General features: G+C 56.8%; 56 protein-coding genes (1 of these 56 running past the window's edge). 33 read left to right on the top strand and 23 right to left on the bottom strand.

Annotation, left to right across the window (positions count from 1 at the left end; translation table 11 throughout):
• Nucleotides 1-434: 434 nt before the first annotated feature.
• A complete protein-coding gene (locus tag IEI95_RS21465; RefSeq protein WP_194416980.1) occupies nucleotides 435-1535 on the top strand; it encodes an AI-2E family transporter in 1101 nt (366 codons plus the stop codon).
• Between the two features lie 45 nt (nucleotides 1536-1580).
• On the opposite strand, the gene IEI95_RS21470 is transcribed toward IEI95_RS21465, so the two are convergent.
• Nucleotides 1581-1970 carry a DUF930 domain-containing protein gene (locus tag IEI95_RS21470; protein WP_015915321.1) on the bottom strand — a complete coding sequence of 130 codons (390 nt, stop codon included), beginning with the start codon at nucleotides 1968-1970 and terminating at the stop codon, nucleotides 1581-1583.
• A 220-nt stretch (nucleotides 1971-2190) separates the two neighbouring features.
• Between IEI95_RS21470 and IEI95_RS21475 the strand changes: the two genes are divergently transcribed.
• Nucleotides 2191-4338, top strand: coding sequence for a S9 family peptidase (locus tag IEI95_RS21475; protein ID WP_194416981.1), 2148 nt, complete (start codon nucleotides 2191-2193; stop codon nucleotides 4336-4338).
• 77 nt (nucleotides 4339-4415) lie between these two features.
• Here the strand turns inward: IEI95_RS21475 and IEI95_RS21480 are convergent, their stop codons facing one another.
• Together IEI95_RS21480 and IEI95_RS21485 are read right to left on the bottom strand one after the other, a co-directional pair.
• Nucleotides 4416-4988 carry a suppressor of fused domain protein gene (locus IEI95_RS21480; RefSeq protein ID WP_194416982.1) on the bottom strand — a complete coding sequence of 191 codons (573 nt, stop codon included), beginning with the start codon at nucleotides 4986-4988 and terminating at the stop codon, nucleotides 4416-4418.
• Nucleotides 4989-5298: 310 nt separating this feature from the next.
• A complete protein-coding gene (locus tag IEI95_RS21485) occupies nucleotides 5299-7524 on the bottom strand; it encodes a multicopper oxidase family protein (RefSeq protein WP_194416983.1) in 2226 nt (741 codons plus the stop codon).
• Between the two features lie 298 nt (nucleotides 7525-7822).
• Here IEI95_RS21485 and IEI95_RS21490 point away from each other — a divergent pair, with 298 nt between their 5' ends.
• Nucleotides 7823-8704 carry a branched-chain amino acid aminotransferase gene (locus IEI95_RS21490; protein WP_194416984.1) on the top strand — a complete coding sequence of 294 codons (882 nt, stop codon included), beginning with the start codon at nucleotides 7823-7825 and terminating at the stop codon, nucleotides 8702-8704.
• An 18-nt stretch (nucleotides 8705-8722) separates the two neighbouring features.
• Here the strand turns inward: IEI95_RS21490 and IEI95_RS21495 are convergent, their stop codons facing one another.
• Nucleotides 8723-9646, bottom strand: a complete 924-nt coding sequence (locus IEI95_RS21495) for a GGDEF domain-containing protein (RefSeq protein ID WP_194416985.1) — start codon at nucleotides 9644-9646, stop codon at nucleotides 8723-8725.
• A gap of 256 nt (nucleotides 9647-9902) precedes the next feature.
• Between IEI95_RS21495 and IEI95_RS21500 the strand changes: the two genes are divergently transcribed.
• The 3 genes from IEI95_RS21500 to IEI95_RS21510 all read left to right on the top strand — a co-directional run bounded on the left by IEI95_RS21500 (nucleotide 9903) and on the right by IEI95_RS21510 (nucleotide 11686).
• Entirely contained in the window at nucleotides 9903-10256 is a 354-nt protein-coding gene (locus IEI95_RS21500) for a YkgJ family cysteine cluster protein (protein ID WP_194416986.1), read from the top strand.
• A 262-nt stretch (nucleotides 10257-10518) separates the two neighbouring features.
• Nucleotides 10519-11121: a superoxide dismutase gene (locus tag IEI95_RS21505; RefSeq protein WP_015915312.1), complete on the top strand. Its 603-nt coding sequence runs from the start codon at nucleotides 10519-10521 to the stop codon at nucleotides 11119-11121.
• A 94-nt stretch (nucleotides 11122-11215) separates the two neighbouring features.
• Nucleotides 11216-11686, top strand: coding sequence for a GNAT family N-acetyltransferase (locus IEI95_RS21510; RefSeq protein WP_194416987.1), 471 nt, complete (start codon nucleotides 11216-11218; stop codon nucleotides 11684-11686).
• Here IEI95_RS21510 and IEI95_RS21515 read toward each other — a convergent pair.
• Nucleotides 11673-12116, bottom strand: coding sequence for a winged helix-turn-helix transcriptional regulator (locus IEI95_RS21515; protein ID WP_420359898.1), 444 nt, complete (start codon nucleotides 12114-12116; stop codon nucleotides 11673-11675). The genes IEI95_RS21510 and IEI95_RS21515 overlap by 14 nt on opposite strands.
• A gap of 82 nt (nucleotides 12117-12198) precedes the next feature.
• Between IEI95_RS21515 and IEI95_RS21520 the strand changes: the two genes are divergently transcribed.
• On the top strand, nucleotides 12199-12813 hold the full coding sequence (locus tag IEI95_RS21520; RefSeq protein WP_194417338.1) for an FMN-dependent NADH-azoreductase: 615 nt from the start codon (nucleotides 12199-12201) through the stop codon (nucleotides 12811-12813).
• A 72-nt stretch (nucleotides 12814-12885) separates the two neighbouring features.
• On the opposite strand, the gene IEI95_RS21525 is transcribed toward IEI95_RS21520, so the two are convergent.
• Nucleotides 12886-13386 (bottom strand): GNAT family N-acetyltransferase, encoded by a 501-nt coding sequence (locus tag IEI95_RS21525; protein ID WP_194416988.1) that lies wholly within the window; start codon nucleotides 13384-13386, stop codon nucleotides 12886-12888.
• Between the two features lie 130 nt (nucleotides 13387-13516).
• Between IEI95_RS21525 and IEI95_RS21530 the strand changes: the two genes are divergently transcribed.
• Nucleotides 13517-14362, top strand: a complete 846-nt coding sequence (locus IEI95_RS21530; RefSeq protein WP_194416989.1) for a metallophosphoesterase — start codon at nucleotides 13517-13519, stop codon at nucleotides 14360-14362.
• Nucleotides 14363-14411: 49 nt separating this feature from the next.
• On the opposite strand, the gene IEI95_RS21535 is transcribed toward IEI95_RS21530, so the two are convergent.
• The gene (locus IEI95_RS21535) at nucleotides 14412-14576 is read right to left on the bottom strand and encodes a hypothetical protein (protein ID WP_194417393.1); all 165 of its coding nucleotides are present in this window, start codon (nucleotides 14574-14576) and stop codon (nucleotides 14412-14414) included.
• Here IEI95_RS21535 and IEI95_RS21540 point away from each other — a divergent pair.
• Nucleotides 14566-14997, top strand: a complete 432-nt coding sequence (locus tag IEI95_RS21540) for a c-type cytochrome (protein WP_234934248.1) — start codon at nucleotides 14566-14568, stop codon at nucleotides 14995-14997. The genes IEI95_RS21535 and IEI95_RS21540 overlap by 11 nt on opposite strands.
• A gap of 70 nt (nucleotides 14998-15067) precedes the next feature.
• A complete protein-coding gene (locus IEI95_RS21545) occupies nucleotides 15068-15982 on the top strand; it encodes a cytochrome c (RefSeq protein WP_156537727.1) in 915 nt (304 codons plus the stop codon).
• 39 nt (nucleotides 15983-16021) lie between these two features.
• Here IEI95_RS21545 and IEI95_RS21550 read toward each other — a convergent pair whose 3' ends face one another.
• The 4 genes from IEI95_RS21550 to IEI95_RS21565 all read right to left on the bottom strand — a co-directional run bounded on the left by IEI95_RS21550 (nucleotide 16022) and on the right by IEI95_RS21565 (nucleotide 18215).
• Nucleotides 16022-16459, bottom strand: coding sequence for an NUDIX domain-containing protein (locus tag IEI95_RS21550; protein WP_070150296.1), 438 nt, complete (start codon nucleotides 16457-16459; stop codon nucleotides 16022-16024).
• A gap of 233 nt (nucleotides 16460-16692) precedes the next feature.
• A complete protein-coding gene (locus tag IEI95_RS21555; RefSeq protein WP_234889242.1) occupies nucleotides 16693-16965 on the bottom strand; it encodes a hypothetical protein in 273 nt (90 codons plus the stop codon).
• Between the two features lie 163 nt (nucleotides 16966-17128).
• A complete protein-coding gene (locus IEI95_RS21560; RefSeq protein WP_156537726.1) occupies nucleotides 17129-17695 on the bottom strand; it encodes a type 1 glutamine amidotransferase family protein in 567 nt (188 codons plus the stop codon).
• Between the two features lie 31 nt (nucleotides 17696-17726).
• The gene (locus IEI95_RS21565) at nucleotides 17727-18215 is read right to left on the bottom strand and encodes a GNAT family N-acetyltransferase (RefSeq protein WP_156537725.1); all 489 of its coding nucleotides are present in this window, start codon (nucleotides 18213-18215) and stop codon (nucleotides 17727-17729) included.
• A gap of 442 nt (nucleotides 18216-18657) precedes the next feature.
• Between IEI95_RS21565 and IEI95_RS29650 the strand changes: the two genes are divergently transcribed.
• Genes IEI95_RS29650 through IEI95_RS21575 form a run of 3 tightly spaced genes read left to right on the top strand, consistent with a single transcriptional unit; the run spans nucleotide 18658 to nucleotide 21044 of the window.
• On the top strand, nucleotides 18658-19023 hold the full coding sequence (locus IEI95_RS29650; protein WP_273545180.1) for an SDR family oxidoreductase: 366 nt from the start codon (nucleotides 18658-18660) through the stop codon (nucleotides 19021-19023).
• Entirely contained in the window at nucleotides 18929-19807 is an 879-nt protein-coding gene (locus tag IEI95_RS21570; RefSeq protein WP_273545181.1) for an SDR family oxidoreductase, read from the top strand. The genes IEI95_RS29650 and IEI95_RS21570 overlap by 95 nt, the downstream gene beginning before the upstream one ends.
• 49 nt (nucleotides 19808-19856) lie before the next feature.
• Nucleotides 19857-21044, top strand: a complete 1188-nt coding sequence (locus IEI95_RS21575; RefSeq protein ID WP_156533920.1) for an MFS transporter — start codon at nucleotides 19857-19859, stop codon at nucleotides 21042-21044.
• A gap of 20 nt (nucleotides 21045-21064) precedes the next feature.
• Here the strand turns inward: IEI95_RS21575 and IEI95_RS21580 are convergent, their stop codons facing one another.
• Entirely contained in the window at nucleotides 21065-21979 is a 915-nt protein-coding gene (locus IEI95_RS21580; protein WP_156533922.1) for a LysR family transcriptional regulator, read from the bottom strand.
• Between the two features lie 153 nt (nucleotides 21980-22132).
• Nucleotides 22133-22936, bottom strand: a complete 804-nt coding sequence (locus IEI95_RS21585) for a class I SAM-dependent methyltransferase (RefSeq protein WP_194416992.1) — start codon at nucleotides 22934-22936, stop codon at nucleotides 22133-22135.
• Nucleotides 22937-23125: 189 nt separating this feature from the next.
• On the opposite strand from IEI95_RS21585, the gene IEI95_RS21590 reads away from it, so the two are divergent.
• The 7 genes from IEI95_RS21590 (at nucleotide 23126) to IEI95_RS21620 (ending at nucleotide 29237) form a co-directional block, all read left to right on the top strand.
• Nucleotides 23126-24265, top strand: a complete 1140-nt coding sequence (locus IEI95_RS21590; protein ID WP_194416993.1) for an ABC transporter substrate-binding protein — start codon at nucleotides 23126-23128, stop codon at nucleotides 24263-24265.
• A gap of 62 nt (nucleotides 24266-24327) precedes the next feature.
• Nucleotides 24328-25479 (top strand): ABC transporter substrate-binding protein, encoded by a 1152-nt coding sequence (locus IEI95_RS21595; protein WP_194416994.1) that lies wholly within the window; start codon nucleotides 24328-24330, stop codon nucleotides 25477-25479.
• Nucleotides 25479-26558 (top strand): FecCD family ABC transporter permease, encoded by a 1080-nt coding sequence (locus IEI95_RS21600; RefSeq protein WP_194416995.1) that lies wholly within the window; start codon nucleotides 25479-25481, stop codon nucleotides 26556-26558. The genes IEI95_RS21595 and IEI95_RS21600 overlap by 1 nt, the downstream gene beginning before the upstream one ends.
• Complete coding sequence (locus tag IEI95_RS21605; RefSeq protein ID WP_071202797.1) at nucleotides 26552-27307, top strand: ABC transporter ATP-binding protein; 756 nt, start codon at nucleotides 26552-26554, stop codon at nucleotides 27305-27307. The genes IEI95_RS21600 and IEI95_RS21605 overlap by 7 nt, the downstream gene beginning before the upstream one ends.
• Before the next feature lie 88 nt (nucleotides 27308-27395).
• The gene (locus tag IEI95_RS21610) at nucleotides 27396-28451 is read left to right on the top strand and encodes a type I restriction endonuclease (RefSeq protein WP_194417340.1); all 1056 of its coding nucleotides are present in this window, start codon (nucleotides 27396-27398) and stop codon (nucleotides 28449-28451) included.
• Between the two features lie 130 nt (nucleotides 28452-28581).
• On the top strand, nucleotides 28582-28830 hold the full coding sequence (locus IEI95_RS21615; RefSeq protein WP_156537720.1) for a hypothetical protein: 249 nt from the start codon (nucleotides 28582-28584) through the stop codon (nucleotides 28828-28830).
• Between the two features lie 113 nt (nucleotides 28831-28943).
• Nucleotides 28944-29237, top strand: a complete 294-nt coding sequence (locus IEI95_RS21620) for a hypothetical protein (RefSeq protein WP_234891928.1) — start codon at nucleotides 28944-28946, stop codon at nucleotides 29235-29237.
• A 40-nt stretch (nucleotides 29238-29277) separates the two neighbouring features.
• On the opposite strand, the gene IEI95_RS21625 is transcribed toward IEI95_RS21620, so the two are convergent.
• Nucleotides 29278-30483, bottom strand: coding sequence for an ROK family transcriptional regulator (locus tag IEI95_RS21625; protein WP_194416996.1), 1206 nt, complete (start codon nucleotides 30481-30483; stop codon nucleotides 29278-29280).
• Between the two features lie 398 nt (nucleotides 30484-30881).
• Here IEI95_RS21625 and xylF point away from each other — a divergent pair, with 398 nt between their 5' ends.
• From xylF to IEI95_RS21640, 3 genes are all read left to right on the top strand, one after another.
• On the top strand, nucleotides 30882-31922 hold the full coding sequence (gene xylF, locus IEI95_RS21630) for a D-xylose ABC transporter substrate-binding protein (protein WP_156533941.1): 1041 nt from the start codon (nucleotides 30882-30884) through the stop codon (nucleotides 31920-31922).
• A gap of 336 nt (nucleotides 31923-32258) precedes the next feature.
• Nucleotides 32259-33572: a sugar ABC transporter permease gene (locus IEI95_RS21635; protein ID WP_194416997.1), complete on the top strand. Its 1314-nt coding sequence runs from the start codon at nucleotides 32259-32261 to the stop codon at nucleotides 33570-33572.
• 17 nt (nucleotides 33573-33589) lie between these two features.
• Entirely contained in the window at nucleotides 33590-34375 is a 786-nt protein-coding gene (locus tag IEI95_RS21640; protein WP_071202787.1) for an ATP-binding cassette domain-containing protein, read from the top strand.
• A gap of 9 nt (nucleotides 34376-34384) precedes the next feature.
• Here IEI95_RS21640 and IEI95_RS21645 read toward each other — a convergent pair whose 3' ends face one another.
• Nucleotides 34385-35257: an undecaprenyl-diphosphate phosphatase gene (locus tag IEI95_RS21645; protein WP_194416998.1), complete on the bottom strand. Its 873-nt coding sequence runs from the start codon at nucleotides 35255-35257 to the stop codon at nucleotides 34385-34387.
• A gap of 342 nt (nucleotides 35258-35599) precedes the next feature.
• Between IEI95_RS21645 and IEI95_RS21650 the strand changes: the two genes are divergently transcribed.
• Nucleotides 35600-37414, top strand: a complete 1815-nt coding sequence (locus tag IEI95_RS21650; protein WP_194416999.1) for a HAMP domain-containing methyl-accepting chemotaxis protein — start codon at nucleotides 35600-35602, stop codon at nucleotides 37412-37414.
• Between the two features lie 24 nt (nucleotides 37415-37438).
• On the opposite strand, the gene IEI95_RS21655 is transcribed toward IEI95_RS21650, so the two are convergent.
• From IEI95_RS21655 to IEI95_RS21670, 5 genes are all read right to left on the bottom strand, one after another.
• Nucleotides 37439-38353: an AEC family transporter gene (locus IEI95_RS21655; protein WP_234934249.1), complete on the bottom strand. Its 915-nt coding sequence runs from the start codon at nucleotides 38351-38353 to the stop codon at nucleotides 37439-37441.
• A 17-nt stretch (nucleotides 38354-38370) separates the two neighbouring features.
• Nucleotides 38371-38712 carry a pyruvate kinase alpha/beta domain-containing protein gene (locus tag IEI95_RS29175; RefSeq protein WP_337926570.1) on the bottom strand — a complete coding sequence of 114 codons (342 nt, stop codon included), beginning with the start codon at nucleotides 38710-38712 and terminating at the stop codon, nucleotides 38371-38373.
• Nucleotides 38595-39773: a pyruvate kinase gene (gene pyk / locus IEI95_RS21660; protein WP_204166270.1), complete on the bottom strand. Its 1179-nt coding sequence runs from the start codon at nucleotides 39771-39773 to the stop codon at nucleotides 38595-38597. The genes IEI95_RS29175 and pyk overlap by 118 nt, the downstream gene beginning before the upstream one ends.
• A 33-nt stretch (nucleotides 39774-39806) precedes the next feature.
• Nucleotides 39807-41084, bottom strand: coding sequence for a cation:proton antiporter (locus tag IEI95_RS21665; RefSeq protein ID WP_194417001.1), 1278 nt, complete (start codon nucleotides 41082-41084; stop codon nucleotides 39807-39809).
• A 537-nt stretch (nucleotides 41085-41621) separates the two neighbouring features.
• Entirely contained in the window at nucleotides 41622-43193 is a 1572-nt protein-coding gene (locus IEI95_RS21670; protein WP_194417002.1) for a helicase HerA-like C-terminal domain-containing protein, read from the bottom strand.
• Between the two features lie 289 nt (nucleotides 43194-43482).
• On the opposite strand from IEI95_RS21670, the gene IEI95_RS21675 reads away from it, so the two are divergent.
• From IEI95_RS21675 to pyrE, 4 genes are all read left to right on the top strand, one after another.
• A complete protein-coding gene (locus IEI95_RS21675; RefSeq protein ID WP_156533957.1) occupies nucleotides 43483-43872 on the top strand; it encodes a hypothetical protein in 390 nt (129 codons plus the stop codon).
• 226 nt (nucleotides 43873-44098) lie between these two features.
• Nucleotides 44099-46285 carry a methyl-accepting chemotaxis protein gene (locus tag IEI95_RS21680; protein WP_194417003.1) on the top strand — a complete coding sequence of 729 codons (2187 nt, stop codon included), beginning with the start codon at nucleotides 44099-44101 and terminating at the stop codon, nucleotides 46283-46285.
• A gap of 244 nt (nucleotides 46286-46529) precedes the next feature.
• A complete protein-coding gene (locus IEI95_RS21685) occupies nucleotides 46530-48680 on the top strand; it encodes a methyl-accepting chemotaxis protein (protein WP_234891050.1) in 2151 nt (716 codons plus the stop codon).
• 165 nt (nucleotides 48681-48845) lie between these two features.
• Entirely contained in the window at nucleotides 48846-49382 is a 537-nt protein-coding gene (pyrE, locus tag IEI95_RS21690) for an orotate phosphoribosyltransferase (protein WP_156533963.1), read from the top strand.
• A gap of 30 nt (nucleotides 49383-49412) precedes the next feature.
• Here pyrE and IEI95_RS21695 read toward each other — a convergent pair whose 3' ends face one another.
• Nucleotides 49413-50141 carry a class I SAM-dependent methyltransferase gene (locus IEI95_RS21695; RefSeq protein WP_156533965.1) on the bottom strand — a complete coding sequence of 243 codons (729 nt, stop codon included), beginning with the start codon at nucleotides 50139-50141 and terminating at the stop codon, nucleotides 49413-49415.
• 194 nt (nucleotides 50142-50335) lie between these two features.
• Here IEI95_RS21695 and IEI95_RS21700 point away from each other — a divergent pair, with 194 nt between their 5' ends.
• The 4 genes from IEI95_RS21700 to IEI95_RS21715 all read left to right on the top strand — a co-directional run bounded on the left by IEI95_RS21700 (nucleotide 50336) and on the right by IEI95_RS21715 (nucleotide 52950).
• Nucleotides 50336-50923: an ATP-binding protein gene (locus IEI95_RS21700; protein WP_156533966.1), complete on the top strand. Its 588-nt coding sequence runs from the start codon at nucleotides 50336-50338 to the stop codon at nucleotides 50921-50923.
• 282 nt (nucleotides 50924-51205) lie between these two features.
• A complete protein-coding gene (locus tag IEI95_RS21705; protein ID WP_156533969.1) occupies nucleotides 51206-51940 on the top strand; it encodes a helix-turn-helix transcriptional regulator in 735 nt (244 codons plus the stop codon).
• A 105-nt stretch (nucleotides 51941-52045) separates the two neighbouring features.
• The gene (locus IEI95_RS21710; RefSeq protein WP_156533971.1) at nucleotides 52046-52708 is read left to right on the top strand and encodes an acyl-homoserine-lactone synthase; all 663 of its coding nucleotides are present in this window, start codon (nucleotides 52046-52048) and stop codon (nucleotides 52706-52708) included.
• A 32-nt stretch (nucleotides 52709-52740) separates the two neighbouring features.
• A complete protein-coding gene (locus tag IEI95_RS21715; protein WP_156533973.1) occupies nucleotides 52741-52950 on the top strand; it encodes a hypothetical protein in 210 nt (69 codons plus the stop codon).
• A gap of 258 nt (nucleotides 52951-53208) precedes the next feature.
• Here IEI95_RS21715 and IEI95_RS21720 read toward each other — a convergent pair whose 3' ends face one another.
• The gene (locus IEI95_RS21720) at nucleotides 53209-53601 is read right to left on the bottom strand and encodes a response regulator (protein ID WP_156533974.1); all 393 of its coding nucleotides are present in this window, start codon (nucleotides 53599-53601) and stop codon (nucleotides 53209-53211) included.
• Between the two features lie 169 nt (nucleotides 53602-53770).
• On the bottom strand, nucleotides 53771-54823 hold the full coding sequence (locus tag IEI95_RS21725) for a PAS domain-containing HWE histidine kinase family protein (RefSeq protein WP_156533976.1): 1053 nt from the start codon (nucleotides 54821-54823) through the stop codon (nucleotides 53771-53773).
• A gap of 350 nt (nucleotides 54824-55173) precedes the next feature.
• Here IEI95_RS21725 and IEI95_RS21730 point away from each other — a divergent pair, with 350 nt between their 5' ends.
• Nucleotides 55174-55507, top strand: partial view of a hypothetical protein gene (locus IEI95_RS21730; protein WP_156533978.1) — the 5' portion only. Its footprint extends 65 nt past the window's final position; 334 of the gene's 399 nt are visible here — the first part of the coding sequence; its start codon is at nucleotides 55174-55176; its stop codon lies beyond the right edge, outside the window.

The following is a 55507-nucleotide window of genomic DNA, read 5'->3' on the forward strand; positions in this document are numbered from 1 at the left end:
ATGCAGACTCAAAATGCCGATTTTTCGTAGACCCCTGTAATAATAGTGGATTTTACGAAAGGAGGCTGACGCTCACGGCTGCAACCCGTGATTTAGCGCGTATATCGTGCAGAGACCCGACCCGTTCCGATCATCTGCCCCAAATTGATACAACCCTTGAATCCCGCAATTCGCACCAAAGTGGCGCAAGCAAGGCAAAATCTGGGCGGAACCACTGCCCGTTCTGCGCGTTAATTCGGGATTGCTTGTCAAAATGAGTTTTGACAGCGCTCTCGGATAGAGCATCCGACAGCTGCGCCAAATGACGACATGGCCCTCATCCTGATGGCAATCCGAAGAGATTATGTAGTAAATATAACGTGTTGCAGCTTTACACCCTCCTGGTGCCGATATGGCTGCACACAACACTGGTACCGACAGGGGCGTTAGCGGACATGATGGATGACACGGTGAAGCGGCGAATTTTACAGCCGGCAGAAACCCGGCTGGGCCGGCACCGCAAGACGGCGCTGGAACTGGCGCAGGCCTGGGCGGTGATTGGGCTCTTCATGATTGTGGCAATTGCCGCGCTGCACTACGCAGGCACCATCCTGATGCCCCTGACGCTTGCGGTTGTGGTCGGCCTTATCCTGGGCTTGGCCGCAGACCGGCTGGAGGCACTGGGTGTGCCGCCGATGATGAGTGCCGTACTGCTCACCACGGCGCTTTTCACGCTGGTGACGATCATTGCCAACACACTGGCAGGACCGCTGATGGAACTGGCGCAGGACATCCCCAGCATTGGCCAGACCATGATGGATCGGTTTACACCCTATTTTCAACGCTTTCACTGGCTGCATCTGGACAGGCTTGCCAGCGGCAACGGCCCTATCAACCTCGACAAGATGCTGGAAAATGGCGGTGGCATTCTCTCGACAGTGGCAAGCCAGGTGACGCCCGCCATCGTCCAGACATTGATTTTCTTTGCCGCATTGGTGCTATTTCTGGCCGGGAGGGTGTCGATCCGCAAAACTCTGATCGTCTCTTTCCGCGACCGCGCTCGCCGGCTCTCGGCCATCCGCAGCATCAATGCGATTGAAACGGCGCTGGGCTTCTACTTTGCCACCGCTTCGGTAATCTACGCGGGTGTCGGCTGCTGCGCGCTGCTGATTGCCTGGGTTGGCGGGCTGACGCTGCCGGTACTCTGGGGCTTTTTCGCCTTTCTCTCCAGCTTCGTGCCTTTTCTCGGCGTAACCGCCATGACCTTTGCGCTGGCCGTGGCCGGAATGCTGACCCATAGCAGCCTTCTGTTTGGCCTGCTTCCCGCCATTGCTTTCTTCACTGTCCATGCGCTGGTCGAAAATCTGGTGACGCCAGCCGTGATGGGGCGACGCATGGAGATCAACGCCTTTGGCGTGTTCGTCGCCATTATCTTCTGGACCTGGGTCTGGGGGGCAGCGGGCGCCATGCTGGCCGTGCCTCTGGCGCTGATCGGCAAGGCGATCTTCACCGAACTGGCGCCCCATGCGGCACCGAAGCCAAAACTGCCAGGGTGACAGGGCAAAAAGGGTGACAGGCGTCACCCCACGGCTTGTTGCTCGTCAATTATACAAGTAATATTTGCTCCAGCTTTCCTTGGGCACCTCGGCGCCGACCTGATAGCTGAAATTCTTCACGTCCAGGCGCTGGTTGCCGGTCTCGCACTGGTATTTCAGCCGATACCAGTGGCCCTTGCTGCGAAACACCGCGCCCGGCGCCTTCAGCCGGTTGCCATCGGCCTTGGTCTGGGCGAACGTATAGGCGATCACCTTGTCGGGCGAATAAGTTTTGCTATCCTTGCCAATCCGGCTCATCGCCTCCATGTCGCAGCGCTGTTCCAGCCGCTCGGCCGGCGACAGCGACTTGAGCTGGCGGGTGGCTGCGGCGTCAAGCGCAAAGGCCGATTGCGCAAAAACCATCGCCAAACCACCCCCTAAAATCATCAATCGCATATAGAATTTCCTAACAGATACCGATTCGGCGGAATGTATTGCCTGACTTCTGGCGAAGCCAGCACTCAAAACGTGCATCCCGCATTTGTGATCGGCTTCCTCTGTCGCTGGCACCGGCCATGGCCGGGACCACCGATTTCTGCTTGATCGGTGGTGGGCGGACGCCTATCTCTCATGCAACACATCCTACGTAACACAGGCCTTATACCAAACCCCGCCTATGCCAAAAAAAGCGAGATTGCTCTTGTCTTCATCCTCAAAGCCCCTGTTTGCCAACCTGCCCGCCGCCCCCACGGTCCAGAAGAAACCGCTGAGCGACACCCGCCACGGCATCACCCGCATTGACGACTACGCGTGGCTGCGGGCCGATAACTGGCAGCAGATGTTCAAGGATACCTCGATCCTTGATCTGGAGATCCGCGCAGTTCTGGAGGCCGAAAACATCTATATGGACGCGGCCATGGCCGATACCAAGCCACTGCAACAGCAGCTGTTTGCCGAGATGAAAGGCCGGATCAAGGAGGATGACAGCTCCATCCCGATGAAGGATGGCCCTTATGCTTACGGTTCGGCTTTCGTGACCGGTGGCGAGCAGCCGCGCTATTTCCGCATTCCACGCGACGGCGACCCGAAGGACGAGAGCCTGCGCGAATTGCTGCTGGATGGCGACAAGGAAGCGGCGGGCAAGGATTATTTCCGCCTGTCCGGCATCGACCATAGCAATGATCACACCCGTGGCATCTGGGGCTATGACGACAAGGGGTCGGAATATTACACGCTGCGCATCCGCGATCTCAAAACCGGCGAAGACCTCGCCGACGTGCTGGACAATACCGCAGGCGGCGGCGTCTGGGCACCCGATGGCAAGAGCTTTTTCTATACGCTTCAGGATGAAAACCACCGTCCGTCCAAAGTCTTCCACCATATTATCGGCGAGCCGCAATCCTCCGACCGGCTGGTCTATGAGGAAAAGGACCCCGGCTTCTTCATGGGGGTCGGCGGGTCGCTGCTCGACGACTTTATCTATATCGACATCCACGATCACGAGACCTCCGAATACCGGCTGCTCTCCACCAAAGATCTGACGGCAGAACCTAAGCTGGTGGCTGAGCGCGAGGAAGGCGTCGAATATTCGATGACCGAGGGCGGCGATGTGTTCTACATCCTGACCAATGCCGACGGTGCCAAGGATTTCAAGATCATGGAAGCGCCGGTTGGTGCGCCGGGCAAGGACAACTGGAAAGACCTCGTTCCTCATGTGCCGGGCCGTCTTATCCTGTCGCATATGGCCTTTGCCGGACATCTGCTGTGGCTGGAACGCCGCGATGGCCTGCCGCGCATCATGATTCGCGACCGCAAGACCGGTGAAGAACATGCTATCGACTTTGCCGAGGAAGCCTATTCGCTTGGCCTGTCAGGCGCTGCCGAATATGATGCCACGGTCATCCGTTTCTCCTATTCGTCGATGACGACGCCCAGCCAGCTCTACGATTACGATATGGTGAGCCGTGAGCGGGTACTGCTGAAAACCCAGGAAGTCCCCTCGGGCCATAAGGCCGAGGATTATGTGACCCGCCGGGTGTTCGCCAAGGGCCATGATGGCGTCGATGTGCCGGTTACGCTGCTCTATCGCAAGGACACGGCGCTGGATGGTTCCGCCCCCTGCCTGCTTTACGGCTACGGCGCTTACGGCGTGACCATTCCGGCTGGTTTCAACACCAATTGCCTGTCACTGGCCGACCGAGGCTTCGTCTATGCCATCGCCCATATTCGCGGCGGCAAGGATAAGGGCTTCCAATGGTATGAAGACGGCAAAATGGAGAATAAGGTCAATACCTTCAAGGACTTCATTTCCGCCGCCGATCATCTGGTAAAAGAGGGCTTCACCGCCTATGACAAGATCATCGCCGAAGGCGGCTCGGCGGGCGGCATGCTGATGGGCGCCGTCGCCAATATGGCACCGGAAAAATTCGCCGGCATCATCGCCGCCGTGCCCTTTGTCGACGTGCTCAACACCATGCTGGATGACACCCTGCCGCTGACCCCGCCGGAATGGCCGGAATGGGGCAACCCGATCGAGTCAGAAGAAGAATACCGCTGGATCGCCGCCTATAGCCCCTATGACAACGTAGGTAAAAAATCCTATCCACCCATTCTGGCTCTCTCCGGCCTGACCGACCCCCGCGTCACCTATTGGGAACCGACCAAATGGGTGGCCAAGCTGCGCGAAAACGCACCCGAGGCCGGGCCGTTCCTGCTGAAGACCAACATGTCAGCAGGCCATGGCGGCAAATCCGGGCGTTTCCAGCGGCTGGAAGAGGTAGCGTTTGAATATGCCTTCGCGGTGAAGGTGGCGGGGAAAATGTGAGGACAGCTTCCCGGCTGTTATTTCAAGTATGGATTATCTCGACCATGTCCGCTTTGGCTTTCAAGGCGGACATGGTTCTACGCGATGAAAACTTCTTCTGAGCGTTTCAGGTCCCAAATATCGGGATCTTGTTTTTCCAGCAGGTCCTCGTAACAGCTCCACCCTTGCTGTCTAATCAGGTCACTTTCCCGCTCGGTGATAGGGATCAAAAGTACAAATAGAACCGGTGGCGCAAAACAGGAAAGCTCAGAAAAACCCGTCTCGAACGACGTGGGATTTGTGGCATAGACCGCTGTTACTGTCCCCCCTTGAACGAGAGGACGGCGAAAATTGATGACCTCACCTCGGAGAACGGCTCTCTTTCTCTCCAGGATATAATCAGTGCAATTCAGCAAAATATTTGCGATGTCTCCCGCAGAACTGTTCTCATGGACGGACATTACCAGTTCCTGCCGTATGCTTCGATCCTTGGGCAGGGCCAAAGCAAATTCGCTCATGCCGAGCGTCGAATACGTCGTGATCTGATCTATTGGCTGATTTTTGAAACTGACGACTTTGAGTCCATGAGGTGTAGTCTCGTCGGACCAACCAGCATCAATTGCGCCGAGATAGCGTTCGAGATGATCCGGAACCGATCTGCTTTCGACCAATCATTGCTCCTATGACATAACTGAACATGCACGATACTACTAGGTTAGTGAAGAGTGGACCGAAATTCCATCTCCTCTTTCTGTTTTCCTTCTGGCGCTCCATGCTGGAAAATCTCATGGCTATGCCCAGCTTTCACCACGACCACCATCAATTCCCTGAGGTCGGGATAGTCACCCGGCTGATGATGACTCGGCTGAAGACGAAGGAGCGATTTACGGCTCGTACCCTCTACTGAAATGAAACAATTCCGCCATCCCGAAGGACGGCGGAAACAGTTTGTCGCATCAATTCCGGTTACCAAGCGGAGGTCTACTTACTCTCTGGTGAACTTCCGTGATGATGGGCGTTTGCCAATCCGCCCGCACCATCCGGCAAGCCGATGGAGACATTTTGCATCATGCCCTGGTCCTCATGGTCGAGGATGTGGCAATGCAGGACGAATTCGCCGATATAGCGTTCATAGCGGGTGCGGATGAAGATGCGGTAGACGCCTTGCGGCTTGGCTGCATCGGGGGTATCGGGGGCATCGGGAATCGACTTGCGGCTGAGATCGCCGTTCAGCCAGGCGGCATCGACTGCTGTCAGCGGATTGTTGACATTGCTTTTGATCCAGAGCGTATCCTTCCACACACCTTTCAGGCCAGCATATTGGGAATCCAATCCGTCCAGTTCCTTGGCGTCCAGCCCGCTGACATCCTTGCCGTCGGGGCGAAGAATGCGGACGATCTGGAAGGGATTGACGTGGATATGAAAGGGATGACTGACTAAATAGGAGCGTAACTCCCATTCCTGCGCTGTCCCCAACACCAGTTTGCGATCAACCACATTAGGATCGTAAGCCTTGGCGCCGTCTGGCACATAGACGCCGACATCGTTTTGCACGACATTGAAATTCCTACCGACCTGGAAGCCATTTGGCCCATTACCGCCCGGACCGAGATTGATGAAGAACACCAGATCCTGCTTTGGCTGGCCGGCAACTTCTTCGTCGGTAACTGTCGGATGGGGAATGAATTTCGTCAGCTTCAGCCCATCGTTCAGATCAGCGACCACCGTATTGGCGACGTCAGGTGTGTAGAAGGCATTGGCGTTGGCGATCAGCTGGCGTTTAATGTCAGCAATCGGATCACCCGCTGCGGGCGCGCCCTTGCCCCCTTTGACCCGGACGAAGCCGAGAACTGAGCGGGCCTGCTGCGTGCGCGTGACGGAATTGGCAGCGTCGGTTGGCGGGTTGACGATGCAGTAAAGACCGTCTTCCGGGAAATTCACCAGCAGGTCGTTGCGATAGCCGGGTTGCAGGGTAATATCATTGCGCACCTGGCCCTGCTCCATGGTCAGCCCGTCGGAAGCCGCCACGACGTAAGGCACCGGCTGGCCAGTGCACAGGTCAGTGGCGAACCGGTCTTCCCCATCCGCATCGGTGCTGCGTTCGCGCTTGAAGAAATCCGTGGCGTTCATTTTGCGGAACTGGACCTGGATGGTGTTGCGCACGCCCGCATGCACCAGACGCCAGCGCTCGGTCTTGCCCGTTTCAGCATTGGCAAACACCGGCCGCACCCGGCCATTGACCGTCGTGAACCGGCCGGAATCATCCCAGCTTGAGGGCGTGAACTGTTCGTAGGAAATCACCTCGCCCACTTCGCCCTTCTCGCAGGTCCAGTCGATGACATAGCTTCCCTTCGTCGGGTCGTTGGGATCGGGGACAAATGTCTGCTTCAGCTTGCCATCCTTTGTCAGGCAGGCATAGGGGATCTGCTCGAACACCAGCAGCCGTTCCGGAAATGGTTTGACCAAGGTGTCGAGGTCGCCATTGGTCTTGTCTGTTGGTGGGCGGTCGCCGCGAATGATCAGTGCGCCCGCCATGCCGCTGCCGACCTGCAAGGCGGTGGAGCCATGGCGATGCGGGTGATACCAGAACGTGCCCGCCGGATGATCGGCTGGAATATTGTATTCATATTCAAACTTCATGCCCGGATTGATCGACAGCAGCACATTGTCGCTATTGCCGGTCGGGCTGACCCACAGGCCGTGGCTGTGAAGATTGGTGCCGTTGAAGCAATGGGGCACATCCACCGATGTATCGCTGGATGTGCAGGACGGGTCGGCCGGCAGCTGGTTGTCCAGCCTTACCCGAATGGTGTCGCCCGGCATCGCCTCGATGGTTGGAGCGACAAAGGGATGGTCGGGATCGACATTGGTGCCTTGGTAACTGCGCAAGCGCACGCGATCGAAAGGGTTATCCGGCGGCCCACCCGGCTTGCGGATCCTGCCTTCCGTATAGACGACCTTGAGGTCGAGCACCTGTTCGCGCCCGGCATGGGGCAGCGGCACCGTGGATGGTGGCACCCGGTAAAGCGTACCCTTCGGCGCAACAGGCGATTGCCCCAGCACCGGCGGATTGCCGAATGTCTCCTCGCCTGCGGCAGGGCTTGTAATGGGGCTGGCAACCGGAGCGGCTTCCTGCGCCTGGGCTGGGCCTATCGGGCTAATGAAGGCAGCGGCGACGAATAGGGAACGCCATCGAGCGCTTTGCATGAAATCTCCATAAGAAAAATTGAGGGAATCGGCTAAAAGGCCAGACTTTCCTTAAGTAGCAAAAAAATCAATTGCAACTTTTCAAACGAAACCCTGAAGCCGCCGCTAAAATCTGCTGCCGCCCATCGTCATCCCATTGAATTCATAGTGAAATTTATAGAATAACTCAGCCTGAACGAGACCCGGTTGACCGACCGGCCATTTTTGGGGGCAAGTGCTGCATGCCCTTTGCATTTTCTCCTTGACGTTGCGCAGTGCAGCGGTTCTTTTGCCGCAACACCCGATCTGGAGACTGAGAATGACCGTCGATACCACCCCGCGTACCCCCACCTGGACCTATGTCGATGGCGAATGGCTGTCGGGCAACCCGCCACTGATCGGGCCGACATCGCATGCCATGTGGCTGGGCTCGACGGTGTTTGACGGAGCGCGCTGGTTCGAGGGGCTTTCGCCTGACCTCGACCTGCATTGCCAGCGAATCAACCGTTCGGCTTTGGCCATGCATATGCAGCCGACCATGAGTGCCGAGGAAATCGAGCGGCTGGCGCGCGAAGGGGTTGCCAAGTTTGACGGCAAGACGGCGATCTATATCAAGCCGATGTATTGGGCTGAACATGGCGCGCCGGGCTCGGTCGTGGCACCCGATGCTGCCTCCACCCGCTTTGCGCTCTGCCTGTTCGAGGCGCCGATGCACACAGCCACGCCGCACACGCTGACCGTGTCTCCCTTCCGTCGCCCCTCGCCGGAATGCGCGATGACCGATGCCAAGGCCGGTAGCCTCTATCCCAATTCCGGCCGGATGATCCTGGAGGCCCGCGCCCGTGGTTTTGACAATGCGCTGGCGCTGGACATGAATGGCAATGTGGCGGAAACCGCCTCCTCCAATATCTTCATGGTCAAGGACGGCGTGGTGCTGACTCCGATCCCCAACCGCACCTTCCTGGCGGGTATCACCCGGTCGCGCGTCATCACCCTGCTGCGTCAGGCGGGCTTCGACGTGCAGGAAGTCACGCTCAGCGTCGCCGATTTCCTCGGTGCCGACGAAGTATTCACCAGCGGCAATTATTCAAAGATCGCCCCGGTCTCCAGGCTTGACGGCCGCGATTATCAGGAAGGCCCCGTGACCCGCAAGGCACTGGATCTCTATATGGATTGGGCGCGATCCGGCAGCGATATGTGAGCCACGGATAGAATTGCTTCAGCCGTTCTCCCCCTGGTCGAAGCGAACCAGACGGCCACGGCCCTGGCTCTTGGCTCGGTAAAGGGCAATATCGGCGGCGCGCGTCAATTGCGCCGTCTGTGTTCCATGGTCTGGAAACAGGCTATAACCAAGGCTGATGCCCAGGGATAAGGACTTGCCCTCGAAGACCACTGGCTGGTCGGCGCAGGCGATCAGCTGCTGCGCAAGCCTTTCGGCGTTGGCGTCCGGCGCATCGTCATCATTGCAAAGAAACAGAAATTCGTCGCCGCCGAGCCGGGCGGCGAAATCGTTGCGGCCGAGGACAGCTCGGAAGCGGCAGGCCATTTCCTGCAACACCGCATCGCCAGCCGCGTGGCCATGGGTATCGTTAATGACCTTGAACAGATCGAGATCGCCAATCAGCACCGCAAACCGACCTCTGCCCTCGCTCTTGATGGCCGTCAACCGATCAAGCTGAGCCTCGACGCTGGCGCGGTTGGCAAGGCCGGTGAGAATGTCGTGGCTGGCAAGATAGGCCAGCCGACGTGCCGCGACGATCTGCTCGGTAATATCCTGCTGCACCGAAAGGATCATCCGGTCTTCGATCATCCGGTCTTCCACCGCAATGATCCGGTCGCCGATTTCGAGCTGATCCCGGCATAGACCGCCATTATCGACAAGACGCGCAACCAGGGTTTGAAAATACCGGGCCGGATCGGTATTCCAATGGGCGAGCGCCCCGGACTGGACAAGATCGCTGAAGCCACCCGCCGGGGCCAGATGCGCGGCATAATCGTGCAATGTCCGAAACGGCTTGTTGGCAAACAACAGGCTCCCGTCCAAACGCATCAGGGCGACGGCCACCCCCATATTCTCCGTGGCAAGCGTCATCGCCTCATAGTCTCCGATGTCGACCCACGGCGTGATGGCATTTTCTTCCATTGATAACCCTCAAGAGCAGGCGCGCATGGTAACCTCCATTCCCTAACCTTTGGTTGTTTTAGCGTGTATGAATTCCAACAAACTCCCTCATGGCTTCCTTCTGCTTTTTTGGCCAGAAACAATTCCGCTCCTCATGCTTTTGCGCTAGAGTTTGCTGGGAAAAGTGGCAACCGGTTTTCCCGAAAAGACAAACGAAAACAAGAAAAGCGTGAGCCTGTCTGGTTCAATATGAACCTGACAGGCTCTAAGACAAATCATGCTGGAAACCTCACCGCCCGAAATTTTCGATTGCCAGACCTGCGGCGCCTGTTGCGCCTATCAGGCGGATTGGCCGCGCTTTTCATTGGAAAGCGACGAGCAACTGGCGAAAATCCCTGAGACATTCGTGGCCGCAGATCTGAGCGGCATGAAATTCGAGGTCGATGCGGCTGGCAAAGGCCGCTGCGCGGCGCTGACCGGCGACCTTGGCAAGCATGTCGGCTGCGGGGTTTACGAGGTCCGACCCCAGGTCTGTCGTGATTGCATGCCCGGCGATCCCGAATGCAAGATTGCCCGTAAAGCGCTCGGCTTCCCCGTCGACGACCTGCCCGACCCGGACGTCTATGACTGATAACAGGCTTCGCCTGTTTGCTTTATTGTGTTGCGATAGGGTTTGAAGCTGGTGCCGTTCAGTCGATAAAGGGCAAGAATCGAGGCTCTCGGGGAAGCTCCGGACAACACTGGAACATTATACCATCCAAGGGATTAACCGAGGAAGGAAACTTCCCTAGGGGGAGCGAATTTACCATTTCGCAGGTTGCCTCTTGTGTCCCGCAATCCTATGGTCCGCTCGCTCACGATTTCCATACTCGATGCCAAGAGGAGATTTTATCATGGCTTTCGAACTTCCCGCACTTCCCTACGCTTACGATGCACTCGGCCCATTCATGTCGGCCGAAACGCTGGAATTCCACCACGACAAGCATCATCAGGCCTATGTCACCAACGGCAATAATCTGCTGAAGGATTCGGGTCTTGAAGGGCTTTCGCTGGAGGAAGTCGTCAAGCAGTCCTATGGCAAGAATGCCGGCCTGTTCAACAATGCCGGCCAGCACTACAACCACGTGCATTTCTGGAACTGGTTGAAGAAAGACGGCGGCGGCACCAAGCTGCCTGGCAAGCTGGAAGCAGCGATTGCCTCCGATCTCGGTGGCTATGACAAGTTCAAGGCCGATTTCATTGCCGCTGGCACCACCCAGTTCGGCTCCGGCTGGGCCTGGCTCTCCGTCAAGGACGGCAAGCTGGAAATTTCCAAGACCCCGAATGGCGAAAACCCGCTGATCCATGGCGCATCGCCCATCCTCGGCGTCGATGTCTGGGAACATTCCTACTATATCGACTACCGCAACGCCCGCCCGAAATATCTGGAAGCCTTCGTGGATAGCCTGATCAACTGGGATTACGTGGCCGAGCTTTACGAAGCCGCTACCAAGTAATCGGTAATAACAGACTACAGACGACAATAAGGCCCGGCGGCTTGATGCGCCGGGCCTTTTTCATTGAGCAGCCCCTCAAGCCGTGCAGGAAAAAATGATTGAATTCACAGGGATGTCCGAGGAGGACTACAGTCACTACCTCAATTATTTCATTGCGGATTACGCTGCCGAAATCGCTCTCAATTATAACGTCGCCGAGGGCGAAGCCTTAAAACGGGCAGAACACGAGATCGCTAAAAGCCTGCCGCACGGCCCGAAAACTTCGGGTCATGCATTGCTTAACATTGTTGACAAACAGCAGCAGGCGATCGGCTATCTCTGGTATCGCTTCGACGAGACGGCGAAATCCGTATTCATCCTCGATTTCTATCTTTTCCCGACCCATCGCGGCAAAGGCCAGGGCAAACAAGCCCTTGCTGCCCTGGAAACCCTGTTGGCGGAGGAAGGATACCTCGAAATCAAGCTGCGGGTCGCTGCCGACAACGACCGCGCCCGGCATATCTATGAATATGGTGGCTTTCGTGTCACCGGCGTCAACATGGCAAAGCAGATCAGGGCTTCCTGATGCCTTGCTTCTTCGCCGCCTTGTCGAAACTGTCGCGGGCCTTGGCAATACAAGCATAATTGTCGAAGGCCCAGTGGCCAAGCGCCTCGATCGGCTGGCGCAGCGACTGGCCGAGATCGGTCAATTCGTAATCCACCCGGGGCGGAATGGTGGGAAACACGGTGCGCTTCACCAGCCCATCGCGCTCCAGTCCGCGCAGGGTCAATGTCAGCATGCGCTGGGAAATGCTGCCGATCCGCCGCTTCAACTCGTTAAAGCGTTGCGGGCCGCCAGCCAGCATCATGACGATCAGCACGCTCCATTTGTCGCCGATGCGGGTCAGGACGCTGTTGACCGCCTCGCAGCTGCTGCGCTGGTTGACGGCCGCCATGGAAACCTCCGGCGCGGCTGTCGGTTCGGATGTGGTTACATTGATGTGCCCGAGTTCCAAGTCTGTGCCTCCTTGCGCCCGATTGGCAGTTACCATAAGTGTGTCGGTATTGATTTTATACCACAAGGAAAGGTCGATGACCATGAAACTTCTGCATCTCGATTCCAGCGTGCTTGGCCCCTATTCTGTCAGCCGCGACCTGTCGGCGTCGATTGTGAAGACCCTCAGCGAAAAGACCCCAGGCCTGGACGTGACCTACCGCGATCTGGCCGCCAATCCGCTTCCGCATCTGTCCGGCCTGACGCTGGCGGCTGCCATGGGCAATTACGATGCAAGCAATGACGAAGCCACCAAGGCCGATCTGGCGCTGGGCGGCGAGGTGCTGGAACAGTTCCTCACCTCCGACGTCGTCGTCATTGGCGTTGGCTTCTACAATTTCGGCATTCCGAGCCAGCTCAAGGCCTGGATCGACCGTATCAGCGTTGCCGGCAAGACCTTCAAATACGGCGCTGCCGGTCCTGAAGGTCTGTGCGGCGGCAAGCGGGTGATCGTTGCCATCTCGCGCGGCGGCATCTACAGCCAGGGCCCTGCGGCTCCGCTTGAACATGCCGAAACCTACCTGAAGGGCGTCTTCAGCTTCCTCGGCATCACCGATCTGGACTTCGTGATCGCCGAAGGCGTCAACATGGGCGAAGAAGCCAAGGCCGCTGCCGTCAAGGGCGCCAAGGATTCGATCGCGACCCTGAAGGCCGCTTGATCCGCTTGACATAAAGTCAAATGAAAGGCGCAGCGGCATCCCCGCTGCGCCTTTGTTTTATGGTGCCACGCTTTATCCTGACACCTTGGCCCAGCGCTCATGATCGCGCCATTCTCCACCGATTTTCAGATAGCGCCTGGAAAAACCTTCCTTCTCAAAGCCGCACCGCGCGACAAGCGCAATCGAGCGCAGGTTTTCCGGCTGGATATTGGCCTCGATCCGATTCAGGCCCACCTCCGTGAAGGCATGGGCAATAACCGCGTTCAGCGCGTCCGTCATCAATCCGCGCCCGCCAAAGGCAGCCATGCCGTAATAACCGAGATAGCAGCTTCTGAAATTGCCCAGCACGATCTGACTCAGGGTAAAGACCCCGACCACACCGTGACTGTCTGACTCTCGGGCAATCAGGCCGATCATCGCGCTGCTGATCGTCTGGCTGAGATAGGCTTCGAAACCATCGAGATCGGTGAAGGGCGCCGCCCAGGGCGCATGGTAATCGCGGCTGGCCAGATTGGCCGCCACCAGATCCGGGCCGTCGGCACGGCAGATGCGGGAGACTATGATCGATGACATAAGAGCACTCCAATGAAAGTGCGCCGATGTATTCTCCCGTCATCCACAGCGCAAGTCTGTTGCCGTCACGCTGCTGTTATAGCCGGGGCCTATGTCCACGGCGGATGCAACCGACCGTGACGCGCACATCATGCCCCAACTCCGCCTCGGGCTTATCGCCGATCCGCAATATGCCGATCTGCCGCCCAACCTGACCGCCAACCGCTATTATGCCCTAAGCCTCGCCAAGATACAGGCGGCCATCGACATGTTCAACGAACAGACGCTGGATGCCGTGCTGCTGCTGGGCGACCTGATCGACCGGGATTTCCGCAATTTCGCCCCGGCTTTGAAAACGCTGGAAGGCCTGCGCCATCCGCTGATTGCCCTGCCCGGCAATCACGATTTCGCGGTCTCCGACGCTCAAAAACCGATGGTGCGCGACGCGCTGGGCATGCCCGCCCCGTACTTCGACCGGGTGATCAACGGTATCAGGCTGATTTTCATCGATGGCTGTGAAATCTCCACTTTCTCGGTGGCGCGCGACGATCCTGCCAGGGAAGTGGCGGTGCGCCAGCTCCTCGCGCTGAAGGCAAAAGATGCTGCCAATGCCCAGGACTGGAACGCCGCCATCAGCCAGCCGCAGATCGACTGGCTGGAAAGCCGCCTGACGCTAGCGCATGCCGCAGGGGAAAAGGCAATCGTCTTCGGCCATTATCCGCTCCATCCCTTCACCGACCATGCCCTGTGGAATGCACAGGAGGTGGCTGACGTGATTGCCGCAGCACCCGCTGCCATCGCCTATATCAACGGGCATGACCACCGTGGCGGCTATGGCTTGATCGACGATACCCATTTCATCACTCTGAAAGGCATGGTGGATGGCGAAGAGGACACCGCCTTTTCGATTCTGACCCTTGAGACAGACGCGCTTGGGCTTCAAGGCTTTGGCCGCGAGGAAGACAGGCTCTTGCCGCTCAGGCGGCACGGCGCTTGAAAATGTCACTGATATGATTGTTATATCAGATATTTAACCATCGAAAACATCACTCTCTTGTGACTTTATTTGCTATTTGATTTACCATCAAAATGCGGTGACCGAAATTGAAGAGAATATCACGTGTGAAAAACGCCGCAGGTTCGGCCATCAACAGGAGAATGACGATGATATCAGGGCTTGGCATGAGGAAGCTTGTAACCATGGCCGCCATTGGCCTCTGTCTTGGCGCCGGCCTCAGCAGCGCGGTCAGCGCCGCTGATGAGCCGCAGGTGGTGCGCGCCGGAATGATGAAGAAAGTCGGCGGTGCTATGGGCCAGCTGGCCGCTATCGCCAAGGGCGAAAAGCCCTATGACGCAGCCGTGGTCAAGGCTTCGCTGACCACGATGGAGGAGGTTGCCAAGGCCTTCCCGGAACAGTTCCCCAAGGGCTCCGAGACCGGCCTCAACACGGAAGCCAGCCCGAAGATCTGGGAAGACCCGGCCACGTTCAAGACCAAGGCCAAGGCGCTTGAAACCGCCGCCGCAACGCAGCTCGCCACCCTGCCCGCTGATCAGGCTGGCGTTGGCGCAGCGCTGAAAAGCATTGGCGGTACCTGTGGCGATTGCCACCAGACGTTCAGGCTGAAGAAATAATTGCATCCCATGTAGAGACCCGTCCGGGCCACCCGGGCGGGTTTGATATATAAAGAAATTGGGGATGAACATGGCTGGAACGGCAAAATTCGGCATCGCGGCGGCACTCGTCGTGGGTGTAGCATTGGTCGGCACCTATGTGTTTGCCGTGGCACCGCATCGCCAGCCCGCTACCGTCTGGGCCGCAACCACGGCACCCGATCTAGCCAATGGAAAACGGATGTTTTTTGCCGGTGGCTGTTCCAGCTGCCATGCCGCCCCTGGGGCGAGTGGCGATGCGCGCCTGCTGCTGACCGGCGGCGTGGCGCTGAAAACCCAGTTCGGCACCTTTCACGTCCCCAATATTTCGCCGGACCCGAAGGCCGGGATCGGCCAATGGACGCTGGCCGAATTTGGCGATGCCGTCACCCGTGGCATCGGCCCTTCCGGCGAAAACCTTTATCCCGCCTTTCCCTATACATCCTATGCGCGGATGAAGCCGCAGGATGTAGCCGATCTCTATGGCTATCTGAAAACCCTGCCCGTCAGCAGCAATGTCGCGCCCCCGCATGAGCTGGGCTTTCCCTTCAACCAGCGCATCGCGCTGACCGGCTGGAAACTGCTGTTTCTAAACGATAAACCGCGCGTCATCCTGGCCTCTGCGGATGCGCCAGTCCAGCGCGGCCAATATCTGGTCGAAGGCCCCGGCCATTGCGGCGAATGTCACACCCCTCGCAACGTGATCGGCGGGCTGAAGGTGGATCAATGGCTGGCTGGTGGGCCAAACCCGGAAGGCGAAGGCCGCATCCCCGATATCACCCCCGGCTCAGACAGCATGGGTAAATGGTCAAAAGACGAAATCGCCAGCTATCTGGAAACCGGCTTCACCCCCGATTTCGACAGCGTCGGCGGCTCGATGGTCGAAGTCCAGAAAAACCTCGCCGAACTGCCAGCCGAAGACCGCGCAGCGATTGCCGCCTATCTCAAGGCCATTCCAGCGAAGTGAGATTCGTTTGGAAATGTGATTTCCGCTAAGCTGCACTATCTACGAGAACAGAGCCGGAAGAGGATAAGGCAACGCGAGGGACGGCATGTCATCGATGGCAAAATATCGAAGTGATTTTGTCTCAGTATCCGTCCACTTGCCCCCGCCTTCATGCACCCGGCACTTAAACAACGTCACCACATACTCGACTTGATGGCCATTCGGGTAGACGTACCGAAACTCACGTCCACCAAAAACGCCCAGAATGCCGGTTGAGGAGACGACGAGGCCAGTCTCTTCCTTTACCTCCCGGATGACGGCGTCCTGCGGCGTTTCGCCGGGTTCGATTGCGCCAGAAGGGAGGCTCCACCCCTCCCCTGATGCCTTCTCTTGCAAAAGCAACTTGCCGGTATGGTCATGAATGACGCCCGCAACAGAAGGGAGTAAAATTAAGCGGTTTCCGATCAAACCGCGAAGGTCCATAAGATATGATGTCATTGGGCACTCACTTTGATGGGGAACGTTCACTTAAAACACATTCCACACTGGCGAAAAAGGACGAGCCTCCATGGTCCTAACTTAACTATCACCAGCATCAAAACTAGGAAAAACCGTATGATGAACAAAACGGGGCGCGATGTTTTATAGCCGCTCGCACATTTTGTGATCTCTGTTTAATTGCGTGTCGTTATCGGAAAACCGAGATACACTTTTACGCGGCGGCTTTAGCTTTAGTGCTGCGAAACCGGGTTTCTCGACCATTCCTGCAATGTCGTCCTGATCAGAACCAGCGCCGCATGGCGGGCCTGATCGCGCTCGGACGGATCGACGATACCGGCAAGCCGCGCCTCAAATGCCCCTACGGTTTCGCGCACCCAGCGATGCAGGGCGGGGTCGGAATGCCGGTCGAGAAGCGCGCGGATAGCGCTTTCTATCCGCCGGTTTTCCATGGCGAGTGTCTCAGCCCTCGTTTGGTCGGTTTTCTTGAGCATTGCCGAAGTCATGCGATATCGTCACTTTCACCTTCTTCAAGAAGGTCTAATATAGAAGGCCGGGCTTGCCCCAGGCATGCCCGCAGATAAAGAACCTTGAGTGGCAAGCCATCTTCGAGCCTTCCGAAAACAGGCACGTCGTTGCGAAACCACGTCTCACGACGACTGCAAGCGTTCAGGAATGTTCAGCGGCAAAGCCCTGCATTTCCGCTTGAATCTCCGGCGTCCAGAGATCAAGAGCTTTCAGGATCTCCACCGTGAAGGTGAAGGGTGAAGTGCCGGCAGCGGTGATAATGCCACCATCCGAAACCGCCTGCGGCTGATGCATGTAGAGCGCATCTCCGAGATAGGCAGCATAGACCTTATGCGCGGCGAGACCGTTACCGGTATGGGAAACGTCATTGAGGACGCCAGTGCCAGCCAGCGCACTCGCCGCGGCACAGATTCCGGCAATCAGCGTGTTGCTGGCGCGAAACCCATCCACCAGACCGGAAAGATCCGGCGCATTGCCCTTTTCCCAACTCATGCCGCCCGGAATGATCAGCGCATCGAAGGCTTTGGTGTCCAGCGCGGCATAGGCGCAATCCGGTGTTACCTTCACGCCGCCCATGGATGTGACCGGCTCGCCCTGCGGCGACGCATAAACGATATCCAGGTCGAGAAAACTGCGCGCCACGGCGGTCAACAGAGCGATTTCCCAATCGGCATAATCCTCGGCCAAAGCGATTGCGATGCGGGTCATGATCTCGTCTCCCCTGTCGTCTTCGGCGCCTTCAGGCCAGCGCCTGAATATAGCGCATGCCGGTCACCGGACGGGCGGAGAACTCCATCTGCTCGTAGAAACGATGGGCGGCGAAATTGCCGGTGGCGGCGGACACCGAAAGGTAATCACAGCCGGACTGGCGCGCTACATCACGGGCGCGGTTGATAAGGTGCTGGCCGATGCCATTGCCCCGCTGACCGTCACGCACATAGAGATGCAGCATTTCCATGCCACGCTTGCCTTCATTGGCCCTGTAAAGCGGCATCAGAATGGCGTAGCCGATCAGCTGTTCACCGCCATCGGCCACAAGTGCTGTGATCCACGGCATGGGGCCGAACAGGTCGCGTTTCAGCGTTTGCGGGGTCATGTCCGAGGCATCACCGTGATGGGCGACCAAGGCCGCGATCATCTCGTTCAACTCCGGCAGGTCGCCGGGCTGGGCATTGCGAATGCTGACCATTGCAGGTCTTGGCAGGGTAATGTCGCTATCTTCAGTCATGGCTGCTTCCCTCTTGAAATACCGCCGTCAGGGAAGCTCGTTCAAACAACAAGGCCGCCTGACGGCGGCCTGTTGACATGGTGATCTGTCAGGCCGCCGGCTACCGGTAGGCCCAAAAATACGTGCAGGAAATGGTTGCGCGCGTGTCGATCATGATTGAATAGATCCCTCCTTACAGAGGAAAAGTCAAGTGGTCATTGTGGCTTGCCATCCGGCACAGCCAGCACGCAGCAGCACCGTTTCACCACATGAAGTCGGCGTTCCGATAGAAACCTTATAGTGGTAATTTATAAAAAAACAACTATTGTGCGCATTCCTTCAAACCATTTGCGTGAAAAATTGGAAGCTGTTTTGCAGCGCACGGTTCTTTTGTTGCTCCGCACAATGATGTGACATGCCCTCAACCTTGGAGTTCAGGTCTCTCAATATAAAGGGCATTGATATGAGCGAAAAGAAAAACGTTTTTCTTACAGGTGCAACTGGTTTCATAGGCGCATACCTTCTTACCGAAATGCTCAAAAGTTCTCATATCGGGAAAATTTATACTTTGTGCCGCAGGTTCGATCCGCAAAATGATAGGGATAGAATTCTACTTTCATTCAAGAAATTCTCCATAGAGATGGATAGGGCTTATTTATTTACCGATCAGATCCAAGTCGTGGAAGGTGACATAACAATGCCCCGTTTTGGACTGTCTGAACTCCACCTACGAAATGATATGTCAGGAAGCCGATCTTATCCATCATGTCGCCGCGCGGGTGAATCACATTCAGCCTTATCAATTGCTCAAGAAACCCAATGTAGATAGCATGGCAGATGCCATTATCATGGCTTCCCGTGGGAAGCAGAAAATCGTGAATTTCGTATCAACGTTAGGCTCCGCAGTTACGCGGGATAGCATTGGTAATTATCTAGAGGACTTTCCAGACAACACAGCCCTAGAATCTGATATGGGATATCTGCTTTCAAAATGGGAAGGAGAAAAACTACAAGCAAAATTCATAGCCGAAGGGGGTAAAACAAACCTGTTTCGCCTCGGTTATATATCCGGACACAGTACGTCTGGAGTTTCTTTATTTGAAAATAACCAGTTTATGCTTTTCGTAAAAAGCTGCATTCAACTCGGCTATGCGCCAGAGCTAGATAGAACAATCAACTTCACACCCGTTGATTACACAGTAAAAATTATGAATGCTCCAAAGTATACTATTGAGGGTGGACACGTTTTAAATCTATTCAATTTTACAGGTTTGATCGAGTGGAAAAATGTCGTTCAGTGGCTAAATGCACGAGGATATGAAATATCGATAATTCCTTTCTATGAATGGCAGAAGTTACTTTTGTCTGATGGTGACAGTAATCCACTTTATCGTCTTCTACCACTTTACGGCAGCGACAACGCTCACGAAAAAATCCTACGTTTTGGACGAGAAATTCACAAATACCGCTACGACAATGTCTGCGCTGCAACGATCGAAAATGATGTCTGGCCCCCCCGACTCAAGTTTGAGTTACTAGATACGTATTTGAGCTACTTGCAGAGTCAGGAATTCTTACCAGCACCAACCATGATGGAATCATGTGCGGCATAGTCGAATTTCCAGTCGGACCAACCCATTGATTACTTTAAGGCCTCTCGCCATGCTTGATTCAAATAGGAATCTCTTTTTTCTGGCAACAATCTGCGCCTTTTGCGTCGCAAATATCTACTACAGTCAGCCTATGTTGGGGCTTATTGCCCAAGAATTTGGCGGAGAGGCAGGCTCAGTCAGTGTCATAGCCACCATCGTCCAACTCTCTTATGCGGCCGGTCTGGTGGTCTTTGTGCCTCTGGGTGATCGGCTCTCGCGGCGCGGTCTACTTGTGGGTCTTATCACGTTAAACGCACTGGGGTCACTTTGCGCCGCATGTTCGACAAGCCTTTTTGCTTTAGGCGTGTCGAACATCGTGATTGGCATGACCTCTGTTGGTGGGCAGATTATTATTCCCGCCGTTTCTCTCTATGCACGCGAAAACCGGCGTGGCCATGCGATGGGCATTGTCACAAGCGGCTTGCTGGCTGGTGTGCTGATTGCCCGTGCGCTGTCGGGCATCATTGGCGAATATGAAGGTTGGCGCGCAATGTATGTCGTCGCAACCGTGATCAATCTGGCGCTCGTGCCTTTCGCTATGACGATCATTCCGAAAAATGTCCCAGACGTCAAAGAGCCCTATGCTACATTCATGAAATCCCTGTGGCATTTGGCCAAGCAGCCGGAGTTGCACCTCCCCGCCCTCAGCGGCGCTTTGATGTTTGGCTCCTTCAGTGCGCTTTGGGGAAGCCTTGCCCTTCTGGCGGGCCAAGCCCCATTTCATTTAAACAGCGCCCAGATCGGGGCATTCGGGTTTGCTGGGTTGATCGGAACCCTTTCAGCCCCTTTTATCGGCAAATTAGCGGATAAAATTGGCGCACGCCGCGTTGTTTTATCCGGCGCGAGCCTCAATATGCTGGCGTTCATGTTGATTGCTTTCACCACGCATCAACTGTTCTTCCTGATCATCGGAATGATTATTCTTGATCTCGGCGGCAGAGCGGGTCTGGTCGGAAACCAAATCCGCGCACTTTCACTGGACCCGCGCGCGCGCAGCCGCCTGAACACCGTTTTCATGTCAATTTATTTCCTTGGCGGCGCTGTGGGGACCAATTTGGGTGCCAGTGTTGGCGCGCACTATGGCTGGTTCGGCATTGCCGGTTTAGGCTTGTTCGCATCTTTCAGCGTGATCGGACTGAACTTCGTCAGTCGCCCCAAGAGCGCGCTCAGCCCAGCCCAGAGGCAGGATCAGCAATGATCCTGTCCTTATAAAACATGTCACTCTACGCCATGCCCAGTTTCAGAAAATTTGCGCAAGTGATCAAGGAGCGCGTCATGAAAAATCTGGAGTCTGGCCGAAGGCTTGGAAGACGCCCGCAACAGAGAGATAGGCTCGTCACCGCGTTTGCTATCGTCGAAAAGCTTCACCAGCCTCCCCGCCGTGATATCTGGCAACGCCACCCAATCCGGCAGATAAGCCAAGCCTAGCCCACCAAGCGCTGCCTGTCGCAACCCATCAAAATCATTGCAGCGAAAGCCTATGAACATGGCCGAATACTGCTGCGGATCAAGCGCTCCATGCCAGCAAATTCCAGCCGGATCATGCAATTTATCGACAATTGCATGCCCAGCAAGCTGGCTCCAGCCTGCTGGTTTTCCAGATCGATCAAGATAGGCGGGGCTTGCGCACACAAGCCAACGCTGAACGCCAATGGTTTTCGCATAAAGCCCGCTGTCGTTCAAAGGACCAATGCGCAAAACGGCATCAAGCCGTTCAATCGACGGATTGGCAATCCTCTCTGTCAAATCCAGCTCCACCGTCATGCGGGGAAAACTCTCACGCAATTTTGGCAACCAAGGCAAAATATGCAACTTGCCAAATGTGGGAAGGCAACTGATACGAAGCGGCCCATCAAGATTGTCTTTGATGGATTTGATCTCGACGCGCATGGCGTTCAGCTCGTTGAGAATAACCTCTGCCCGCGCCACCAGCACTTCGCCAACATCTGTCAGCATCAGCGCCCGTGTGGATCGCACAAAAAGTGCGGCACCAAAATAGTCCTCAAGCATGTCAATCTTACGGGCAATAGAAGAAGGCTTCATGCCTTGACGTCTTGCCACCGCCGAAAATGAACCTGCGCGCACGACATCAACAAAAGTGGAAAGATGGTGTGTGTAATTAACAGTGTCCATTTCTGCAACCTGGAGGCTAAGGCTTGCACCATTGGACGTGATGATACCCTCATGCCCCTGCAGACGACGGGGTGATGCAGATTACAACACGATCTCAACCGAAGGTTATTTAACAAAACAAGGATAAAGACAAGGGTGCAGACGGCCCACTGATCACCGCAGAGCGCAAATCGCATAGCGATGCTGGGTTGCCCGCTCTAGCCCCTTCAAAAATCCGAAATTGGCGCGTTGCGCCCGGTTGATGGCGCGCAAGTCTGTATCAACCGTCACGGAGGAAAAACCTGCCTCTTTCAACAGGGCCACAACGGCATCCGCCCTGGCGCCATCAGAAAAATACACCCGTGAGAGAATGCTCCTGTGGGTTTCCACTAGCGACGATGCCGGGCCGTGATGGGCGACGGTTTTGCCGATGCCAAGGCGTGACGCCAGCTTGGCCAGCAGGCCGGTCAGTTTGGCAAGCGGGCTGGGATTGACGAAATCGCCATCGACGATCAGCAGCTTGCCGCCGGGTTTCAGCACGCGGTGCCATTCCCTAAAGGCTGTGAGCGGATCGACCAGCGTCCAGACCAGATGACGATTGGTAATGGCGTCGTAGCTTGCCTCCGCCTCCATGGTGTTTTCGGCGTCACCGATCAGGAAGCGGATATTGCGGCCACGGGATTTGGCCTTGGCGCGGGCGCGTTCCAGCATCGGTTCAGCCCAATCCATCCCGGTCACTGAAAACCCGAGATCATCCAGCAGATGCGAGACGACGCCGGTGCCTGACGCCAGATCCAGCACCTTGCGACCCTCGCCAGCGCCCAGATGTTTACGGATCAGCGCATGCCAGGCGCCGCGCTCGTTTTCGGAAAAGATCTCGTGGCCCGGCTGGCTGTCGAAGGTTTCGGCGCGGGCCGACCAATAGGCCTTGATCTCGTCTTTCAGGTTGTAATTCTGTTGCATTGCCGTCTGCGTCATGCCCGCGAAACCCCTCAATATCTCTGGAATTCTTCTAAAAGATATTTCTTGACTGTCAAACTCATAAAAACATAAATCCACGGCGAAACACTGTGCAGGTCGAGAACGCGGGGACCGGTGGGGACGCCATCCCGCAATCAGACTTGTGCATAAGACTTGCGCAACAGCATATTATATTTGGAGGCAAACGTGTTCAACGTTCATGGGGTGGCTTGCGCCGCAGCACTTTCGCTCGCACTTTTTTCCAGCGTGGCAAACGCTGGCGAGATGGTGAAGATCAAGGATATTACCGGCCGTGAGGTCGAGGTCAGCGTGCCGGTAGAGCGGGTGATCCTCGGTGAAGGCCGCCAGATCTATTTCACCGCCGCCCTCGATACCGAAACACCGTTCAAGCGCATCGTTGGCTGGCGCGACGATTTTCAGAAGGCCGATCTGGACGGATACAATGCCTATCTGGAAAAATTCCCTGAGATGGCAAAAATCCCGACCTTTGGCGGCATGAAGGATGGCACATTCGATATCGAACAGGCCGTGACGCTGAAGCCTGACGTGATTATCATGAATATCGACGCCAAATCGGCGACCGAGGAAAGCGGTTATATCGAAAAGCTTGCCAAGGTCGGCATTCCCCTCGTTTATGTCGATTTCCGCGAAAAGGCCATGGAAAATACCGACCCGTCGATGCGGCTGATCGGCAAGCTCTATGGCAAGGAAAAGCGCGCCGAAGAGTTCGTTGAGTTCCACGATGCGCAGATCAAGCGCGTCACCGAGACGCTGGCCAACGCGAAAGACCTGAAAAAGCCTGTCGTGTTCATGGAACGCGCCGGTGGCTATAGCGACGATTGCTGCATGTCGTTCGGCAACGAGAATTTCGGCAAGATGGTGCAGCTCGCTGGTGGCGTCAACATGGCCGGAACCATCATTCCCGGCACGTTCGGCACCGTCAATCCAGAGCAGATCATTGCCTCCAACCCCGATCAGGTGATCGTCACAGGTGCCAATTGGGAATTGTATGTCCCCGGCGGCAAATGGGTTGGCGTTGGCCCCGGCGCCGACAAGGCACTGGCCCAAAAGAAGCTGGCTGACCTGATGAAACGCCCTGCCTTTACCGATATCAAGGCGGTGAAGGATGGCAATGTCCACGCCATCTGGCACCAGTTCTACAACAATCCCTATCAGTTCGTCGCCGTGCAGCAGATCGCCAAATGGTTGCATCCCGAGCTGTTTGGAGATCTGGACCCGGAAGCGACTTTCAAGGAACTGCACGAGCGCTTCCTGCCGGTTGCTTACCGTTCCGGCTATTTCGTCTCGCTGAACACGGGTCTCTAATACTTTCAAAGGCTTCCGGCGGCTGGCACTTGCCGCCGGAATTTATATAAAGAGGTTTGTTGATGACTTTCAGAATGATCATGCGGGCGCTCGTCGCCCTTTTGCCGTTTATGGCCGCACCTGCGCTAGCCGCCGAGATTACCGATGTCGCTGGCCGCACGGTGACACTCGACCTGCCTGCAAAGCGGGTTCTGGTCGGCGAGGCCCGGCAGATCCACACCATCGCGGCGCTGGCCGGGCACAAGACCTTCGACACCATTGTCGGCTGGCGCGATGACATGGTGAAAAAGGACCCCGACAGCTACGCCGCTTATGTCGAGCGCTTCCCTGAGATCGCCAAGCTGCCGCAATTCGGCTATCTGCCGCAGGGCGGTTTCAGCTTGGAAGCAGCGATTGCCCTGCATCCCGATGTGATGACGCTTAATCTGGAAGTGTTACAGGCGGCGCGTGAAAGCGGGCTGGAGGAAAAAGCGGCAGCGGCGGGCATTCAGGTCGTCTATGTCGATTTCCGCCTCGATCCTGACAAGAATACCGAGAAATCCATTGAAATCCTCGGCCAGATTTTTGGCGCAGAAGACAAGGCGAAAGAGCTGATCGCCTATCGCCGCCAGCAGATTGCAATTGTCACCGACCGGCTGACCGCTGTGAAGGACCTGAAACGCCCTGCTGTCTTCATGGAACGCGCGCCGGGCAATGATGCAGAAGGCGGCTGCTGCCGCACCTTCGGCCCGGCCAATTTCGGCCAGATGATCGAGATCGCTGGCGGGCATAATATTGCCTCCGACATCATCTCCACCACCTTTGGCGAAATCAGCATCGAACAGCTGATCGCCTCCGATCCGGCCCAGATCATCGTTACCGGCTCCAACTGGCTGGCGGAATCCAAGACCAACCGTTTCGTGCATGTCGGGCGAGGTGCCGATCCCGAAAAGGCCCGCGCCAAGCTGCAAACCCTGATCGAGCGCACCGGCTTCGACGGGCTTGCCGGCGTGCGCAATCGCCAGGTTCATGCCGCGTGGCACCAGTTCTACGGCGTGCCCTATGAATTTGTTCCTATCCAGCAATTCGCCAAATGGTTCCACCCGGAGCTGTTTGCCGATCTTGACCCTGACCGGACCTTCCGGGAATTTCACCAGAAATTCCTGCCAGTCGCCTATAAGCCGGGCTATTTCGTCTCAATGAACCCGTCGGACGACGAAAAAGGATCAAACTGATGACTGTTGCCATTGAGAACGCCGCTGAGGTGCAGGGTGAAGGAAAGGGTCGTAGCCAATACCGCGCGCTGACCGCCCGGCGCGTCACCATTCTCCTGTGCCTGCTGGCGGCTCTAGCCACAAGCGTTGCCGTTGATATGGCGCTTGGCCCGGCCCGCTACACACTATCGCAGGTGCTTTCGGCGATTTTCACCCCCGATAGCGTCACCAACCAGATCCGGGTGGTGATCTGGGATATCCGCATGCCGATTGCGCTGATGGCTGTCACCGTCGGCGCCTGTCTGTCGCTGGCGGGGGCGCAGATGCAGACCATTCTCGCCAATCCGCTGGCAAGCCCGTTTACCCTCGGCATTTCGGCCGCCGCCGGTTTTGGCGCAGCGCTGGCGCTGGTCGGCGGCATTGCCGTGTTTCCGGCGGCCATTGAGTTCATGGTGCCGATCAATGCCTTCCTGATGGCGATGCTCGCCTCGCTGTTCATCTACGGCGTTTCCACCATGCGCGGTGTGACGGTGGAAACCATCGTGTTGCTGGGCATTGCGCTGGTTTTCACCTTCAACGCGCTGTTGTCGCTGCTCGAATATCTGGCCTCGGAACAGGCGCTGGCCGCCGTGGTGTTCTGGACTATGGGCAGCCTGACCAAGGCGACCTGGATGAAGGTTGGTGTGACGCTGGCCGTGCTGGTTATCTCGGTGCCGCTGTTTGCGCGCCGCGCTTGGGCGCTGACGGCGCTGCGGCTGGGCGATGACAAGGCAGCCAGCCTTGGCGTCAATGTCCGGGCGCTCCGGCTGGAAACCATGATGCTGGTCAGCCTGCTGGCTGCCATTCCAGTGTCCTTTGTCGGCACCATCGGCTTTATCGGTCTGGTCGGGCCACATATCGCCCGGATGCTGGTTGGTGAAGACCAGCGGTTCTTCCTGCCCGGCTCGGTCATCTGCGGAGCGCTGCTGCTGTCCGTCACCTCGGTCGTGTCGAAAATGCTGATCCCCGGCGCCATTCTCCCCATCGGGGTGATCACCGCACTGGTCGGCGTTCCGTTCTTCTTCTCACTGATTTTCACCAACAGGAGGCGCGCATGGTAAGCCTGAAGCTCGACCGCGTCGGCGCCCGCTATGGCCGCGCCCAGGTTTTTGAAGACATCAGCACCGATTGGCTGACCGGCGGTGAAATGACCGCGCTGATCGGCCCGAATGCGGCGGGCAAATCCACCCTGTTCAAGCGCATTGCCGGGCTGATTTCCGGCCCCGGCGTGGTTGCCGTGGAAGATGTGCGCGAAGGCTACCGCCCGATCTGTTACATGCCACAGGATACCGGCGCCAATGCGGTGCTGACCGTCTACGAAAGCGTGCTGCTGGCCGCCAAACAGGGCGGCGGCTGGCGGGTGGCCGATGGCGAACTCAACGATATCGACCGGATTCTGGCCGCGCTGCGCATTTCCGATCTCGCCTTCCGCGATCTCGGCGCACTCTCGGGCGGCCAGCGGCAATTGGTGGCGATTGCCCAGGCGCTGGTGCGCAAGCCGGAAGTGCTGCTGATGGACGAGCCGACCTCAGCGCTCGACCTGTTCCGGCAGATCGAAGTGCTGGACTTCATGCGCAAGATCGCCACCCGCGAAGGCATTGCCGTGCTGATCGCGCTGCACGACCTCAACCATGCGCTTCGCTATTGCAGCCGCACCCTCGTCATCGGCGGCGGCAAGCTGATCGCCTCCGGCCCCACCGAAGACGTCATCACCCCCACCCTGCTTCGCGACGTCTACCGCGTCGATGCCCGCATCGAGGCGTGTAGCCAGGGGCGCTTGCAGGTGATTGTGGATGGGGCGTTGGTGTGAGATGTTTATGTAGACACATGGCTGACTTGAGCTATTGACGACGAACGCGCTATGCGCGAACTATGCGACCATAGTTTGCGGGGGCATCATGAGCACAATCGAAGAAAGTTTGAGAGCGATTTCCGAAAGAGTGAAATCGCATTCCAGCAGTATGGCAACCGAAGAAGCCGTGAAGACAGCCGTCGTTCTGCCGTTTTTACGAGCCCTTGGCTATGATGTCTTCGACCCCGGCGAAGTTGTCCCCGAATTCACCGCCGACGCCGTTGGGAAAAAAGGCGAGAAGGTCGATTACGCGATCAATATCGACAATGAAATCCGCATACTGATCGAGTGCAAACCGATCTCGACATTGCTGGAGAAGAAACATCTCGATCAATTATATCGCTACTTCAGCGTTACGAACGCCAAGTTCGCAATTTTGACCAATGGGCGGACGTTTAATTTTTATACAGACCTCGACGCCCCGAACAAATTGGACACTCGACCGTTCCTTGTCTTCGATATCGCCGATTTCAATTCCAGCATTATCGCGGAACTGAAAAAATTCGAGAAAGCCTCTTTCGATGTAACAGCCATTCTCGCAACGGCAGAGAGGCTGAAATATACGTCGGGCATCAAGCAGGTCATCGCAAAGCTCATTGAAGATCCAAGCGAGGACTTCGTTCGGATCGTATCGAGTGGTATCTACGAAGGCCGGATAACGTCCCAGGTCCGGGAGATGCTAACTGGGGTCGTCCGGTCCGCCTTCCGCGAAGTCATTATGGATACGGTAAAGAACAGGTTGTCGAGCGCCCTTGCGGAAACCGAGCAGGTTATCGAGACCATCGATCAAACCGTTGAAGAGGCCCAGGACGTCATCACCACAGACGAAGAACGGGAGGGCTACATGATCGTGAAGGCGATTGCCCGGGAGGTTATCGGCCCCTCAAGAGTGGTTATGCGCGATCAAAAGACCTATTGCGGCATCTTGATCGACAACAACAATCGAAAACCTTTGGCACGCCTTTGGTTCAATCGGTCTGTCAAGTATATAGGCCTTTTTGACGGAGAGCAGGAAGAACGGGTCATCATCAATTCGCTGGATGAGATTTACGAATATAGTGAGCGCCTGCGTGTAACGGCGAAGCGTTACTGCGAAACGTGAGTCTAACTATTCGGCGCCTGCTCAGTAGAGAGACGGTCAAGCATTTGGTGAGGTGCGCGGAGCCAAGCCGCATCCGTTGACAAATTTGCGAAAATTACGTATTTTACGCAATTACTTCAGGAGTTCAACGATGGCCCATCAAGTTCCAGCCAGTGCATTTTCGCGGCAATTCGGCAAGATCCGCGAGGACGTCTACGAAGCCGGCGTGATCGAGGTCACCTCGCACGACCGCGTGGTCGGTGCCTATATCAGCCCGAAGGAGTTGGAGCACTTCAACAGGTTGAAAAGCCAGGAAGTTCGGGTTTTGCACGCGAGCGAAATTGATGACGATCTCCTGGGGGAAATTGAAAACGCACAATATGGCGTGATTTCCAAGTGAATCTGCCGGACCCTGTTCCGGGTCTTGTGATCCGGTTTGGCTACACCTGGCATAAAGACCGCTTCAGAAAAGATAGGCCCTGCGCAATCGTGCTGACGTCCAAGGAGTCAGGTATGGTGACAGTGGTTCCGATCACCCATTCCTATCCAGAAGTCGGAGAAGAAGACCAGTCCATTCTCATCCCAGAGGACATCTGCAAGGCTATCGGATTGGATCAGGAGGCTAATTACGTCCGCGTATCTGAAATCAATCAGTTCACGTGGCCCTCGGATCGGCTGGCTCCCTTGCCGCACGATCAAACCCGTTGCGACTATGGCATGGTTCCGGAGAGCTTCTTTGTTGAGATTCGCAAGAAACTCGCGGAAATCGTCAGAGCGAAGCGGATGAAAGCCCTCAAAGTCGATTGATCCATGATGGTTCGCATGACTGAACCGCAAAACGGTTGCGTCATCCCCCACTCCCAAACAACCGCTCATCAATCGCCCGCAGCGCATGATCCACATGCCCTTCCTGCACCAGATCGGCCTCGTCGCCAACAAGGCTGATCGGCGGGGCGCCGTCGAGGCGGACTTGCAGGGATTGGGTAAGGCCCTCCTCTAGCCCCTGCGCCAGCAGGTCATAATAGCGCGTGCCGGGGCCAGTGATGATGACGGGGAGCGTTTCGTGGAGGCTGAAGACCCGTGACAGGCCTTGGCCAAGCGCCAGCCCCGCCTGGCGGAAGGCATATTGGGCCATGCGATTGCCCTGGCGGGCCGAGAGCGCGATCTTGTCCATTTCGGTGATTGGCACGAATTTGGCGGGAATGGTATCGGGCCGCACTTCGAACGCCATGCGCAGAATGCCATAGAATCCGGCGGAAGCCTCGATACAGCCGCGCGCGCCGCAGCGGCACAATTTGCTGTCGGCGGTATTGAGCATATGGCCGAAATTCGGGGCGCTGACCGCCACCGTGCCATCCGGCATCGGCCTTGCAATACCAAGGCCGATGCTGTGGCCGAGCGACAGCGCGATCAGACCGCGAAACGTGCCATCCTGGGCATCCATGCGGCGGCTGAGACCGTGAGCCACCAGCAGGGTCTCGTTGCTGAGCAGAGCCATGGCCTTTTCGAAATCACCAAGGCCCGCCTTGAGGTCAAGCGGTTGCTGGCCGAATACTGGTGTCCAGAGCAGTCTTGCGCCGCCCGCATCGACAATGCCTTTGGAACTGACAGAGAGAACGGCGACCTTTTCCGGCTCCAGTTTCGAGCGGCTGGCCAGACGGGCAAGGTTGCGGCCTAGCCCTTCGATAAAGCCTGCCGCAGACACATCAAGCGGGCGCTGCTCCTCGAAACGGTCCATCAGCTTGCCGCGAAAATCCGACAGGGTGTAATTCAGCCGGTCGGAGGAAATCCTGACCGACATCACATAGGCGAAATCCCGGCGGCGCGACAGGGCGACACGCGGTCTGCCCCGTGCGCCAGCAATCTGCTGCTCATGCCGCTCGATCACACCGGCCTGTTCCAGCTCACTGGTAATGGCGGTCACGGTTGCCGAGGCAAGACCGGTCACGGCGGCGATCTGGGTATGGGACATGGCCTGCTCCACCCGCAAGGCGGCGAGAACCAGGGCCGAATTCTGGCGGCGGATCTGTTCGGTGCTGGATTTCATCAGCATCGATGCGCCGACCTGTTCCTGTTTTCTGTCATCTCTGCCTGAACCACATGCCCTCCCAAAGCATCTGTTTCACTGCAACGCCCACATCCTTCTGGGTCATCCTGAACCAGCAGGGTCTGATTTTTCTATGCCCCATTTGTCATTTTGGGAAAAGCGCTGTTCCTTTCCCTCTGGGCAAACTCACAGGTGTTGCAGGTCCCGCCCCATGCACCCGTTTATGCTCACAACAGGCGTATTGACAGGGTGAATTTCTTCTGCCAGTTATTTTCTCGACTGTCGAGAAAAACAATCGTCTGGCTTGAAAGAGCCTGATGATTGGGGAACAGAGGCAGTTTTCTGGCAGCGTGGCGGCGGACGAGGAGGTCTGCCCGCGCTGCCTTCACCTGGGGAGGTTTACAATGAAATCCGTTTTGAAACTGATGGCAGTGGCTGCCGTCATGACGTCTGCCTATGGTCCTGTTCATGCCAAGGATCTGGTGGTTGGCGTGTCCTGGTCCAACTTCCAGGAAGAGCGCTGGAAGACCGATGAGGCCGCCATCAAGGAAGCGCTGAAGGCGCATGGCGCCAAGTATATTTCCGCCGACGCCCAGACATCCGCCGCCAAGCAGTTGACCGATATCGAAAGCCTGATCGCGCAAGGCGCCAACGCACTGATCGTGCTGGCCCAGGATTCGAGCGCCATTGGCCCGGCCATCGAAAAGGCTGCGGCGGAAGGCATTCCTGTCATCGGCTACGACCGTTTGATCGAGAACCCCAACACCTATTACATCACCTTCGACAACAAGGAAGTCGGCCGCTTGCAGGCCAAGGAAGTGATGAAGGTCAAGCCCACAGGCAATTACGTGTTCATCAAGGGTGGCTCGACCGACCCGAACGCCGATTTCGTGTTCTCCGGCCAGATGGAAGTGCTGAAAGACGCCATGGCCAGCGGCAAGATCAAGAATGTTGGCGAAGCCTATACCGATGGCTGGAAGCCGGAAATTGCCCAGAAAAACATGGAGCAGTTTTTGACCGCCAACAACAACAAGGTCGATGCGGTCGTCTCTTCCAATGACGGCATGGCGGGCGGCGTTGTCGCCGCGCTCGAAGCACAGGGGCTTGCCGGTTCCGTGCCGGTTTCCGGTCAGGATGGCGACAAGGCAGCGTTGAACCGCGTCGCACTTGGCACCCAGACCGTCTCCGTCTGGAAAGACAGCCGCATGCTGGGCAAGAAGGCCGGTGATGTGGCCGTGGCGTTGGCTGGTGGCAAGAAGATGAGCGAAATCCCCGGCACCGCCAAGTTCAAGGGCGGCACCAAGGGTGTGGAAATGGAATCGCAATTCCTGATGCCGCAGGCCATCACCAAGGACAATCTCAACGTCGTTCTGGATGCCAAGTGGATCACCAAGAGCGAGTTGTGCCAGGGCGTGAAAGCCGGAGCTGTGGCGGTCTGCAAGTAAGGGCGGTTTGGGGGGCCACAGCAGCGGAAACATGCGCTGCGGTGTGTGGTTTACCCCCCTCTGCCCTGCCGGGCATCTCCCCCTCAAGGGGGGAGATCAGCAAGCGGTTTATCCCTCGCTCTTAATTCATGATCGCGCATCTAAGCGCGTAACGTGTCAAACGAGATGGGCGCTCATCCCCATCCAATCTCCCCCCTTGAGGGGGAGATGGCTGGCAAGCCAGAGGGGGGGCCGCGGGCTGCGCCCGTCAAAAGCACCCTATCCCGCGCCACGACAGTTCGCCATCAAGCGTGCATCTGACGCAGATCTTTAAGATCATAAAGGAGTACCCGATCCATGGTGGATCACACAATCGGCGCAGCATCCAGCAGTGCGCGTCCGTCAACGATCAGTCCCTGGCGGCGGTTTTTGAATGCCACCGAAATCGACACCCGGTTGATGGGCATGGTGGTCGCGCTGCTGCTCATCTGGTTCGGCTTTCATATTCTGTCGGATGGACTGTTTCTGACGCCGCGCAACCTGTGGAACCTGTCGGTTCAGGCCGCGTCGGTCTCGGTCATGGCCACGGGCATGGTGCTGGTTATCGTTACCCGTAATATCGATCTGTCCGTCGGATCGATCCTTGGCTTTGTCGGCATGATGATGGCCGTCACCCAAACCAAGTTTCTGCCGCAGCTGCTCGGCTACGACCATCCGCTGATGTGGGTTTTGGCACTGTCGCTCGGCATTGTCATCGGCGCTGCCATCGGGGCGTTTCAGGGCGCGATCATCGCCTTTCTCAACGTGCCGTCCTTCATCGTCACGCTGGGCGGTCTGCTGGTCTGGCGCGGCTGCGCCTGGATGGTGACGAGCGGCGCGACGGTCGCGCCGATGGATACCCGTTTTCGCCTGATGGGCGGCGGCGCGGATGGCTCGATCGGGGCCACCGCCAGCTGGCTGGTGGGGGTCATCGCCTGCGTGTTCATCGTGTTGTCCATCCTGCATTCTCGCCGTCAGCGCAAGCGGTTTGGCTTTCCGCTGAAGCCGATCTGGGCCGAATCTTTCATAGGGCTGATCGGCTGCGGTGCGGTGCTTGGCTCCGTCAGCGTGCTCAACAGCTATTACATGCCCGTCAATCTGGCCCGCAAATATGCCGAGGCCAACAATATCGCCTGGCCGGACAGCGGGCTGGACATTTCGCTGGGTATTGCCATTCCGGTGTTGATCGCGCTTGGCATTGCCATGGTCATGAACTTCATCACCAACCGCACAAGGTTTGGCCGCTATGTGTTTGCCATTGGCGGCAATCCGGAAGCTGCCGTGCTGGCGGGCATCAAGACCCGCTGGGTAACAGTGCGGATCTTTGCGTTGATGGGCGCACTTTGCGCCATTGCCGCAGCGATTTCCACCGCCCGTCTCAATGCCGCCACCAATGCGCAGGGCACACTGGACGAGCTTTACACCATTGCCGCAGCCGTGATTGGCGGCACATCGCTGGCCGGTGGTGCCGGCACCATTGCCGGCGCAGTGCTGGGGGCCATCGTCATGCAATCGCTGAATTCGGGCATGGTGCTGCTGGGCATGGATACGCCGCTGCAAAGCATCGTCATCGGCATGGTGCTGGTCGTCGCGGTCTGGCTGGATACGGTTTACCGCGCCCGTACCCGATAAAAAGCAGGAGAAACGTTATGACACAACAGAACACGCCTCTTGTGGAAATGAAGAATATCTCCATCTCCTTCGGCGGTATTCATGCCGTCGATGATGCCTCGGTGGATCTTCATGCAGGCGAGGTCGTTGCCCTGCTCGGCCATAACGGCGCGGGCAAATCGACGCTGATCAAAATCCTGTCAGGCGCTTATAAACGCGATACCGGCGAGATCCTGATCAATGGCCAGCCTGCCGACATCAACAATCCCCGTGATGCCAAGCGCCATGGCATCGAGACCATCTACCAGACACTGGCCGTCGCCGACAATGTCGATGCCGCCGCCAATCTCTATCTGGGACGCGAGCTGCGGACCCCCTGGGGCACGCTGGATGATGTGGCCATGGAGGCCAAGGCGCGTGAGGTGATGGGGCGGCTCAATCCGAATTTCCAGCGCTTCAAGGAGCCGGTGAAAGCCTTGTCAGGCGGCCAGCGGCAATCGGTGGCCATAGCCCGCGCCATCCTGTTCGATGCCCGCATCCTGATCATGGATGAGCCGACCGCAGCGCTTGGTCCTCAGGAAACCGCCCAGGTGGGCGAGCTGATCCTGCAACTGAAAAAGGAAGGCATCGGCATTTTCCTGATCAGCCACGACATTCACGATGTCTTCGATCTCGCCGACCGGGTGTTTGTGATGAAGAACGGCAAAGTGGTCGGCCATGCCCGCACACAGGATGTCACTAAGGATGAAGTGCTGGGCATGATCATCATGGGCAAGGTGCCGCCGGGTGCCGTGCCTGGCCCCGGGGCGATGCAGGTGGTTTGAGACCCAGGTTTACGAAGCCATGCCGGAGGCGGCAGCCGCCAGCAGGACCACGCCCAGAATGATCCGGTAGATCACGAAGGGCCAGGTAGAGAAGCGTTCCAGGAAGCGCATCAGGCCCCAGATGGCGATGAGCGAGGAGATGCCGCCCGCCACCAGGCCGACACCGAGCAGCGCCCAACCATGGCTGTCCAGCGCCAGCTTGTGCAATTCCCAGACCTCCTTGAGACCGGCCAGAAGAATGGCCGGCAGGCCGAGCAGGAAGGAAAAGCGCGCTGCTTCCTCCCGCTTGAAGCCCAACGCCAGAGCCGCCGTCATCGTCGCGCCGGAGCGCGACACGCCGGGGATCAGCGCGCCGACCTGGGCGATGCCGACCAGAAGAATATCCAGCGGACGAATGCTGGGCAGGTCGCGGCGATGTTTGGCCAGAAGCTCCGTGGCGGCCAGCAGCCCGCCCATGACCAGACAGGCCAGCCCCACGGCCCATAGGCTGCGCAGCGGTGAACCGCAGCTGTTCAGCGTATGCGACAACGCCAGCCCGGCGACGATAATCGGCAGCGTGGCGATCAGAATCCACAAGACCAGCTGGAAATCGAAATTCTCAAAGTCGCGGCGTTTCACGGCGCTGATCGAACCGTTGGCCAGGCCGTAAATGTCGCGCCAGAAATAGCTGATCACACCAACCAGCGCGGCCATCTGCATGGCGGCGGAAAAGGCGGCACCGGGATCGGGCCAGCCCAGCAGCGCCGGTACCACCCGCATATGGGCCGAGGAAGACACCGGCACCAGTTCCGTCACTCCCTGCACCACGCCTAGAAACGCGGTCTGGATAAAACTCAGATCGACAAAACCCGTTGCCGAACCCACCACGCATGCATCCGCCATCTTGTACCCTTTACCTTACCCGCTCATCGCTCGTTCTGGCATCAAACGCCAGGTGTTTTGAAACCTCGACCATGGCATAAGCAAGACAGTATATTGCCGGATCGTGACAGAATACCAAAAACAGTACAGCAAGTACGCGATTTGCGATGGCGCTAATCTCCCAAGACGAGCGCGCACATCTCCGTCTCCTTTTGCGGGAAAATCAAAATGTTGGATGTGGTTTCATGACATTATTCAACATTATTAATGTTTAAACCTATTTGCCATTAAACTGAGGATTAGCAACATCATAATGGTAACCCTGCAAGAAAGCGGGCCGTGCGGCTCCGGAGATTTTTAAAAATGCGCATCTCTCTTGGCCAACTTCTCATATCCCTGTTCGCAGTCATTCTTCTGGTCGTGGTCGGCCAGGGCATTTATGCGGTGACGTCGCTGAACACCATATCGGTTGGGACCAATCAGATCGTCGATAAGCGGGTTCCCTCCTTCATCCTTATGGGGCAGATCAATGCTGATCTGGGCGATATCCGCGTTGCGCAGAGCAATTATCGCAGTGCCGCCACACCGGAGCAACGCGCCGTCTTTCTGGGATCGCTGAACAATGCCTATACCGCACTTGAGCAGGCTAGAAAGCAGTATGAGCCGCTGATCGTCGACAAAGAAGACCAGGCGCTTTACGACACCTTCTCCAAGGATTGGGCCAAGGCCGAGCAATTGTGGCAGAAGGTCAAGACATTGACGGACAGCGGCAATGCGGATGAGGCAAAACAGCTGTTTCTGGGAGACTCCCTGGCGACCTATGCCAAGGCCGGTGACGATATCCAGGCCGCTGTTGACGATCTGGCCAGCAACGTTAAAGACGAGGGCGCCTCCAACGCTGAGCAAATTTCCCTGGCCACGACCGTGACCTATATCGCTCTTGCCTTAGCGTTCAGCATCGGCATCGGTGCGGCACTGATCAGCAGCCTGCGGGTCGTGCGCCCCTTGAAGCATATGACGGACAATATGCGGACCTTGTCTTCCGGCGATACCAGCGGCAGCGTGCCTTACATGAGCCGCAAGGACGAAATCGGCGCGATGGCCGCAGCCCTTCAGGTGTTCAAAGACGGAATATTGCGCAATCGCGCCCTGGAAGCCGAAGCCGCCAGCGCCAGCGAAAAGGCCGAATCCGAAAAGCTGCGCCTTCAGCAGGACGCCGAAGCCGCAGCGCAGAAGAAATTGCTGGAAGCAACCTCCGGTCTTGCATCTGGCCTCAAGCGCCTGGCCGCCGGTGACCTCGGCTTTGAACTGAAAGAACCGTTTGCCCCGGAATTCGACGCTCTGCGCCTCGACCTGAATACCGCCGTCGCCCAATTGGGCAGCACGATTTCCACCGTTGCCACCTCTGCCAACGCTATCAGCGACGGCTCACGCGAAGTCAGCCAGAGTGCGGACGACCTTTCCAAGCGCACGGAACAGCAAGCCGCATCGCTGGAAGAAACAGCTGCCGCTCTCGACCAGATCACGGTCAATGTCAGCAATTCCTCAAAGCGCGTTGAAGAGGCGCGTGGTGTGGCGAAAGAAGCCAATAGCAGCGCGGTGCATTCCGGCAAGGTGGTTGGCGAAGCCATCAGCGCCATGCAGCGTATCGAGCATTCCTCCAACCAGATCTCCAATATCATCACCGTGATTGACGAGATTGCCTTCCAGACCAATCTTCTCGCCCTGAATGCCGGTGTCGAAGCCGCCCGTGCGGGCGAAGCGGGCCGTGGCTTTGCGGTGGTCGCCACAGAAGTGCGCGAATTGGCGCAACGCTCGGCCAAGGCCGCGCGCGAAATCAAGGAACTGATCAACAAATCCACGCAGGAAGTGGAAAACGGCGTTCGTCAGGTGCAGGAAACCGGCGACGTTCTGAAAGCCATCGAGCATCACGTCACGACAATCAACGGCCTGATGGACGCCATCGCCACCTCCTCGCGTGAACAATCGGTCGGCCTGTCGGAGGTCAACACCGCCGTCAACCAGATGGATCAGGTCACCCAACAGAATGCCGCCATGGTAGAAGAAACCAGCGCCGCCAGCGCCAACCTTGCGCAGGAAAGCGTGCGTTTGCAACAACTGGTCTCGGACTTCACACTCCCCAATACCACCAGCAATCAGAGACGCCGGGCGGCGTAAGCGTTTTCACTTCCTGGAAATGCACTAAACCAAAGCGGCCAGCACCAAAGGTATCGTCACAGCTGCTATTGCTGTCTGGATGCTGATGATGCTGGCCGCCATCCGATAATCTCCTCCGAACAGCCGGGCCATGATATAGGTGGAAGGCGTACACGGAAGCGAATTAAACAGGATGATCGTTGCCAGAGATGTGCCAGTCAGGCCAAGCGACTTACCGATCCCATAGGTGGCAACCGGCAGTACAGCGAGCTTGATGGCCGAAGACAGCCAAATCATGCCACGCGAGGCGCGAACAGCGGCAAAATCTATTCCGGCCCCGACGCTTAACAGTCCGAGCGGCAGGGAAGCGCTTCCCAAAATTTTGAGAATGGCTGTCACGAAATCCGGCATTGGTATGCTGGCAAGATTGACCACGCCACCAATCACCACGGATAAAATGACGGGATTGGTAACAATGGTTTTCACCATATGCCTTTTGCCGACAGGGCCGTTACCCCCATGGATCATCAGAATGAAGATCGATCCGACATTCAGCACCGGAATGGTGATGGCGATGGCCACAGCCGTCACCATCAAACCTGGCTGACCATAGAGGGCGGTCGCGGCGGCAACGGCAACATAGGTGTTGGGGCGTAAAGCCCCTTGCAGAACGGAGGAAAAAACAGGCCCCGGTCTCGGAAACAGCACTTGCAACAGAAAGACGATACTGCCGCCCAGCACAATGCCTCCCAAAAGAGCGATTGTGACCAGGGATAGAGAAATACCGGCAAGGTCAGCCGTCACGATCTGGCTGAACATCAAGGCTGGAAAGAGATAGAAGTAGTTCAACCGCTCGCACGGCATCCAGAATTCGGACGCCAAAAGAGTGCGGCGATGGAGAATGAACCCCATCAAAATCAAGGTGAAGATGGGGATCAAGGCCGTGAGTATTGTCAGCACGCGCACAAACTCCGGCATCAATTCGGCTGCAAGGCGGGATGGTTTGCTCCACCGACACGCAGGGTTTGGAAACTGTTGAAATAGTCGCGGTCATCACCCTGGTTTGCCCCGACGATCAGCACAACGTCTTCGGGACTCAGCAATGTGCCGTCATTGACCTCTTTCAAATCGTGCAGCGCAGAAGACGGCACCTGCCAGTCAACCTTGGAAAGGTGAATACCGGAGACACCAGGCACCAGGTTCAGCGCCCTTGCCACCCAAGGGTCATCATGGACGGCAATGACCTGCTGCTGAACGGACGCCGACGCGACCAGGCCCACAGCGTAGCCGCTGCGCGAAACGACGACGATCTTGTCCACCGGCAGAGTGGAGATGAGGGCCTTTCAGCGCGTGCGATCTCATGTTTGGGGCCATCTTGGGGCGCTGACGTGGAGATATAGGTCTGGGAAATGGCTGCGATATTCCTTAACCGCCCGACGGCCTCGACCGGATAGCGCCCGACTGCCGTTTCGCCTGATAGCATCAACAGGCTAGCACCATCGATGACGGCGTTGGTGATATCTCCGATTTCCGCCTTTGTCGGATAGGGGTTATCGATCATCGAATGCAGCAATTCCGTCGCGACAATCACAGGCTTGCCATGCGCATTTGCTGTTGTGATAATCCGCTTCTGAAACACGGAAACGCTATCGACATTGGTTTCCACGGAAAGGTCGCCGCGGTCGATCATGATAACGTCAGCAGCGCCGACAATGTCCTCCAGGTTATCAAGACCACCCTGATTCTCGACCTTGGCGACGATGCGAGGTGCCCGACCGCCGATCAGCCCACGGATGGCATCGACATGTTCGGCGCTTTCCACAAAGCTGATCCCGAGATAATCGACCCTGTTGTCTCTGGCGAAATCGACCATCGTGCGGTCGTTTGATGTAATGAGTTCCCGTCCGAGAGAGACCTCAGGCACGTTAATGCCCTTCCGGCTCCGCAATGTACCATCGCCACCGGCACGCACATGAATGTCTCTCCCGTCAATCCTCTCAACCTGGAAGGACAATGTTCCGTCGTCAGCATAGAGCCGAATGCCGGGAGCCAGTTGCTCATGCAGGCCATCGAAATTCACCGGTACTTTTTCAGTACCGTCATGGCTGATATCTGTCGTCAGGATCAGGATCTCGCCTTCCTTGAAGCTTGGCTCGTGGGCGAGCTGGATCGTTCTGATCTTGCGCCCCGGAATGTCGAGCAAGACCGGAACACCGGGAACGGCTTTACGGATCAGGCGAATGGTTTGCCTGTGCCAATCAAGATTGCCATGAGAGCCATTCAGCCGTGCAACGGTCATTCCGGCCTCTCTCAGTGCTTGCAGAGTGGTGAAATTGGCCGAGACCGGACCAATGGTTGCAATAATACCTATAGACGCCATGAGAGGTCTCCGAATGAAGCGGTTATGTGAAATTTAAAGGGTTCCTTCCAGCGCGGCATCGCCAACGGTGGAGGTCTTTGCGTAGTCAGCCCGGTAGCGGAGAACAAGCTCTGTCACGGGTGCAGTGATAATCGACGCGACAACGAATGCCGAGAAGGCGTTTACATTGATGAGGTTCATCGAATAGGCGACGGTGGCGAGCACGAGCCCCGGACCGCCGCGCGTGTTGAACACGACCCCATTGAGGAAGGACTGCCGGGCATTTTTCGACATCAGGAAATGGGTGACGGTAACGGAAGTTATCTTCAGTGCGGATGACCAGAGCAGGAAGACGGCAATATCGTAGATCGATATAGCATTATCGAAAACCAGGCCTCGCCCAACAAGGATGAAATACGCTGGAATGAAAACCCAATGCGCCAGCTTTGCGAGGAACGGCATGCTGCGCTCGGCGATAGACTTTGCTCTCCCCAGACACAATCCTGCAATCAGCATCCCCAGCAAGAGACCTGCACCCAAGGAGGCAGACGTCAGAGCGGCGGCCAGGGAGACGGCGACGATGAAAGCAATGCCGATTTGCCCGCTCTCATGCCGTTGCGCCCATGTGTCATAGAGTTTGACAAGGGAGAAGGTTACCAGAAACAGAGCGCCAGCCGCAGTCAACGTCATGACCAAGCTTGTCAAAACCGGCAGAAGGTCGAATTGTGATTGCGTTCGCAGCACGTCGGAAATGGGAAATACCGCCCAAATCAGAATATCCAGCAAACAGGCCGACAAGAGGACCGTCGATGAAAAGGTGGTCCCGATCATTTTGAGATCGATGAAGATTTTCGTCAAAAAGGGTACAGACGTAACGATGACCGCCAAAGCAAGCACAAGGATCGTTGCTCTTTCCTCACCGACCGTTTGAGACGGAAACGTCAGTCCCGGCGCAATGCGCAAAACGATGTGGGACGTCGAGAGCGCCAGAAGAAGGGCCGCGAACGTACCCGCCATGTAGGAGGTCAAAGATTTGAGATCGACTTGCTTTTCCGCACTCCGGATATTCGAGAAGGACGTAACAATCAAAAAACCGAGAGCGACGTTACTGAGGGCATAAATCTCACCAATCCGCGCACCTACCCGATGAAGCTCAAACCAACCTTCAACATTGAGGGAATATGGCCCAAGAAAAATACCGAATATAATATATAATATAATTTTTGGTATTTTTGTATTAAATAATTTTGCATTGAAAAATATAAACGCAAAAAATGACATAATCAAAATCAAAGAACAATATATAATTGATTCAACGTTCGTAATATACATGGATCTTCCTATATTAAATAAAAAGAACCCCTTATATATGAATCTACGCGGGCCATTTTATTTTCATGACCTATCTTTTCGTAGTCAATTATCTTGATGGATCTTCAATTGTGACAGTTTCATGACAAAATATATCGATATTGTTCATTAAAAATGAAGCTGTTTCATGCTAAAATTTCCACCCGAAACAGGCAATAATTCCACCAAATAGCGATTGATTGACTTAATTTTCTACAATAGATTGCATTAGATAATGTTCATCAACACACACACCCTGGTTAGAGACCGGTGGCTTATTCATCGGGCGATGAAAATCCTGTCATTTGGAGCGAAACCAACGATATCGATCGTTCAGGACAAACTCTGTCTTTTTGTGACTGCATAATTTTCTCCAGCGAACCTCTGTGCGCCATATCTGGCGAACGGCGCTGTCGTATATCGCCGATTGCCGAAACCGGTTCCGTTTTCCTGGGAAGCTGTCCCTGCCAGCCAGCCTCCCCCTGACACCCAATGACACCCTCCTTTGGCGAGCATACCCTACCGCTTCAAACTCCCCAAAATCCCCCGAACCAGCGCCCGGCCGAGCTGGTTGGCGACTTGGCTGGCGAGTGAGCGGGCGGCGCTTTTCATTGCTGCCTCGATCACCGTTTGGCGTTGGCGGCCGGGGGGTGCGGTGCGGTCAGGCGCTTGGCGGGTGGTGGTGGTTTTTTGCTCTGGTGCTTCATCGCCAAAGCCCGGCAGTTTCCAGCGGCTGGCGGCGCTGCTGTCCTCGGCGCTATCATCGGCTCCGCTGTGGCCTGCGGCTTTTTCGGCCCGTTCCGCCAGGATTTCGAAGGCCGAGTGCCGGTCGATGGTGCGGTCATAGAGGTTCGCCATGGGGCTGGCGCCGATGATTGTCGCCCGTTCGCTTTCGGTCAGCGGGCCGATGCGGGCGGAGGGCGGGCGGATCAGGGTGCGCTCGACCATCGAAGGCACGCCTTTGCCCTGAAGGGTCGAGACCAGCGCTTCACCGGTGCCGAGTGCCGTAATCGCCTCTTCGCAGGAAAAGGCCGGATTGGGCCGGAAGGTTTCGGCGGCGGTCTTCACCGCCTTCTGTTCGCGGGGCGTATAGGCCCGCAATGCGTGCTGCACCCGGTTGCCCAATTGCGCCAGAATGGTTTCCGGCACATCCAGCGGATTTTGCGTGACAAAATAAACGCCGACGCCTTTGGAGCGGATCAGCCGCACCACTTGCTCGACCCGCTCGACGAGAACGCTTGGCGCATCGCGAAACAGCAGATGCGCCTCATCGAAGAAGAACACCAGTTTGGGCTGGGCGAGATCGCCAACCTCAGGCAGTTCCTCGAACAGTTCCGAAAGCAACCAGAGCAGGAACGTGGCATAAAGCCGTGGGTTCATCATCAGCCGGTCGGCGGCCAGCACCGAAATCGTCCCTCGCCCATCCGGCGCGACCCGCATAATATCCTGGATAGACAGCGCCGGTTCACCAAAGAACTGGTCCGCGCCCTGGCTTTCCAGCAGCAGCAGCGCCCGTTGCAGCGAGCCGACCGAGGACTTCGACACCAGCCCGAATTGGCCCGATAGTTCACTGGAATTTTCCGCCATATAGGTCAGCAGCGCCTGCAAATCCTTGAGATCCAGCAGCGCCAGCCCGCCCTTATCGGCGATTTTGAAGGCAATGTTCAGCACGCCCTCCTGGGCTTCCGAGGCCTCCATCAGCCGGGCCAGCAGAAGCGGTCCCATTTCGGCGATGGTGGTGCGGACCCTATGGCCTTTTTCGCCGTAGAGATCCCAGAAGGTGACCGGAAATTCCGCGAAGGGATAGGGCGAAAGCCCGATCTCCTCAGCGCGCTTGATCAGGAAATCCTTGGCCTCCCCCGGCGCGGCGATGCCCGACAGATCACCTTTGATGTCGGCGCAGAACACCGGAACACCGGCACTGGCGAACCCTTCGGCCAGGATTTGCAGCGTCACGGTCTTGCCGGTGCCGGTGGCGCCGGTGATGAGGCCGTGGCGGTTGGCAAGTTTCAGATCCAGATATTCCGGTGCGTTAAACGCATCATCCGGCTTGCGGCTGGCCCCGAGAAACAATTTTCCATCTTCAAGCATCGCGTCACATCCCCTCGACACGCTCCCACAAAGCCATCCCGGCGCATGTTATCAAACACATAAGCGCTGCATGGTCTTGTCCTTCAATCGGTTTCGACTGAAGGACGTGTACAATCGCCGAATGCCCCTTCGGTCATGCACTTGTTGTTCTTAGCAGAATATGGAACATCCTCAACTCCGTCAGCGGTTTCACACGGCTTTGAGCAGATTGAAGGCGCTTGCCGCTTGAGTTTGCGGCCTGAGTAAATTACGTTGACGTGAACGTCAAAAAACCTTTGAGGAGCATCCCATGAGCGAATTGGTCACCCGCATTTCCGACAATGTCGGCATCGCCCCGGACACGGCGGAAAAGGCGCTTGGCATGATGCTGGGCTTTTTGCAGCGCGAAGCCGATGACGGCGCGGTTGCCCGGATGATCGAAGCCATGCCCGGTGCGCCGGAACTGGTGGCTATGCACAACGGCGAAGGCAAAACCGGCGGCCTGCTGGGCGGCCTGATGAGCGCCATCGGCGGCGGCGGCATCATGGGTCTCGGTCAGCAATTGATGAGCCTTGGGCTTGGCATGGGCGAAATTTCGGCCCTTGCCAAGGAAACCATGGCCATTGCCCGCGAACATGCCGGTGACGAAGTCGTGGACAAGGTCGTGGCATCCGTACCGGGTCTTAGCCAGTTCGTCTAAGACGGACCAGTCAGACTCTCCTTTCAAATATTTCAAACCTTGCAAATATCTCAAGCACCTGATGCATTTGAGATATTTGCAATGCGTTGAAGGTTAGACGCAGGTATGCTTGCCATCCATGATGGCATTTCGGCAGGCTATTCGGATTTGAATACCGAATATTAGCATTTATTTAGAAAATCAAAGATACGGTTCCGTAGGCCTTACAACCAGTCGGAGTCATTTGATGAAAATGCCAGTGCAATCGGTTTCAGCAAAGCTTCTGCTGGCAGCAGGGGTCGTGATAACGATCTCTCTGGGCGGCTTCTCGATTGTCGGCATATTTGCCACCAAAACGCAACTGAGCGACAATATTGTCGCCGTGGCGACGCAAAAGGCCGAGCTTGCCTCCAGGCAGGTAACGGCAGATATTACCAATGTGGTTTCCTCTGCGACCAGCGTCGCGGCCAGCCTGTCGGGACTGATTGAAAACGGCGCCGGCAGCCGCGCCGATGTCATCGCCGCGCTGAAAAACATTCCACCACAATATCCAAGCATGTTTGGCGCATGGATGACCGAATTGCCTGATGTCCCGGCGGACCTTAAACTGCAGGGCGCTGAGGGCACCAACAAACAAGGTCTGTTCACGGCCTATTGGACCAAGGACGATAGCGGCAAGCTGGGATTTTCCACCTGGGACATCAAAACCACCGATCAATGGTATGCCGAACCTCTGGCAACCGGCAAGAGCTTGATTACCCAGCCTTATATCTCGACCACCGGTCAGTTGCTGACATCGATATCCTTGCCGGTAAGGGTGAATGGCAAGATTGTCGGTCTGGCGGGCGTCGATATCAAGCTGGACGATCTCGCCGCGACAATCAGCGCTTTGCGGCCCTTCGAGGATGGCCGCATCATGCTGCTGGCCGATAACGGCAAATGGCTCGTTAATACCGACAAGTCCCTGATGATGAAGGACTATGCCGATACCGGGGCCGCCGAGGTCAAGGCGGCGCTTGCCGATGGCAAGACGCGTATCATCCATGGCCTGCCGGATGGCGCGACACGGATTGTCTTTCCCTTTACAAGCCCCGGCATGAACAAGATCTGGGCCACGGTGCTGGACATTCCGGAAAAGACCTTCACAGGCCCGATCAAGGAACAGATCATCGCCATATCCTCCAGTTGTCTGATCATGCTGACGATCGGTCTTTGCCTGATTTACTTTGTCTCGACGCTGATCGTACGCCGCCCATTGGCAAATGTGGTGGCAGGTGTGCGTGTGATGGCCGGTGGCGATTACAATAAACCGATTGCCGGAACGGAGCGTCACGACGAATTTGGCACCTTGGCGACAGCGCTCGACCAGTTCCGCCGCGAACTCTCCAATGGCCTGCGCGTGCAGCAGGAGCAGGATTCCCTGCGCAAAAGCGTGGAACAGGACCGGGAACGCCAGAGCGCGCTGGAAAAGGCCAAAGCCGAAGATTTGCTGCAATTTGTCCAGCAGGTCCAGGCTGGCTTCAATGCCCTGGCTGCAGGCGATCTGACCGTGCGCATGCAGGACAATGTCGCACCGGAATTCGAATCCATCCGCCAGAATTTCAACACCTCGGTGGCAAGCCTTGAAGAAGCGATCGGCGCCGTTGTTCACGCAATCGGCACGATCCGGTCTGGTCTTGGCGAAATCTCGGCCGCCTCCAACGATCTGGCCCGGCGCACCGAACAGCAGGCCGCATCGCTGGAAGAAACCATTGCAGCACTCGGCGATGTGTCACGCGCCATCGACGGCACAGCCGACGGGGCTGGCCGGGCGCAGACCGTCGTCACCGCCACCCGCGACAATGCCGCCAAGGGCGGAGACATTGTCTCCCGCGCCATAGAGGCGATGACCGCCATCCAGGGCTCATCCGAAAAGATCGGCAATATCATCGGCGTCATCGACGAAATTGCCTTCCAGACCAATCTTCTGGCCCTGAATGCCGGGGTAGAAGCGGCCCGCGCCGGGGAATCCGGCAAGGGTTTTGCCGTGGTGGCGCAGGAAGTGCGCGAACTCGCCCAGCGCTCCGCCAATGCGGCCCGCGAAATCAAGGCGCTGATCTCCACCTCCAGCGCCCAGGTTGAAACCGGGGTCCATCTCGTCAGCGCCTCGGGGACCTCGTTGCAACAGATTGTCGACCAGGTCGCCAATATGAGTTCGACAATCACAGACATTGCCAATTCGGCCCGCGAACAGGCTACATCGCTGCGCGAAGTGACGAATGCGGGCGATGTCATGGACAAGGTCACCCAGCAGAATGCCGCCATGGTGGAAGAAACCACCGCCGCAGCCCAGAACCTTGCCCAGGAAACCGAAAACCTTGCTCATATGGTCCGGCGTTTCCGGACCAACGGCACCAATTCCGACCAGTCGCCGCGCTACGCCAGGGCGTCGTAAGATTGGAATAGGGTATTCGTCCCTAAGGTAAGCAAATAGATGCCGCCGGATGACTCGGCGGCATTTCGCTTTCACGGTTTCGCGAGTGGAATAATTTTTTCACAAAAAAGGTGGGTGCGGTGCAGCAATGCAGGTCCGGCCTTAGACTTTCGTTAGAATCTCTATGCAACCTTAGCCTAAATTCGGCAAACCGAGGGGGTTGGTTGCGATGAGTATGCAGGTAAGGACTGTTTCAGGAAAACTTATGCTGGCGGCAGGCGCCGCGATGGCGGCGCTGATTGCGTCCTATACGGCATTTAGCGGCTGGGAAACCAGCAAGCGTGTCAATGATCAGGTGGTGGCACTCGCCTCCGAAAAGGCGGCCTCGGTCGCCAATCAGGTAGCCGTGCAGATCACTGATGTCGTCTCCGCCGGAACCAGTGTGGCGGGCAGCCTGTCCGGCCTGATCGAAAACGGCTCACGCAACCGCACCGACGTGATTGCGCTGTTGAAGGGCGTTCCGACCCATTACAAAACCATGTTCGGCGCCTGGATGACCGAAGTGCCGGAAGCCCCGCAGGAGCTGAAACTGCAAGGCACCGAGGGCAGCAACAAGGTCGGGATTTTTGCGGCCTACTGGACCAAGGATGATAGCGGTAACCTGGAATTCTCCACCTGGGTCACGACCACCACCGATCAGTGGTATGCTGAGCCTCTGACCACAGGCAAAGGGCTTATTACCCAGCCCTATATCTCCACCACCGGTAAGCTTCTAACCTCGGTTTCGACCCCCGTCGTCGTCAAGGGCAAGATCATCGGTCTTGCTGGCGTTGACGTCCAACTGGGCGATCTTTCTGCCTCGATCAGCGCCATGACACCGTTTGACGGCGGCCGGGTGATGCTGGTGGCCGATAACGGTAACTGGCTGGTGCATCCCGACAAGGACACGCTGATGAAGCCGTACGGCGACACGGGTGCCTCCGATGTCAAGGCCGCCCTTGCCGATGGCAGGATGCGCATCATTCACGGCCTGCCGGATGGGGCGACGCGGCTGGTCTTTCCTTTCACGGCGCCGGGCATGAACAAGACCTGGGCCGCCGTTCTCGATGTTCCCGCCAAAACCTTTTCCGAACCGGTCGTCGCGCAGGTGACCTCCACTGCCATCAGCGGGTTGATCCTGCTGGTCATTGCTCTGGTGATGATCTACGGCGTTTCCATCCTGATCGTACGCCGCCCGCTGGGCGACGTGGTGGAAGCCGTGCGCCGCATGGGTGGTGGTGATTACCAGACGGACGTGACCGGCAAGACCCGCAGCGACGAATTCGGCATGCTGGCCTCGGCCCTCGACAGCTTCCGCCTTGATCTCGCCAATGGCCGGTCCGTGCAGTCGGAACAGGAAAAGCTCAGGGCCAGCGTCGAAAGCGACCGCGAGCGCCAGACGGCGCTGGAACTGGCCAAGGCGGAAGATCTGCGCCATTTCGTACAGCAGGTCCAGGCGGGCTTCGACGCGCTGGCCGCAGGCGATCTGACCGTGCGGATGAACACCCATGTTGCACCGGAATTCGAGGCGATCCGCCAGAATTTCAACACCTCGGTCGCAGCGCTTGAAGACGCGATGGGCTCGGTGGTTTCCACCGTCAGCACGATCCGTTCCGGCCTTGGCGAAATCTCCGCCGCCTCCAACGATCTGGCACGCCGTACCGAACAGCAGGCCGCCTCGCTGGAAGAAACCATTGCCGCACTGGGCGATGTGTCGCGCGGCGTCAACGGCACCGCCGAAGGCGCAGGCCGCGCCCAACATGCCGTTACCGCCGCCCGTGACAATGCCGCCAAGGGTGGCGACATCGTCGCCCGGGCCGTGGAAGCGATGACGGCCATCCAGGGCTCATCGGAAAAGATCGGCAACATTATCGGCGTCATCGATGAGATCGCCTTCCAGACCAATCTTCTGGCCCTGAACGCCGGTGTGGAAGCTGCCCGCGCTGGTGAAGCCGGTAAGGGCTTTGCGGTGGTTGCCCAGGAAGTGCGCGAACTCGCCCAGCGTTCGGCCAATGCCGCCAAGGAGATCAAGGCACTGATTTCCACCTCCAGTGCGCAAGTCGAGACCGGCGTCGGCCTCGTCACCGCATCCGGCACATCGCTGAAGGAAATCGTTGAGCAGGTGGTCGAGATGAGCACCACCATCACCGACATCGCCAACGCCGCCCGTGAACAGGCGACCTCGCTGCGCGAAGTCACCGCCGCTGGCGACCAGATGGACAAGGTCACCCAACAGAACGCCGCCATGGTGGAACAAACCACCGCAGCGGCCCAGAGCCTCACCCAGGAAACCGAACACCTCGCCCAGATGGTCCAGCGCTTCCGCACCAATGCCGGAAGCTATGGCCAGCAGCAACGCTATGCGATGGCGTCTTGAGGTGAGGAATGATGTAGGGGGGTGGCTGCGCTGCCCCCTGCCCTCTTTGCGTCACGCACGATATTGAAGTGATAAAGGGCGCGCAAATCTCTCAACTTGCGCTTGTTGCATGCGCATAATCGGTGTAGCCATCCGGCATTTGCGACAGGTTCAGAGAGGCCGAAAATGACCGGAAATGCGCCCTCCCCATTGGCGGAACTCGCCAGACAAATAGCAGCCACGGCGACCCTTGAGGGCGAATTCGTGTTGCGCTCCGGCCAGGTCTCCAACCGTTACTTCGATAAATATCGCTTCGAGGGAAACCCGGTTCTCTTGAGAGAACTGGCAAAGGCCATGGCTTCCCTGCTTCCACCGACGACCGAAATCCTTGCTGGTCTGGAACTCGGCGGCATTCCGCTTGTCACCGCAATTTCTTTGGAAACAGGACTTCCCGCCGCCTTTATCCGGAAGGAGGCAAAAGCCTATGGCACCTGTCGCGCCATAGAGGGACAGGACGTCAGAGGCCGCCGGATCACCTTCATAGAGGACGTGATCACCACAGGCGGCGCCGTCGCCGACGCGCATCGATTGGCCTTGGCAGAGCAAGCAGACATTCTTGCCGTCGTTTGCGCAATCTGGCGGGGGAACGGCAGTCCTCATATCACAAACGCGCCCGACCTTCCGGTATTGCCGGTTTTCACCGCCGCTGATCTGGAGAAGTGATCCAGGACCTTGGACCGGTCAAGGCCCGATTCAGGGCCCGACGAAGATTGAGGCGTTGAAATCGCTCAAGATTACTTCGCCCGAGGCCACCGGGTTGCTGTCATAAAACCGCTCGATTGCGGCATCGTCCATCATCACCAGAATATACTCCTGGATGATCTGGTAGTAGCGATCCCGCAGCACGGTCGAATCCGGATCAAGATTGGTGACGCAGACGGTGCCGGTCGGCTGGGTATCGACGAGGGTGATGTGCAGGTCTGGCCGGTAGGTCTTGAGGATCGGGATGATTTTCCAGACATCGCCGGTCCAGGACGGGGCATTGTCGCGGTCACGCCGGCCAGCCAGATTATAGACGCGCTCGGTCATTTCCGCGTTGATCGGCAGGCAATCGTCCAGCAGGATCACCGTGTCACGGTGGGCGATCCGCTCGCTGTTGATGAAGTCGCGCAGCAGATATTCAAACTGGTGCAGGCCATCGAGGAAAATCACGTCCGGCGACCGGCCCAGGATCACGCGCGGATCGTGATCGCGGAAAAATACGTCGCTGGTCATGCTGTAGAGATGAACCGCATTCTTGTTGGCGAGTATGTCGTAGCGGGTCTTGAACTCCGGATCGACGCCGATGGCCTCGCATCCGACCCCTGACAGCGTGCCGCCATCCCGGACACCGACTTCGAGATAGCCGCGCGCCTGTTTCTTGCCAGCAATCGCGGCAATGAAGTCACGGTAAACAGGGCCTTGATGATTGCGTCTGAACATGTTTTCAATTTCCTTACCTGGATATGGCCCGATCCAGGCCAAGACTGACCCTCTCCGCTTTGCGGTCATGGAGGAGCCAATAAATTGCACAACCTGATGTGCCAGTTCTGGCTTGTATGAAACTGAACCGAAGCAGCAGCCAGGCGATGTTTCAAAACAATCACCGCCACATTGATGAACGAAGGGATGCACGCATGGGCCAGCGCAATATTCTGATCGAAGGCGTTTCAGGAACCGGCAAGACCTCCGTCGCTACCGAACTGCAACGGCGCGGCTACCACGTCATCCACGGTGATCGTGAACTGGCCTACCAGGGCGACCCGGAAACTGGCGAACCGCTGGATGCGTCCACACTGGCGCAGGGTCTTGCGGATGTAGCTTTCGGACACAGGCACCACCTGTGGAATATCGACAAGGTCAAAGCGCTGGTCAGCGATCAAAGCCACCCGATCTCCTTCTTCTGCGGCGGCTCCCGCAATTTCCACCGGTTTATCGAGCTTTTTGACGGGGTCTTCGTTCTCGACGTCGATCAGCACACACTGAAAAACCGTCTGGCCAGCAGACCCGAAGACGAGTTCGGCGGAAAACCAGCCGAACGGGAGCTGATCATGCGGTTGCATGCAACGTGGGAGGATATTCCCGAGAATGCGACGGTTATTGATGCGACGGTGCCGGTTGATGCGGTTGTCGAGCTGATTTTGCTGGGGTGTGGAGGTGATCACTCACCCCCTAAGGGAGAGTATGACGTCCTGCCGGATCACCAGTGGAAGAAATTGCCATGAAGACGCTTACCCAGAATAGGGCATTGGTGTGATTCTCAGTCCGTTCGGCGATCATGGCTCGAACGAGTGCTTCTGCCCCAGCCAAGTCACCATAGATTTTCAAGGCTTGGATGGCCTGGTCGATACTGGGCTGCTCTTCATTGAGAATTGTCAAAATCTTTCTGGACATGGCGCGAGGATAACACTTCGAAAAGCTTTCGTCATATCCCACAAATATGCGAGACAGCCCGCTCGCAATGAGCTTATAAGGACACTTTACCCCCTTGAATCGTGGGTTTACCGATGCGCATTGACCATGACCAAAGCCTTTTTGAAAAGACATTTAATCAGATCAAGTTAAGCCGAAACACCAGTCTCGCGGTATTGATCTTGCGTGACAACTATTCAGCCCTGGCCCATGTGACTTATCACCACGCCCATACCGTGCTGGGTAAGATGACTGTCGATGCACCATTCGTGAAGACAACCTATCCAGATGCCTGGATCGGACGTTACATCATCCAGGGTTACGCCGCTATAGACCCGGTGGTTCAGGAAGGAACCAAACGAATGTTGCCGTTCCGCTGGGCGGAGATTGAAGTCAAACCCGAGTCGTCCGCTCTTTTTACCGAATTCGAAGCCCACGGCCTCGGCGGCACCGGCTATTCCATTCCGATCATTGATCGTGCCGGTCGACGGGCACTGCTTTCGCTCAACTTTTCGCCGGATTTTACGGAATGGGAAGAATATGTGAATCTCTATCAGTCAGAATGGAGCGAACTAGCGCATCTCATCCACAAGCAAGCCATTGAAGAAATGTATGGCGATAAAGACCCAGCGCCACAAATAAGCCCACGAGAATTGGAAACACTCTATTGGGTCGGCCAAGGCAAAGAAGCTGCCGGGATCGCCGTCATTCTTGGCATTTCCGAGCATACCGTCCGGACTTACATGCGTTCAGCCAGGTCGAAATTGGATTGCGCGACCTTGGCTCAGGCCGTTGCGAAGGCAATGACCTTAAGGCTGATCAAGGGCTAGTCATACCACATATGTACTAGTCCTTTCGAGTTAACATGACCATGGGACTTATAATTTTAATCAATCGAGCGATGATCCTTCCAGTATCTCACGACGGAGGCTTCAATGTTCTTTTCTTTACAAGCTCACAATTACGATCATCATCAACCTCTCATGGAGCAAATGTTCAAACTCCGTAAACGTGTATTTCAAGACACGTTGAAATGGGATGTATGTTGCTCGCAAGACAAAGAATACGATATTTACGATACATACGGTCCTGCCTATGTTGTCTGGTGCAGTAAAGATGGGCAGCGCCTTTATGGTTCGATGCGCCTCATGCCGACCACCGGGCCGACCCTTCTCTATGATACGTTCCGCTCCACGTTCCCCAAGACTGTGAATTTGGTCGCTGCTGGGATTTGGGAAGGCACGCGACTGTGCATCGACGAAGATGTGCTGGCAAAAGACCATCCAGACCTACCTGTCGCCAGGGCCTTCGGTATTATGCTTCTTACCGTTTACGAATGCGCCTTGGCGCACGGCATCAAGGCAATCGTTGCAAATTACGAACCACGTCTAAAGAAAATCTATGATCGGGCAGGCGCCGATGTGCTGGAAATCGGCCGGGCCGATGGCTACGGAAAGTATCCCGTCTGCTGCGGAACATTCGAAATTAACCATCAGGGCCGTGAAAACATGCGCCATGCCTTGAAGGTTCATGAACCGCTCTTCTCACGCGACGTACCGAACCCGGAATTTACGCCTGCTTTCGCCGTTGCTGCCTGAGCGAAGAATATCGAATAATGCGGAGTTTTGCAATGAAACCGAATGATCCTGCAGATGTCGCTATTCTCAAAGCCAAAATTGCCGATCATGCCCTCATGATGAAACGGCTGATCAAGGAGGCAGCTGACGCGCGTACACAGGTTCACGAGGAACTGTATCTTATAGACCATCTGATCAACATGCTATTCCTGGCCAGTTCCGGAATAGAGGATGAATATCGGGGCATGTCGTTCGTTCTCTAGGTGTTTTAGTTTTAGTCTCTGCTTCCAAGGGGGCCGCGCCGGGTGCTCTGTATAGCGCACACGGGTTCGCTGTAGCGCTTGATATCCACTTCGTAATTTTCTCCTTAAATCGATGCCGATTTAAGGAAACATGCAGTAAATGGGAGTGCAGTGGGAGATCGGCTTATAGAGAGGCCAGTTCTTCCGCTGCCAGCCAGAGGCAGATGTCGTTCCGGACGTTATCGGGACTTCCTCTCGCCTTCATTTTCCTGCTAGGCCTCAGGTGATATGGGCGTGTGGATCCTCGCTCAAAAGCAGCTGTGCCATTGCCTCGGTAATGGTGAGTTCGTCGTAGGGCTTCGAGAAGAAGCGACTTCCGCCAGGCAGCATGCTCTCCTCGAGAATGGCAGCACCGGATGCGACGATCAGCTTCACCGGCGGCCATCGATCACGGATGTAGTGGGACAATTTGATACCGTCCATCGTCCCCGGCATCTGAACATCGGTGAACACAAGGTCAATGTCGTCTCGCGATTCGAGGATGCGGATTGCCTCGTCAGCGTCGCCAGCCTCCAACACGTCGTAGCCCGCCGATAGGACAAGATCGATGGCACCCATTCTTATCAATGGACTGTCTTCTACGACCATGATAACCGGTCTGCCGTTCTTCATTGTTCACTCGATCTATGAGGCTAGCCACAATGCCGCGGCCTTTAGAGTTTGTTTTCGGAAAAGTGGAAAGCAGTTTTCGAAAAAACCGATGCGAAAACAAAATTTTATGCGTCCTACAATGCCGTTTTTCTGCACAACACCTTTAGCGTTTTGGGAAGCCGTTTTGTTCCTATGCCGCTGGAGAAAAGTCGGCCTGGAGGTCCGATGCGTCCCGATGACTGATCGTAACCACCGTACCTGGCTCCGCGCTGCTCAACGTAATCTCACCGTTCATATTCTTCACGAGTGCTTCCACAATACCCGTCCCCAATCCCGCCTTGGGTGCATCGCTGCCCACCGGCATTCCTATACCGTTGTCGGTAATGGTAAGCGTCCAGTCCTTGCCAGCCGATCGATAGTCGATGACGATCGTCCCGGCCCGCCCGTCTGGAAAGGCATGCTTAAGAGCATTGATCACCAGTTCGGTTACGATGAGCCCCAGACTTATCGAGACGTCCGCATCCACCGTACTATCGTCAACCGTCACCTGGATCGATAGCCTCTCGGGGTCGGCGATCATCGATGCACCGAGGCTTTGGCACAATTGCGTGAAGTAGGCACTGAGTTCAACACTGCCGCCGGGGGATGCGGAAAGCTGCCGTTGCAGCGCGGCGATAGACATGATGCGTTGACGGGCATCGTGCAGATGTCCGCGCGCCTCCTCCGACTGAACGCGACGTGCGCTCTGCATCAGGACGCTGGCGATGATCTGTAAACTGTTGGCGACCCTATGCTGGACCTCCTGCAACAGGATGGCCTTGTCGCGCACCAGATCGTCTTTCAGACGCGCTTCGGCGCGCATGTCGGTCACGTCGGTTATGGCGAGAAGCAGACGAATATGGTCGAGGTCGCCATCGTCGAGCGTTCGTGCATTGACGACCAACCGCCGCGTTTTCTGGTTTGGTCGCTTCAGGTCGAGCTCGTAGGCATCCACGTTTACACTGCCGGTGGCAGTCGCCATCAGCAGCGACTGAAGCCTGGGCATCGCCCATTCGCCGCTGCCAAGGTCGCCGAGGCGTTTACCGGAGGTGGACGTGGTGTCGATCTCGAACGCCCGGCAGAACGATGTGCTTGCCGCAATAATTCTAAGGTCGTCAGACAGAAACAACAACGGTTCGTTGGAAGACACCACCACGGCAAGGGTGCTCGCCGCTTCGAAATGGACTGTCGGTATCTTTGGCATGAAAAGGCCTTCTAGGGCCGAAGACTTGCGGAGCAAGCCATGACTCGGCAGGCAGCGTCGGAAAATCGATGGGGTCAAGTCCAACGCTGTCACTGTAACACGCCTGCCGCGGGGTTGTTGCATCAAATCGCCCAACGTGAGCGCTCACGGTCAAAGGGTTAGGGGCAAGCGCACCTTTCGGCCATGCGATGTTGGCTGGTACGTTCATAAGACCAAGCTGCTCGAGGCATGGTGTGGTCGTGTGTCAGTCATTGGCCTGTTGCGGTCATAGTACACAGAAGCTAACGACATGGAACCATACGCGAAGATGCTTTCGAAAGGTCGGAGAATCAGTGATTAGATACAAACCTATGGGATTCGATCTTGGGGCGGGAGCGACGGCGGCGGACCTTGCTCGTCTTGAGATGATTTACCACACTGACTCAGGTGCGAAGGAACTGAGCGCGTATTTTTCTGTGAGCGGGCAGGACAAGCATCTGAGAGTGTTCTTTCCGCACGTAGACATGTTCCGGGTCATCGATGAGATGCACCGGCCGCTGGAAGAGCAAGGGATTGAAATAGTGGGGCATCTCTCCAACCACTTTGCTTACAAAGTCGAGGGAAGCCCCTTCTGGGCAGCGCAACGCGAAGTCTTCGAAGTATTGCTCCCGGAAGCTACCCACTACCTTTTTGTCACGGGAGGCG

Origin of the sequence: Agrobacterium vitis, assembly GCF_014926405.1 — a bacterium.
In the GTDB taxonomy this organism is placed as follows: Bacteria; Pseudomonadota; Alphaproteobacteria; order Rhizobiales; family Rhizobiaceae; genus Allorhizobium; species Allorhizobium vitis_H.

Excerpts from the sequence above, each read along its gene's own strand:
- IEI95_RS21465 (WP_194416980.1), top strand. The coding sequence starts at position 435 with ATGATGGATGACACGGTGAAGCGGCGAATTTTACAGCCGGCAGAAACC.
- IEI95_RS21470 (WP_015915321.1), bottom strand. The coding sequence starts at position 1,970 with ATGCGATTGATGATTTTAGGGGGTGGTTTGGCGATGGTTTTTGCGCAA.
- IEI95_RS21475 (WP_194416981.1), top strand. The coding sequence starts at position 2,191 with ATGCCAAAAAAAGCGAGATTGCTCTTGTCTTCATCCTCAAAGCCCCTG.
- IEI95_RS21485 (WP_194416983.1), bottom strand. The coding sequence starts at position 7,524 with ATGCAAAGCGCTCGATGGCGTTCCCTATTCGTCGCCGCTGCCTTCATT.
- IEI95_RS21490 (WP_194416984.1), top strand. The coding sequence starts at position 7,823 with ATGACCGTCGATACCACCCCGCGTACCCCCACCTGGACCTATGTCGAT.
- IEI95_RS21495 (WP_194416985.1), bottom strand. The coding sequence starts at position 9,646 with ATGGAAGAAAATGCCATCACGCCGTGGGTCGACATCGGAGACTATGAG.
- IEI95_RS21500 (WP_194416986.1), top strand. The coding sequence starts at position 9,903 with ATGCTGGAAACCTCACCGCCCGAAATTTTCGATTGCCAGACCTGCGGC.
- IEI95_RS21505 (WP_015915312.1), top strand. The coding sequence starts at position 10,519 with ATGGCTTTCGAACTTCCCGCACTTCCCTACGCTTACGATGCACTCGGC.
- IEI95_RS21510 (WP_194416987.1), top strand. The coding sequence starts at position 11,216 with ATGATTGAATTCACAGGGATGTCCGAGGAGGACTACAGTCACTACCTC.
- IEI95_RS21520 (WP_194417338.1), top strand. The coding sequence starts at position 12,199 with ATGAAACTTCTGCATCTCGATTCCAGCGTGCTTGGCCCCTATTCTGTC.
- IEI95_RS21525 (WP_194416988.1), bottom strand. The coding sequence starts at position 13,386 with ATGTCATCGATCATAGTCTCCCGCATCTGCCGTGCCGACGGCCCGGAT.
- IEI95_RS21530 (WP_194416989.1), top strand. The coding sequence starts at position 13,517 with ATGCCCCAACTCCGCCTCGGGCTTATCGCCGATCCGCAATATGCCGAT.
- IEI95_RS21540 (WP_234934248.1), top strand. The coding sequence starts at position 14,566 with ATGGCCGCCATTGGCCTCTGTCTTGGCGCCGGCCTCAGCAGCGCGGTC.
- IEI95_RS21535 (WP_194417393.1), bottom strand. The coding sequence starts at position 14,576 with ATGGCGGCCATGGTTACAAGCTTCCTCATGCCAAGCCCTGATATCATC.
- IEI95_RS21545 (WP_156537727.1), top strand. The coding sequence starts at position 15,068 with ATGGCTGGAACGGCAAAATTCGGCATCGCGGCGGCACTCGTCGTGGGT.
- IEI95_RS21550 (WP_070150296.1), bottom strand. The coding sequence starts at position 16,459 with ATGACATCATATCTTATGGACCTTCGCGGTTTGATCGGAAACCGCTTA.
- IEI95_RS21555 (WP_234889242.1), bottom strand. The coding sequence starts at position 16,965 with ATGACTTCGGCAATGCTCAAGAAAACCGACCAAACGAGGGCTGAGACA.
- IEI95_RS21560 (WP_156537726.1), bottom strand. The coding sequence starts at position 17,695 with ATGACCCGCATCGCAATCGCTTTGGCCGAGGATTATGCCGATTGGGAA.
- IEI95_RS21565 (WP_156537725.1), bottom strand. The coding sequence starts at position 18,215 with ATGACTGAAGATAGCGACATTACCCTGCCAAGACCTGCAATGGTCAGC.
- IEI95_RS29650 (WP_273545180.1), top strand. The coding sequence starts at position 18,658 with ATGAGCGAAAAGAAAAACGTTTTTCTTACAGGTGCAACTGGTTTCATA.
- IEI95_RS21570 (WP_273545181.1), top strand. The coding sequence starts at position 18,929 with ATGATATGTCAGGAAGCCGATCTTATCCATCATGTCGCCGCGCGGGTG.
- IEI95_RS21575 (WP_156533920.1), top strand. The coding sequence starts at position 19,857 with ATGCTTGATTCAAATAGGAATCTCTTTTTTCTGGCAACAATCTGCGCC.
- IEI95_RS21580 (WP_156533922.1), bottom strand. The coding sequence starts at position 21,979 with ATGGACACTGTTAATTACACACACCATCTTTCCACTTTTGTTGATGTC.
- IEI95_RS21585 (WP_194416992.1), bottom strand. The coding sequence starts at position 22,936 with ATGACGCAGACGGCAATGCAACAGAATTACAACCTGAAAGACGAGATC.
- IEI95_RS21595 (WP_194416994.1), top strand. The coding sequence starts at position 24,328 with ATGACTTTCAGAATGATCATGCGGGCGCTCGTCGCCCTTTTGCCGTTT.
- IEI95_RS21600 (WP_194416995.1), top strand. The coding sequence starts at position 25,479 with ATGACTGTTGCCATTGAGAACGCCGCTGAGGTGCAGGGTGAAGGAAAG.
- IEI95_RS21605 (WP_071202797.1), top strand. The coding sequence starts at position 26,552 with ATGGTAAGCCTGAAGCTCGACCGCGTCGGCGCCCGCTATGGCCGCGCC.
- IEI95_RS21610 (WP_194417340.1), top strand. The coding sequence starts at position 27,396 with ATGAGCACAATCGAAGAAAGTTTGAGAGCGATTTCCGAAAGAGTGAAA.
- IEI95_RS21615 (WP_156537720.1), top strand. The coding sequence starts at position 28,582 with ATGGCCCATCAAGTTCCAGCCAGTGCATTTTCGCGGCAATTCGGCAAG.
- IEI95_RS21620 (WP_234891928.1), top strand. The coding sequence starts at position 28,944 with ATGGTGACAGTGGTTCCGATCACCCATTCCTATCCAGAAGTCGGAGAA.
- IEI95_RS21625 (WP_194416996.1), bottom strand. The coding sequence starts at position 30,483 with ATGCTGATGAAATCCAGCACCGAACAGATCCGCCGCCAGAATTCGGCC.
- xylF (WP_156533941.1), top strand. The coding sequence starts at position 30,882 with ATGAAATCCGTTTTGAAACTGATGGCAGTGGCTGCCGTCATGACGTCT.
- IEI95_RS21635 (WP_194416997.1), top strand. The coding sequence starts at position 32,259 with ATGGTGGATCACACAATCGGCGCAGCATCCAGCAGTGCGCGTCCGTCA.
- IEI95_RS21640 (WP_071202787.1), top strand. The coding sequence starts at position 33,590 with ATGACACAACAGAACACGCCTCTTGTGGAAATGAAGAATATCTCCATC.
- IEI95_RS21645 (WP_194416998.1), bottom strand. The coding sequence starts at position 35,257 with ATGGCGGATGCATGCGTGGTGGGTTCGGCAACGGGTTTTGTCGATCTG.
- IEI95_RS21650 (WP_194416999.1), top strand. The coding sequence starts at position 35,600 with ATGCGCATCTCTCTTGGCCAACTTCTCATATCCCTGTTCGCAGTCATT.
- pyk (WP_204166270.1), bottom strand. The coding sequence starts at position 39,773 with ATGGCGTCTATAGGTATTATTGCAACCATTGGTCCGGTCTCGGCCAAT.
- IEI95_RS21665 (WP_194417001.1), bottom strand. The coding sequence starts at position 41,084 with ATGTATATTACGAACGTTGAATCAATTATATATTGTTCTTTGATTTTG.
- IEI95_RS21670 (WP_194417002.1), bottom strand. The coding sequence starts at position 43,193 with ATGCTTGAAGATGGAAAATTGTTTCTCGGGGCCAGCCGCAAGCCGGAT.
- IEI95_RS21675 (WP_156533957.1), top strand. The coding sequence starts at position 43,483 with ATGAGCGAATTGGTCACCCGCATTTCCGACAATGTCGGCATCGCCCCG.
- IEI95_RS21680 (WP_194417003.1), top strand. The coding sequence starts at position 44,099 with ATGAAAATGCCAGTGCAATCGGTTTCAGCAAAGCTTCTGCTGGCAGCA.
- IEI95_RS21685 (WP_234891050.1), top strand. The coding sequence starts at position 46,530 with ATGCTGGCGGCAGGCGCCGCGATGGCGGCGCTGATTGCGTCCTATACG.
- pyrE (WP_156533963.1), top strand. The coding sequence starts at position 48,846 with ATGACCGGAAATGCGCCCTCCCCATTGGCGGAACTCGCCAGACAAATA.
- IEI95_RS21695 (WP_156533965.1), bottom strand. The coding sequence starts at position 50,141 with ATGTTCAGACGCAATCATCAAGGCCCTGTTTACCGTGACTTCATTGCC.
- IEI95_RS21700 (WP_156533966.1), top strand. The coding sequence starts at position 50,336 with ATGGGCCAGCGCAATATTCTGATCGAAGGCGTTTCAGGAACCGGCAAG.
- IEI95_RS21705 (WP_156533969.1), top strand. The coding sequence starts at position 51,206 with ATGCGCATTGACCATGACCAAAGCCTTTTTGAAAAGACATTTAATCAG.
- IEI95_RS21710 (WP_156533971.1), top strand. The coding sequence starts at position 52,046 with ATGTTCTTTTCTTTACAAGCTCACAATTACGATCATCATCAACCTCTC.
- IEI95_RS21715 (WP_156533973.1), top strand. The coding sequence starts at position 52,741 with ATGAAACCGAATGATCCTGCAGATGTCGCTATTCTCAAAGCCAAAATT.
- IEI95_RS21720 (WP_156533974.1), bottom strand. The coding sequence starts at position 53,601 with ATGAAGAACGGCAGACCGGTTATCATGGTCGTAGAAGACAGTCCATTG.
- IEI95_RS21725 (WP_156533976.1), bottom strand. The coding sequence starts at position 54,823 with ATGCCAAAGATACCGACAGTCCATTTCGAAGCGGCGAGCACCCTTGCC.